A 54,485-nucleotide genomic window follows, 5' to 3' on the forward strand; every position below is an offset into this window, starting at 1 on the left:
CTGTTGGTAAAGCCACCCATAGTCCGAAAGCTGGTCCGTTGCTGTTTAGAGAAGGATCTAAAAATCCACTAGCTAGAACCATTAAGGCAGCACCATCTAAACCTAATGTTGCTAAAGGAGCTTGATAAGAAGCTACTGTTACCGTTCCTGAAGCATCCCGAATGTCTAAAATGTAATCTGCCGTTGGTAACTCTAAATATCCTCTGAATTCTGGAAAGGAAATATCATCAACCACAGTTCCCGCTGGTACCGAAGTTTCTATCACATCTACAGTTGGTGCATCAGGCGAACCATGATTCACTAAAACATCGGTATTGGTTTCATTCAAAGCAGCTTCACGACCCATCGCAAACACATTTAAAGCAAAGTTTGGAGCTACAGAGTAACCTGTTGACGATACAATTCCGTTGGCTACAATAATATACGTTTCTCCATTGGCTAAGGTGGCCGTTAGGTTGTAAATGCTTTCGGCAGCAGAAGTTGAAGAAGCAGGAGCAATATCTATGCTTAAAGCAACTCCAGCAGGCACATCAATAAATGGTGTGGCAGTTCTAAAAGCAAAGTCGTTTAATAAAAGTTCGTCATTAACATACACATCTACTGTTGCTGCTGCTAAATCGGGTGAATTATGCACTACTTGTAAACGAGCCATTGGCATTTCTGCCGCAGGTAATGGAATTAATTCACCGCCTGTTGGTAAAGCCACCCATAGTCCGAAAGCTGGTCCGTTGCTGTTTAGAGAAGGATCTAAAAATCCACTAGCTAGAACCATTAAGGCAGCACCATCTAAACCTAATGTTGCTAAAGGAGCTTGATACGAAGCTACTGTTACCGTTCCTGAAGCATCCCGAATGTCTAAAATGTAATCTGCGGTTGGTAACTCTAAATATCCTCTGAATTCTGGAAAAGAAATATCATCAACCACAGTTCCCGCTGGTACCGAAGTTTCAACCACATCAACGGTTGGTGCATCTGGCGAACCATGATTCACTAAAACATCAGTATTAGTTTCATTCAAGGCAGCTTCACGACCCATTGCATATACATTCAAAGCAAAGTTTGGAGCTACAGAGTAACCTGTTGACGATACAATTCCGTTTGCTACAATAATATACGTTTCTCCATCGGCTAAATTAGCCGTTAGGTTGTAAATGCTTTCGGCAGCAGAAGTTGAAGAAGCAGGAGCAATGTCTATGCTTAAAGCAACTCCAGCAGGCACATCAATAAATGGTGTGGCAGTTCTAAAAGCAAAGTCGTTTAATAACAAACCGTTGTTTACATAAACATCAACGGTAGCCGCAGCTAAATCTGGCGAGTTGTGAATAACTTGTAATCTCGCAGTTTGGGCAAAACTGATGCTGCTTATTAGCAACATTCCAAGCCAAAAAAGTTTTGTAATTTCTTTCATAATTATAATGCTTTTTGTTTAACGATATAAAGATAAAGATAAACAAAATATTATTTTAACATTTTAACGTAAAATTAATAGTTTTTAACATATATTTTAGAATTGTAATATGTTGTAATTCAGCATCATAGATAGTTTAGTGTCAATTTTAATTGAGATTGGAGTTAGTTTAGCGTTAAACGAATGTCTAATTATTTGAATAAAAAGTTAAACAAAATTTAATTAATACATTTGATTTTCATCGCTAGCCCCTATTATATCTACTTTTAAATTATAATCTATATTGAATTCATTTATACATTTTAACGATTATTTTTAGCATTTTATAGTTTATACTAGGAAAATTACGAGAGAAAGTCATAACTTTCAACACTTTTTATAAAGTACTTGCATGTAGCCCCAAATTCTACATCCAATTTTTTAATGAAAATATTAAGGTTGTATCATGACGCCTGAAGAAAAATTGAATATTATTAACCGTTTAAATGCTCTAGAATTTCAACAGAAAAAAAATCTAGATGAATTAGGAGCTTTAAAAAAATACCTCGAAGAAAATCCTAAACTTCTTAAGTCTTGGGATGATTTAGGCGAGGTAAGTGGCTTTTATGTGGATAGCTTTTCAAAAGTTGAATCCTATGAAAATCGTCCTGTAAATGAAGAAAACCGAAATGTTTTTGCGACAGAAAACCAAGCCAAAGCCAGTTTAGCCAAAGCTCAATTGAGTCAGTTATTAAAATCGTTTTTTGGAGGTTGGAATCCTCACTTAGATAATTATGCTATTTTTCCACAAATTAATGACAATGTTATTACTCCTTATATTGGGATTTCAATTTTGCCACAATTTTTAGCTTTTCGTTCTCGAGAAAAAGCAATGCTCTTTTATCAACAACATGAAGCATTAATTCAAGACTATTGGTCTGAGTTTTTAATCTAATTTTTTATTATATTTATAGGATAAAACTAGGTTTCATGCGTTTTTTCATTCTCTTATTTATTTTTTTCTTTCATTTTGGCTTTGCTCAAGAAGTTTCAATTCAGTCGAAAGAAGTTTTAACTGTTCACGATACTACTTTTGTTAATCTAAAAGACTATTCTTCTGATTTTGTCTTGGATATGCGATACGCAACCGAAAATAATTTTTTAAATGCTAAAGTTTATGAGTGTGCCGAATGTTATTTGCGTTTTAAAACAGTAAAAAAACTGATTGAAGCTAACGAAAAGTTCATGAAATTAGGTTACCGAATCAAACTTTTTGATTGTTATCGTCCATTGGATATTCAAAAGAAAATGTGGGCAATCGTTTCCAATCCAATTTATGTCGCCGATCCTAAAAAAGGTTCGATTCACAACCGTGGGTGTGCAGTTGATATTACATTGGTTGATGAAAAAGGAGTTGAATTAGATATGGGAACTGGTTTTGATCATTTTGGAATTGAAGCGGCACATCCATACCAAGATTTATCCGAACGCGTATTAGCCAATAGAAAACTATTAAAATCTGTGATGGAAAGTAGTTCTTTTAAAACCTTTGCTTCCGAATGGTGGCATTATGATTTAATCACCAAAGAGAAAGACGCTGTTTCTAATTTTAGATGGAATTGCAACTAATTAATTAACGCAATGCAAATAGTCTACAAAATAATTTGCAGGTTTGATGGTTTCATTTAAAAGTTCAGATTGAAATTCTTCTCGGATAAGATAATCAACAGTTTCTGTACTGTATTTTACTCGCATTAAGGCAATTGGGCTTGCTTTTAATTCTTCGATAGTATTGATTAAGAAGAGAAAATTTGCAGATAAAACCCGTACATTTTTATCTTCATTTCTAAAGAAAGTACCACAATTTTCAACATTATTATGCACTAACGTGATGATTTTTCCATTTTCTAATTGAAAATAAAGTTTAGCAGAAGGATCGACACAATAGGCTCTACTAAAATCGCTATTTTTTTGTAATAATTGATAGTTTAAAACAGGCGTTCCGTTATCGACTGATAACGAAAAAAAGATATAATTTTCATTGTTTCCAAATCGTTTTTCAAACATTAAAAATTCTTTCGTAGTTTTTAAAGTTCCTAAGCTATCCGTCACTTCAACTGTATATTCACAGTTTTTTTGAGCATTAAATGAGATTGAAAACAATAAAAGAAAAGTAAAAACAATAAATTTCATGGGGCTTATTTTATTTTTTTGCAAAGTAAAACAATTTTTTGATTATTTAAATCGGTTGCGAAGAAACAATATAAATCGCCACCATCTTTAATTTTCCATTTTTTTCGAATATGCTCTACCGTTTCCGGAAAATTTCGGGTAGTAATATTCGCTTTTTGATTTTCTAAAAGACGTTTCATATTCGTTTTTGAATAGTCTATTTTCTGTTGAATTTCAAAAATCCTACCACAAAAATCCATAATTTTATCAGAAGTATATAAATGGGTTTGGGAATGCAATTTCAAAACCGGATAATGTTTTGCAATTTCACTAAAACCACCTGATTTCATAACTGCCGCATTGGGTTCAAATAAATAGGTAAGCGGTTCACTAAAAGTAACTTCGAATTTGTTTTTGGTCATTTCAAAGTCAAAATGTTCCTTTCCTTTTTTAGAAATGTTGACTGTTTTAATCATCGGATTACCACTAAAATCGTGATGGATTTCCCAAAGTAATTCTTTCACTTCGTTTTCAACGGCCACAATGTGAATAGCTGCTACGTTTTTTAATTCTTGTAAACCAACAGTTAAATCTAATAAAGGAGCCGTTTTGATAAGTATTCTTAAACTAAATTGGAAATAAAAATTCAGTAATTCGGGTACATTGGGCTCGCAATCACGCAATAGAAAAACTTTTCCTTTCGATTCATTTCTTCGTGAAGGATCAATATAAATCCAATCAAATGTAGTTTGTAAATTTTCTAAAATACGTTCACTTTCTCCCGAAAGACAAGTGATATTGGTTACTTGTAGTTGGTTATAATTATGCAAAACACGTTTTGAAAGGCTTGCTTCGTGCTCGCAATGAACTACTTTTTCAAAATGCTTTGCAAAATAAAACGCATCGACACCATAACCGCCAGTTAAATCAATTAGCGTTTTACCAAAAATTAAACTGGCTTTATAATCGGCTGTAATTTCTGAAGAAGTTTGTTCTACCGAAACTTTACTTGGGTAAATTATTTTTGGTGTTTTAAACCACGTGGGCAACTTTTCTTTCGCTTTGGTTTTGGCTTCTATCTGTTGTAAAATTTGTCTCCAATCAAACGTTGGAAAAGGATTTTTTTGTAACGCTAAAGTTGAAATCGATTGACCAACCTGCTGTGAAATAAATGTTTGAATGTCATCATTTAGTAGGCGTTTCCAATCTTCCAAAGCCATATGCTATAAGTTTTTTGTGATCAATTGAACAACTTTATTGTTCGGAAAAAACTCTTTACCTATTACTTTAATAATGGTATATAAAGGTACCGCGATAATCATTCCCACTATTCCAGAGATAAAACCAGCAGTTAAAATCACTAAAAAAATTTCTAACGGATGCGATTTGGTACTGTTCGAAAAAATTAAGGGTTGGTTCACATTATTATCAATAAGTTGGACCACAAAAAAAGCGATCAGTAAATAGATTGTAGATGGTAACATGGTCGTTTGAAAATCATCGCCAATATGTCCAATCATCGAAAGTAAAGCAGCTAAAAAAGAAGCTATTAACGGGCCGATGTACGGAATAATATTTAGAATGGCACATAAAAAAGCAATAATCAAAGCATTATTGATACCAAAAATTAACAGGACGATAAAATACAACACAAAAACTATGAAAAGTTGGAGTAATAATCCGATGAAATAACGAGAAAGCAAAACATTGATTTTATGGATAGAATTCAAGGTTTCTTCTTCGTGACTATCTGGAATGATGGTTTTTGCACCAGCAATAAAAATAATTTTATCTTTTAAGAAGAAAAAAGTAATGAATAAAATTGAAGCAACAGCCATTCCGAAGGAACTTAACGTACCCAATAAACCATTAAAAAAAGCAGGAACTAAATTAATATTTAAAATAGATTTAGTTTTAAACTCTTTTAATAATTCTTCTGTTTTAAAACCTCTTTCACTTAAGAATAAGTTGATATCGGTATATATAAAAGTAATTTTTTCCTGAATAGCGTCGGTATTCAACAAGGATAAACTTGCTGCCTGTGACGAAATTAGCGGGATGAACATGAGCACAAATAAGCCCATGACCAAAATTAAAATTATAAAGGTAGTAATCACAGCCCAAACAGTATTAAACTTACATTTATTTCGCAAAAATTCTACTAATGGATTTAAAATAAGTGCGAGAATGAGAGATAGTACTAAGTATAATAGAACGGTTTGAATTGAAAAGATAAAAAGCAATACCAGAGCAATCAAGACTAATTTTCCAATTGCTTTTAAAATACCAACACTTATTATTTTTGAAGTCATACAAAATTATTTAGATAAAAAACTAATTTGAAAAAACGTAGTTAATCATATTTGCACCCATTTTTAGTGCCTTTTCACGAACTTCTTTCGGGTCATGATGAACTTCTTCATCTTCCCAACCATCACCTAAATCCGATTCAAAAGTGTAGAATAAAGCTAAGCGTCCCTCAATAAAAATCCCGAAAGCTTGCGGACGATTATTTTCATGTTCATGGATTTTAGGCAAACCACTTGGAAAATTAAAAGGTTTTTGAAAAATGACATTATTGGAGGGTATCTCGACCAAATCATTGTTTGGGAAAAGTTTTTTTATTTCTTTTCGAATGTATTTATCCATTCCAAAATTATCATCAATATGTAAAAAACCACCAGCAGAAAGATAATTTCGTAAATTAATTAATTCAGTAGCAGAAAAAGTAACATTTCCATGTCCCGTCATGTGCACAAAAGGATAAGAAAACAAATCAGGGCTTCCGGGTTCTACAGTGACTGGCTTAAGTGTTAATTTGGTTTGAATTGTTTGGTTGCAAAATTTAATTAAATTAGGCAAGGAAGTAGGATTGGCATACCAATCGCCACCACCGCTGTATTTTAATAGAGCAATTTCTTGTGCTTGGAGTAAAAAACCCAAAAAAAGCAATGTAGTTATAAACACTTTTTTCATAAAATACGGTTATTCGTTTTCGTATACTACTGAATGACAAGCGACTAATGCTGCCGTTTCTGTTCGTAAGCGAGTTGCTCCCAAAGATAAAGGAATATATTGATTTTCAAGAGCCATTTTGATTTCTGAAGAAGAAAAATCACCTTCAGGACCAATTAAAATTGTTACATTTTCAGCTTTCTTTAAGCTTTCTTTCAATGTTTTTTTATGTTCTTCTTCACAATGAGCTATAAACTTTTGTCCACTTATTTCTTTTTGGATAAATGATTTAAAAGCAATCGGTTCGTTCAAAATAGGTAAAAAGTACTGATTGGACTGCTTCATCGCTGAAAGTATGATTTTATCAAACCGTTCCGTTTTAATCACTTTTCGTTCTGAATTTTCACAAATAATAGGCGTGATTTCATGAATTCCAATTTCTGTAGCTTTTTCTAAAAACCACTCAAATCGCTCATTCATTTTGGTAGGAGCAACTACTAAATGTAAGTGATAGGCGGGTTTTATTTGAGCTTCAAAAGACAAAATTTTGACCGTACATTTTGTATCAGAAGCCAAGATCATTTCTGTTTTAAAACATAAACCTAATCCGTTGGTAACAAATAGTATATCGCCTTCTTTCTTACGTAAAACTTTATGAATATGTTTGCTTTCTTCTTTATCAAAAGAAAACGACTGACTATCCTGGTCAATGGCTTGAAAATAAAATAACTGCATTAAAATTCAATTCTAGCTTTTGAAACAACCGTAGCCGATTCAAAAAGTTGGTGTTTATATTTTTGATAACCCACTATACCAATCATCGCCGCATTGTCGGTTGTATATTCAAATTTAGGAATAAATGTTTTCCAATTGTATTTTTGTTCAGCATCTTTTAAGGTAGCTCGAATTCCAGAATTTGCCGAGACACCTCCACCAATTGCAATTTGTGTGATACCCGTTTCCGCAACGGCCATTTTGAGTTTGTCCATTAAGATTTTAATAATGGTATGTTGCACGGAAGCACAAATGTCCGCTTTGTTTTCTTCAATAAAATTAGGGTTTTGAGCTACATTTTTTTGAATAAAATATAAAATTTGGGTTTTTAACCCCGAAAAACTAAAATTCAAACCAGGCACTTTTGGACTCGTAAAGGCAAATGCTTTTGGGTTGCCTTGTTTTGATAATTGGTCTATTAAAGGACCGCCAGGATAGGGAAGGCCTAGAATTTTAGCAGTTTTGTCAAAAGCTTCACCTACCGCATCATCGGTTGTTTCACCAATGATTTCCATGTCGAAAAAATCACTCACTTTCACAATTTGTGTGTGTCCACCCGAAATCGTTAACGCTAAAAAAGGAAAAGTGGGTTTGTCAAAACCTTCCTCGTCAATAAAATGAGCTAAAATGTGCGCATGCATGTGATTCACCGCCAATAAAGGAATTCCTAAAGCCATTGAAAAAGATTTGGCGAATGAACTTCCCACCAATAAAGAACCCATTAAGCCTGGACCTTGCGTAAAGGCAACGCCATGCAATTGGTCTTTTGTAATTCCCGCTTTTTTTAATGCTAATTCTACCACCGGAATAATATTTTGTTGGTGTGCACGTGAAGCTAATTCGGGCACAACACCACCATATTCCTCGTGAATTCGCTGGTTGGCCACCACATTAGATAATACGACATCGTTTTTTAGTACAGCTGCTGCGGTATCATCGCACGAACTTTCAATCGATAAAATAAAAATAGGATTTTTAGTCATAGAAAGGCATGAATTTTGAAGTATATTTGTTTCCAATAATTTAGCGACTTAGAAAGTATTTTTCTTTGTTAAAATTAATTATTTTTGTTTTCCGTAAAAGTACACTTTTACAAATAATGCTACAAATTTATAATAGTTAGGATATCAGAAAATTTAAAAAAATAGTACTACGAATTTTAGTGGTTTTTCTACTATTGGTACTTGTTTTTGGTATTCTACTCACTATTCCTGCGGTTCAAACAAGAATCGGACAATATGCCACCAACGAAATTAATATTGCCTACGGCACTGATATTACGATAGAACAAGCTTCAGTTACTGTTTTTGGTGGTGTAAAACTTAAAAAAGTACTTGTGCGTGATCACCATCAAGACACCTTGTTTTTTATTAATCGATTAAAAACAAACATCTTAGATTTTAATCGGTTAACGAATGGCGATTTGCTTTTTGGAAATATCAAAGCAGATGATTTACTTTTTAAATTAAAACAATACAAAGGCGAAAAGGATAATAATCTCGATCGATTTGTAGCCGCTTTTGATGATGGATCAACTTCCTCAGGCAAATTTTTAATGACTGCACAAACGATTGAATTGGCAAACAGCCGGTTTATAATGATTGATGAAAATATAGAAAGTAAGAAAATTTTAGATTTTTTAAATATTAATGCCCAAGTAAACAACTTTAAAATACTTGGTACTTCAGTGACAACTGCCATTAGCAACATGAATTTTAAAGATTTTCGTGGATTACAAGTCACAAAATTGAAAACTAATTTTACGTATACCAAAGATAATATTTTACTTCAAAAATTAGACTTAGCAACCAAAGCTTCTACGCTTAAAGCGGACGTGGCAATGCGGTATAATCGTGAAGATTTTTCGAATTTTCTAAATAAAGTAATTTTTGATGTTAATGTAACTTCTGCAACCATTACTTCCAACGACATTCGCTATTTTTATGAAGAATTAGGTGAAAATCACACCTTTCAATTAAAAACAAATCTTCTGGGAACACTCAATGATTTTCGTACTAAAAACTTAAATCTTGTTGACAATCACGATACTAAAATTATTGGAGATTTACATTTTAAAAATATTTTTGGAAATGAAAAACAATTATTTTCCTTAGACGGAAATTTTGAGAATCTGACTTCAAATTATGAAGATTTAGCTGCTTTATTGCCGAATTTATTAGGAAAAACATTACCAACTTCTTTAAAAAAACTAGGTCAATTTTCGGTTATTGGATCTACAACTGTCACGACTACTACTATAGATACAGATTTGTTTATGTCTTCATCTTTAGGGAATTTACAAGCAGATTTGGTTATGTCTAATATCCAAAATATTGATAATGCAACCTACAAAGGAAAAATTATTTTGGATAATTTCAATGTTGGCTCAATGCTCAATCAAAAAGAAGTGGGTTATGTTTCGATGAATGCTGATGTGGACGGAAAAGGATTTACGTTAAAGTTAATCGACACAAAATTTAAAGGGAGTGTGACCAAATTACAGTTTATGAACTATAATTATACGGGAATACTTGTAGATGGAAATTTTAAAAAACCTATTTTTAAAGGAAAAGTTAATATTAATGACCCAAATTTATTCATGGAATTTGACGGTTTGGTTGACATTTCAAAAAAAGAAAATGTATATAAATTTGACACCAAAATTGATTATGCAAATTTAACTGCCCTGCAGCTGGTTAAAATGGATAGTGTTTCGATTTTTAAAGGAAAGATATATACCAATTTGGTTGGAAATTCACTTAACAATTTATATGGTGATGTATTGATTGAAGAAACGTCCTATCAAAATCCACGCGATATTTATTATTTTGATAATTTTAAATTGAATTCGTCTTTTGACCAAATAAAGAACGAACCATAACAATCAATTCACCCGATATTATTGAAGGAAAGTTAGTTGGAAAATTTGATTTTGAAGAAATTCCCGCTATTGTTGAAAATGCTTTCGGAAGTATTTATACCAATTATCAACCTAATAAAGTTAAAAAAGAACAGTATTTAAAATTTAATTTTTCACTCTACAACAAAATTATCGAGATATTCTTTCCAGACATTTCCATCAGTGCCAATTCCAATATTAAAGGAAGTATGAATGCGAATACCAACGATTTTAAAATTGATTTTAATTCGCCAGAAATCAAAGCATACGGTAATGTAATTAGCAACTTGAATTTGGAAATTGACAATAAAAACCCGCTTTTCAACACCTATGTTTCTATTGACAGCGTGCAAACCAAAGTATATAAAATATCAGATTTTAATTTGATTAACATCACCAAAAAAGACACGCTTTATTTTCGCTCAGAGTTTAAAGGAGGTAAAACGGGGGGCGATTATTATAATATTGATGCCTATCATACAATTGATGCACAGAAGAATAACGTTGTTGGCTTACTGAAGTCGGAGTTGAAATTTAAAGATGATTTGTGGTTTTTAAATGAGGAAAATAGTAAATCGAATCGAATTGTTTTTAATAACAACTTATCCGATTTTAAGTTTGATGACTTTTTGTTGACCAATCAGGAACAAAAAATAAGTTTTTTTGGAGCAATTAATAGTAAAGCCGACAAGAATTTAGAATTGCTTTTTGAGCATGTAGATATTGGAAAAATTATTCCTGAAATAGATAATTTTGTCATGGAAGGAAATCTCAATGGTAAAGCAAGTTTTAAAGAACGCAATAAAATCATTGAACCACTGGCTTCTATTGATGTAGATGATTTAAAGGTAAATAATATTCTACTTGGAAATTTAGCCTTGGATGTTACTGGGAATAATGAATTAAATTCGTTTGCAGTTCTCTCCACGATAGATAATAAAAATTTGGAAAGTTTTAAGTTAGAAGGAAATTTATCAAGTCAGAGTGGTAAAAATATGATTGACATGGCCGTTCGGCTAGACAAATTCAATATCGGTGCGTTCAGTAACATTGGCGGAGAAGTCATTTCAAATATTCGAGGCTTAATTAGTGGAAATGCAAATTTTAGTGGCGATTTGATGAATCCAGAAATGAATGGCCGTTTATTTTTAAATAAAGCGGGATTAGCCGTCCCTTATTTAAATGTAGATTATCAAATTCAAGATGAAGCGGTGGTCGATTTAACAGAACGGCAATTTCTTTTACGAAATATCAACTTAAGCGATACAAAATACAATACAAAAGGTATTTTATCTGGAAATATTAGACATACACGATTGTCCGATTGGAAACTCGACCTAAATGTAAATACAGATTATATGGTCGTTTTAGACACCGAAGATTCCGAAGATGCCTATTATTACGGAAAAGCTTTTATCTCTGGCCGAGCAAGTATTACCGGATTAACTTCTGCACTTTTAATTGATGTGAATGCTAAATCGGAAAAAGGTACTGCTATAAAATTACCAATTTCAGATGAAGTAGGAGTGGGCGAAAAGAATTTTATCCATTTTATGACCAAAGAAGAAAAGTTCAATTTAAATGCCAATTTAGTTCGACCTGAACGTAATTATTCTGGTCTCGAATTACAGTTTGATTTAGATATCAATGAAAATGCAGAAATAGAAGTGATTTTAGATAAAGAAACGGGCCATAATATGAAAGGGCGAGGAGTAGGTAATTTATTATTACAAATTAACACCTTAGGAAAATTCAATATGTATGGCGATTTTATGGTGTATCAAGGCGAATATAATTTTAAATACCGCTCTTTAATTAATAAAAAATTCAAAGTACGCAAAAACGGAAATATTGTTTGGGAAGGCGATCCATTAAAAGCCCGATTAAACCTAGAAGCAGTTTATGAAACGAGGGCTAATCCTGCCGTTTTATTGAATAATTCTTCAGTTAATCAAAAAGTGCCAGTAGAAGTCGCTATTTTAATTAATGGAACAATTAGTAATCCAGAACCCGATTTTAATATTTATTTGCCAACCGTTTCTTCTACCTTAAAATCAGAAGTACAAACGGTTTTAGATGATAAAGATGTACGACAAACCCAAGCACTTTATTTGCTTGCGAGCGATAGTTTTTTAAGTCCAGAAGGTGGTAATGTAGGACAAAGTGCATTATACAACAACCTTTTTCAAACCATGAGTGGTGTTTTTGATGATTTGTTTTTTGATTCGGATAGTAAAATTTCAGTCGAAGTCGGTTATGTTGCTGCCGAACGAACCCCAAATGGAGAAACAAATGGCAACGTGAGTGTGTCCACCTCTTTCAATATCAACGAAAGAATTTCTGTTAATGGTGTTTTGGGTGTGCCAATTGGCGATGTAAATCAGGCTGCCGTTATAGGTGATTTAGAAGTTTTATATCGGGTAAATGATGACGGTTCGTTGAATTTTAAAGTATTTAACCGTGAAAATGATATTAATTATATTGGAGAAGGGGTTGGCTATACGCAAGGAATAGGTATCACGTATCAAGTTGATTTTGATACCTTTGATGAATTATACAACAAAGTTTTTCGCAATGCAAAATATAAAGTTGAACAAGAACAAAAATCACATGAAGAAATTCCAGATTCTAACATTGCTCCTGAATTTATAAACTTTTCAACCCGGAAAAAAAGTAAAATTGTGAAACCAAAATCGGAAACAGAACAGCCAAAAACACCACCTGAAATTGTTCCAGAAGAATAAATAAAAAAGTCCAAAGTCTAGTCCTTATGGAGAATTAAAAACTTATTAACGAAAACGTTTGATTTTCAGAGCAATTGTCAATATCATTAAAACAATAGGACTAAAGTCGTATTTCTTTGCTAATTTTACAATATAAACTTCAAGTTATGATTAAAACGATAAAAAAGATTGGGGTATTAACTTCTGGAGGCGATGCCCCAGGAATGAATGCAGCCATTCGATCTGTGGTACGAACGTGTGCCTATTATAAAGTAGACTGTGTCGGTATTTATCGCGGATACCAAGGAATGATCGAAGGCGATTTTAAAGATATGGGGCCAAGATCTGTTCATAATATTGTGAATAAAGGTGGAACTATTTTAAAATCAGCACGTTCAAACGATTTTAAAACGGAAGAAGGTCGAAGGCTAGCTTATGAAAACTTGCAAAATGAAAATATTGATGCCTTAGTTGTCATCGGTGGAGATGGTAGTTTTAATGGGGCTTTGGCTTTTAATAAAGAATTTAAAATTCCTGTAATCGGAATTCCAGGAACGATTGATAATGATATTTTTGGAACCAGTCATACATTGGGTTTTGATACGGCTTTAAATACCGTTGTAGAAGCCATCGATAAAATTAGAGATACTGCCAGTTCTCATAATCGTTTATTTTTAGTAGAAGTAATGGGAAGAGATGCTGGTCATATTGCCTTAAATGCGGGAATTGGAGCTGGAGCAGAAGAAATCTTAATTCCAGAAGAAGATATGGGATTAGAACGCTTGTTAGAATCACTTCGCAGAAGCAAATTATCCGGAAAATCCTCTAGTATCGTAGTCATTGCAGAAGGTGATAAAATCGGAAAAAGTGTTTTTGAATTAAAAGATTATATCGACTTAAATATGCAAGAATATGATGTTCGTGTTTCTGTATTAGGCCACATGCAACGAGGCGGTGCTCCTTCTTGTTTTGACCGTGTGCTCGCTTCACGTTTAGGCGTAAAAGCGGTAGAATCTTTATTAGAAGGAAAAAGCTGTTTTATGGTCGGATTACACAATGATAAAATAGAATTAACCCCTTTAGAAAATGCGATAAAAGGACATTCTCGGATAGACAGAGAACTTTTGCGAGTGTCTGAAATCATGTCAATATAAAAAAAAATACTAACTAACTAAATAAGAATAAAATGTCAAAAGTAAAAATTGGAATTAATGGATTTGGTCGAATTGGAAGAATCGTTTTTAGAGAATCTTTCAATAGAGATAATGTAGAAGTTGTAGCAATTAATGATTTATTAGAAGTAGACCATTTGGCCTACTTGCTAAAATATGATTCTGTTCATGGTCGTTTCAACGGAAAAGTGGAAGTAAAAGACGGACAATTGTATGTAAACGATAAATTTATTCGGGTTACCGCAGAAAGAGATCCAAAATTAATCAAATGGGATGATAAAAATGTAGATGTAGATATCGTGGCAGAATGTACTGGTATTTTTACAACCTTGGCAACAGCTCAGGCTCATATTGATGGTGGTGCCAAAAAAGTAGTTATCTCAGCTCCTTCAGCAGATGCTCCTATGTTTGTGATGGGCGTTAACCATTCCACTGCAAAAGCCAGTGATACCATTGTGTCGAATGCTTCTTGTACCACAAATTGTTTAGCTCCGTTAGCGAAAGTTATTCATGATAATTTTACAATTGTAGAAGGTTTAATGACCACAATTCACGCTACAACTGCAACACAGTTAACGGTAGACGGTCCTTCTAAAAAAGATTTCCGTGGCGGACGTTCTGCTTTATTAAATATGATTCCTTCTTCAACAGGAGCTGCAAAAGCAGTTGGAAAAGTAATTCCCGATTTAAACGGAAAATTAACAGGAATGTCAATGCGTGTTCCAACTGCCGATGTTTCTGCTGTTGATTTAACCGTGAAGCTTGCCAAAGAAACTTCGTATGATGAAATTATGAAAGTACTTAAAAATGCTTCGGAAACGTCAATGAAAGGAATTTTAGGATTTACGGAAGACGATGTGGTTTCTCAAGATTTTATATCAGACCCTAGAACTTCTATTATCGATGCTAAAGCTGGTATTGGTTTAAATAGTACCTTCTTTAAAATAATTTCTTGGTATGATAACGAATATGGTTATTCTAGTAAATTAATAGATTTGGCAGTTCATATTTCAAAATTATAACATTAACTAAAAATCCTATTTTGTATAATGCAAAATAGGATTTTTTATTCCATAAAAAACTCCTACTCATGAAATTATTAGTAGACGGTGGCTCAACCAAAGCAGATTGGATTGCCATTGATGATAACGGAAAAGTACTATTTACAACGCAAACACTCGGATTAAATCCAGAAGTGCTAGATAAAGAAGATGTAATTGCTCGATTAGAGGATAAATTTGATATTTCGCATAATCGAGACAAAGTCAAAAATCTCTTCTTTTATGGAGCTGGTTGTGGTACGGATCGAATGAAAGACTATTTAGCAGAAATTTTTCAAAATTATTTTCCAAATGCAATTGTGGCGGTGTATGAAGATACGTATGCAGCCGTGTATGCAACCACTCCAAAAGACGAACAAGCAATTGTATGTATTTTAGGAACGGGTTCTAATTGTAGTTTTTTTGACGGACAGGTTTTACATCAAAAAGTGCAATCGCTTGGTTATATTGTGATGGATGATGGCTCTGGAAATCACTTTGGACGCTTATTAATACGAGGTTATTTTTTTAATAAAATGCCTAAAGAATTAGCTGCTGAATTGCAAGAAGAATATAATTTGGATGCCGATTATGTCAAAGCAAATTTATATAAAGAAGCTAATCCTAATGCCTATTTGGCCACTTTTGCAAAATTCATTATCAAACACAAAGAGCATCCGTATTGCAAGAAAATCATTTACAAAGAACTCAAGAAATTTGTAAAAAATTACATCATGCAATATGAAAATTACCAAAGTGTTCCGGTTCATTTTGTAGGATCGATTGCTTTTTATTTAAAAGAGGAATTGGAAGAAATTTTAAGCAAATATGATATCAAAATAGGTAATGTTTTACGAAGACCAATTGATGGGTTAATTGCCTATCATATTTTAAACAAATAAAAATTTAAACCACGTTTTACGTGGTTTTTTTATCAACGTATATGGAAATAGCAATTATTGCCCACGACGGAAAGAAAGCAGACATGGTTCAGTTTTTAAACAAAAATAGGGCCATTTTGTTACATGAAAAAATTAAACTCATTGCTACCGGAACCACGGGAAGTAAAGTTGAAAACGCCGGATTTAAAGTCAAAAAAATGCTTTCTGGACCACTTGGCGGCGATGCTCAAATTGCGGGTCGCGTAGCAGAAGGCAAAACCAAAATGGTTATTTTTTTTAAAGACCCGTTGTCAAGTCATCCGCATGAGCCCGATGTCAATATGCTCATCCGCGTATGCGATGTTCACAATATTCCACTGGCAACCAATGAAGCTACCGCTCAGTTGTTAATGATTGCATTAACGATAACGTAGAAATTTAGTTTATTTAATGGCTAATACAGAAATTTCTATATTGACATTTTTGGGTAAACAAGTAACTTGAACCGTTTCACGAGCTGGAGCGGTTTTTTCGTTGAAGTAGTTTCCGTATACCGTATTGATTTTTGCAAAATCACCCATATTCATAATAAAAATAGTTGCTTTTACAACATTTTCAAAAGTCATATCTGCGGCGGTTAATACAGCTTTTAAATTTTCCATAACTTGTTTAGTTTCTGTTTCAATATCCGTTAGAACCAATTCACCTGTTTTCGGATTTATTGCAATTTGTCCAGAAGTATATAAGGTGTTGCCTACTAAAATAGCTTGGTTATACGGACCAATAGGAGCAGGAGCATTTTCGGTAAAGATTATTTTTTTCATACAAGTTGAATTATAAGTATTCGGATTAACGTAATTTTCGGTCTGGAAGTGAACGCTTATCATATTTAAGATCGCTTAATACAGAAGATTTTATTCCAATAAAAAAGCCCCATTGAGCAGTATCACCATAGGGAGACCAATTAAAATCCATTCGCCAGCTTAATAAATCTCTTTCAAATCGAAATTGGGTAAACGTAACTCCTTTTTGTACAAAATCATAACCAGAAGAAATGCCCACTTTCCATCGTGGAGTAACATCAATATTTCCAGAAAACATAATTGAGTTTCCTGTAATAGTACTTTCACGAGTTGAATTGCTGTAGGTTAAAGAATAAGCCAAGGTAAAATCCCAAGGTGTTTTACTATTATAGAATGTGGTTATTTCTTCTTCTTCCTCCTCATCGTCATCAAATTGACTGGCTCTTCGATCACTCAGGTCGGTATTCGTTCCAAATAAATCATCCTCACGACCGCCGTTTAAAGCTCCTTGCACATTTTTCTTTTTGCTCTCTTTTTTACCAGCACTTGAAAAGGAATAATTAGCGGTCATATTGGCACTAGTCATTCTAAACAGACTTCCGCCATTATCAATATTAAACCGGTCTATTCTTCTTCCGGCAGCATTAATCGCATAGGGGTCTAAAGTGGCTGCAAAATTGACATTCATTTTATCCTTAAATAATAAAGTTCCTCCGCTTAAGCGAACGGGTGCCCACTGCAAAGAATCAACCGCCATATTGTAACTCGTAGAAAAGTTTAATTGATTTAGTAACATTACTTTTCTTGGTTCCAGTTTTGTACTGTCTTTTTCGGTAACTTTCGCCTCAAACGTATTGCTTAATGAAAAGCCTAACGAATTGGCATAAGAACTAGAAGGCTGACCAAAAATACCGCCATCAAAACGTGTATATTGAGCCATATCGCCCGACGCATCAATGGCATAGGTATCATAATATTGTTCAAAGCTTGGAGCATAATTATGTGAAACCGATGGTCTCATTACATGTCGAATAGCTTGGATTTTCTTAGTGTCGCCAAAATTAAATGTTCCATAAATAGTTGTTCCAATATTAGAACCAAAATTGTAGGTTCGATAAGAATCAAAACCGCTTACTTCTGTAGTTACGACTTTATTGATTTCTGAATCAAATTCTTTGTCTATCGTTTTTAAAGACCAAACTTCATTGTAATTTGCATTGGCAGTCACACTGAAATGCTTAAAAACCTTAAAATTAGTACTTAACGGAATCGTATGTTGCATTCCTGCTTTTGCTGTATCGAACATTTCAGGTTTAAAAAATAGCGAATCGGTCGTGTTAATTCGATATTCTCCTCTTAAATTATATTGAAAATTGATATTTTTAATAATACCTTTTTTAGGTCCATCTTTAGAAGCGAAAGGAAATATTCGGTCAACACTAGCTTGTAAAGTAGGTAAAGTCATGTTGATTTCTTCAGTTCCGGTATTTTGATTATGTGTAGCCGACAATGACATATTAACTTGCGGAACCGTATTAAATGTTTTAGAATAAGAAACAGAAGAGCTTAAGTTGTTAATTAAATTAGAACCTATATTGTTCTGATTTAATGATTGTTGGAAAAACGTACTGCTTCCTAAATTGACGGAAGCAGAAAATCGAGAAGTTGGATTTGACTTTGCATCTTGGGTGTGCATCCATTGAATATTATAGTTTTTTGCCCGAGAATAATCTGGAAAACCGCGTTCACTTTGAATGATATTTTCAAAACGAAGGTTAAAACCACCACTAAATCGGTATTTTAACGCATAACTACTTTGAAAACGCAAACCATAACTTCCATTCGTATAATAATCACCTAAAATGGCCAAATCATAATAATCACTCAAAGCTAAATAATAACCTCCATTTTGCAAGGAATATCCTTGTTTTCGTGTATCTTGAAAAGTTGGAATAATGATACCAGAACTACTCTCTTCAGTCATAGGAAAAAAAGCAAACGGAATGGCAATAGGAGTAGGCACATTGGCAATTACCATATTTGTAAAACCCGTGATGACTTTCTTTTGCGGAACTAATTTAATCTTATCGGTATAAAAATAATATTCTGGATTATCAACATCTTTGGAGGTCGTAAATCGGGCTCCTTTTAAAAAGTAAACGGAATCATTTTCTTTTTTTGTTATCTCTGCCTTCACACGAAATTCGCCTTGCTCAGTTCGTGTATTCCAAATTAAAGCTTTTTTAGTTTTAAAATTAAACCGAATAGAATCGGGTTCAATGAGGTTAGTTCCTTGCTTAAAAACAGGTATTTGAGTGTAAACACCACTTGAATCTTTAATTCTACCCGCATAAACTTCACTTTTTTCATAGTCCATGATGATGATGCCCGCTTTCAATTCAATGTCCTGATAATATAATTCTGCTTGGTCGTAAAGCGTAATTAATTTCTTTTTTTGGTCAATTTTAGTATATTTTTCCGCTTTGTACTTAATTTTGTCTTCTAATAGAGTGGGTTTCTTGGCGGTTTTAAGCGTGTCTTGAACAAGCGTGTCCTGTAGAGTAAAAAAAGATTCTTTGTTGATAATCAGACTATCAGCTGGTTTTTCTGGAGAAACTTGCAGTGTTTTATTTTGCAATTCTTGGGCCTGAACTTTTGGTAAACCAATTGTTAGGAAAAATGCTGATAAAACGATATGAAATAACTTTGTCCGCAAATGTTTTAATGCTATTTTTGTAAAATTATGGCTTGGTTTTTGGTACGCCAAACTTACTGAATAATTTTGGTCAAAAATAAGTAAATAATCAATTTTAAAACCTAGCGTTTAAAATTAAATTAACTTTTAACAATGATAAACTTTTTAAATAAATACAAAATTGGCTATTTTGCTTTCGTCTTGCTCATGACTTTTAATGTATTTGCACAAACAAATACTAAATTTAAAGTAGTGCTTGACCCTGGTCATGGTGGAAAAGATTTCGGTGCAAATTATCATGGGTATATTGAAAAAAACATTGCACTAAAGGTTGCTTTGAAAGTAGGTAAAAACCTCGAAAAGTATGATGATATTGAAGTGATATATACTCGAACAACCGATGTTTTTATTGAATTAATGGAGCGAGCTCGAATTGCTAATCGAGCCAATGCCAATTTGTTTTTATCCATTCACTGTAATGCTTCTGCGAGTGGCGAAGCTTATGGTACAGAGACCTTTGTAATGGGTTTAACTAAAAATGCGTCCAACCTAGAAGTAGCCAAAAAAGAGAATGCCGTAATTACCTTAGAAAGTGATTATAAGATTAAGTATGCAGGCTATAATCCAAATTCGCCTGAAAGTGTGATTGGGATAACGCTACTTCAAGAAGAGTATTTAGATCAAAGTATCACGATTTCCACTAAAATTCAAAATGAGTTTACCAATAATTTAGAAAGAAAGAACCGCGGCGTTAAACAAGGTCCTTTTTTGGTTTTGAATCAAACGTCAATGCCTAGTGTTTTAACTGAGTTAGGCTTTATTTCGAATAGAAACGAAGGACTTTACTTAAATTCTGATAAAGGCCAAGAGGAGATTGCTAAAGCGATTTCGGTAGCGATTTTAAATTATAAAAAGGAGTATTTTGGTGAAAGCATGAATGTTAAAACTGAAAAACCTTCAAAAAATATTACAGAAACTCAAGTAAAAGATACACCAGTTGTAGCTAAAACAAATTCAAATCCTAAAGAGGAAGTTCAAAAACCAGCTGTGGTAACAGATAAAGGAGTTGTTTTTAAAATTCAAATTTCAGCTAGCGGAAAAAGTCTAGAGCTTGTTCCTCAGAATTTTAAAGGATTAAATCCGACTTCGGTTATAGTAGAAAATAATTTATATAAATATTATTTTGAACAAACCTCTAGTTATGAGGAAGCTAAAGAATTCTTGCAAGAAGCGAAAAACAAAGGATATGAATCTTCCTTTATAGTTGCTTTTAAAAACGGAATTAAAATCAGTATACAAGAAGCTTTAAAATTGAATTAATACTTTTTTACCTAAATTTGCTTTAAAAAATTACGACATTGAAATTAACGAAAGAAATTAAAACAGCCATCTTGGTGATTACTTCCATTTTACTATTTATTTGGGGGTATAGTTTTTTAAAAGGAACTGATATTTTAACAGATTATTCAACCTTTTACGTAGAATATGATGACGTAGAAGGATTGGTCAATTCTGCACCCGTAACCATTAACGGACACGTGATTGGTCAAGTAAAAAGTATCACTTTTAAAGACAAAGTTACTTGGAAACCCATTGTAGAAATTCAAATTCATGGAAAATATACTATTCCTAAATCCAGTACGGCTCTTATTTATGAGCCAGGATTAATTGGAGGAAAGATGATTCAAATTGTTCCAGGTACAGAAAATTCATCTATTGCAGCCGTATCAGGTGATTATCTTAAAGGTGATATTAAAAGTGGTTTAACTGCTTTGGTTTCTGAAAAATTAGAACCCTTAAAAGAGAAAATTGAAAAAGTAATGCTTTCTACCGATGTTTTATTAAACAATTTAAATGAAACGTTAGATGATAAAACCAAACAGAATATAAAAAGTAGTATTGCTAAATTAAATGAAACCTTAACAGAATTTAGTCAAGCTTCAAAATCGGTGAACGGAATGTTAGCCGAAAATAGAACCAAAATAAATTCGTCTTTGACCAATTTTGAAAAAACTTCGGAGAATTTAGCTAAAATGTCCGATTCTTTAGCAGCTGTTAACATCAAACAAACCGCTCAAAAGTTAGAACATACTCTAGCGAATGTAGATAAAATTATAACCGATTTAGAAAACGGAAATGGTTCAATGGGTAAATTGTTAAAAGATGATAAGCTGTATACTAATTTTACAGAAGCTTCTAAAGAGCTCGAACTATTGTTAGAAGATTTGCGTCTTAACCCCACTCGTTACATTAACGTTTCTTTGTTTGGCAAGAAAAACAAAGCTTACGTAGCTCCAGAAACAGAAGTAACACCAACTAAAAACGAATAAGCAATGAGTTATTTAGACAACCTTTTATTTTTAATCATTTTGTGTTTAGGTTTTGGCTATTTTGCTTTAAACGTAAAGAAAATAATTCGAAATATTAAACTCGGTCAGCATGTTAATCGCTCTGATAAATCCTCAGAACGTTGGAAAAACATGGCTATGATTGCAATGGGACAATCAAAAATGGTCAAACGACCAATTGCTGGAGTTTTACATATTGTTGTCTATGTTGGTTTTATCATTATCAATTTAGAATTACTTGAAATTATTATCGATGGTATTTTCGGTACGCACCGTGTTTTCTCTTTTATGGGAAGTTTTTATAATGTCTTAATTGCTTCCTTTGAAATTCTGGCGGTTCTAGTTTTGGTAGCAGTAGCAATTTTTTGGATTCGAAGAAATGTCATTAAAATTAATCGGTTTGTTAATTCAGACATGAAAAGTTGGCCAAAAAATGACGCCAATTATATTTTATACTTTGAGGTTGTTTTGATGTCGTTGTTTTTAATTATGAATGCTTCCGATTTTTGGTTGCAACAAATGAACGTTGCTCACTATAATCAGGCAGGAAGTTTCCCTATAAGTCAATTTATTGCTCCTTTATTTGATGGATTATCTAGTGGAGTTGTCGTGGTTATTGAACGAACAGCATGGTGGATGCATATCACAGGAATTTTAATCTTTTTAAATTACCTTTATTTTTCTAAGCACTTGCATATTCTATTGGCTTTTCCAAACACTTATTTTGCAGATTTAAACCCAAAAGGACAATTTGATAATTTAGAAAGTGTTACCAACGAAGTAAAGTTAATGCTTGATCCAACTGCTGATCCATTTGCTGCTCCAGCAAATCCAGAGGCTGTACCTGCTAAATTTGGAGCGAGCGATGTGCAAGATTTAAATTGGGTGCAATTATTGAATGCTTATACGTGTACGGAATGTGGACGTTGTACTTCTGTTTGTCCAGCGAATCTAACAGGAAAAAAATTATCACCACGCAAAATCATGATGGATACCAGAGATCGTCTGGAAGAAGTCGGAAAAAATATCGATGCCAATAAAGGGGTTTTTATACCCGATAATAAAACTTTATTAACCGATTATATTACTGCAGAAGAACTTTGGGCTTGTACAACATGTAATGCTTGTGTAGAAGAATGCCCCGTTAATATTAGCCCGCTTTCTATTATTATGGATATGCGACGTTATTTAGTAATGGAACAAAGTGCGGCTCCTATGCCGTTAAATGCAATGATGACAAATATTGAAAACAATGGTGCTCCATGGCAATATAACCAAATGGATCGCCTGAATTGGAAGGATGAGAACTAACAACTATTAAAAACAAATTCCCATAATTGTGAGGCTTGGGAAAATGTTGATGCAGGTGAAAATTTTAATAATATAGAAAAATGAAAATGGAAGACATTGATAAGAAATTACAAGCAGTTTCTGAAAACGGACAGCAATTGAGTCCAATTTTACCAGCGGGAATTAAGAATTATTTAATTGATATAGATGGCACAATTTGTGATGATATTCCAAATGAAGAACCAGAACGAATGCTTACTGCCGAAGTATATCCAGATGCTTTAGTGACGTTAAACAAATGGTATGATGAAGGACATATTATCTTCTTTTTTACCTCCAGAACAGAAGCTCATCGGGAATATACAGAAATGTGGTTAAAAAGACACGGTTTTAAATACCATGGCATGCTGATGGGAAAACCACGAGGAGGAAATTATCATTGGATTGATAATCATTTGGTTAAAGCAACTCGCTATCGTGGAAAATTTACCGATTTAGTCGATAAAGAAGTAACCATTCAAGTTTTTGACGACGAACACCACGAATAAAAATAAATGATTTTGAGCAAGTTAGTTTTAAGTAAATTTGATGATTCAAAGATTTGAAAAACCAAATAATCCATTAATCCAGCAGTCTAAAAGTCTAAAAAAAAATAAGAAATGGCGGAAAATATAGTAGTGCCTACAATGGCAGAAATGTTAGCTCAAGGCAAACAACCCGAGGTTTTATTTTGGGTAGGTTGTGCAGGGAGTTTTGATGACCGAGCAAAAAAAATCACGAAAGCGTTTGTGCGTATTCTCAATCGAGCAAATGTATCTTTCGCCGTATTAGGAACAGAAGAAAGCTGCACGGGCGATCCTGCAAAAAGAGCTGGAAATGAGTTTTTGTTTCAGATGCAAGCCATGATGAATATCGAAGTCATGAATGCTTATGAAGTAAAGAAAATTGTAACAGCTTGTCCACATTGTTTCAATACAATCAAAAACGAATATCCAGAATTAGGTGGTCAATATGAAGTTTTACATCACACCCAATTTTTAAAATCATTATTAGATGACGGACGTTTAACTATTGAAGGTGGTCAATTTAAAGGGAAACGAATTACTTTTCATGACCCCTGTTATTTAGGAAGAGCCAATACTATTTATGAAGCTCCTCGTGAATTAATTCAGAAACTAGAAGTAGAATTAATAGAAATGAAACGCTCACGTGCCAACGGATTATGCTGTGGAGCAGGAGGAGCACAAATGTTTAAAGATGCAGAACCTGGAACTAAAGAAATTAGTGTGGAAAGAACAGAAGATGCTTTAGAAATAAATTCAGAAATCATTGCTACTGGTTGTCCATTTTGTAATACGATGATGACAGACGGTGTCAAAAACAAAGAAAAAGAGGCTAGTGTAAAAGTGATGGATATAGCCGAATTAATTGCAAATGCTCAGGATTTATAAATAGGTAGTAGGTTGTTGGGATGAAGTTTAATTGTTATTCATAACTACAAAAAACAATTCAACTTCCAATACTAAATAGCCATCATACCATCCATCGCCCTAAAAACAAACATAATGTATACTCCATTTGAAACCATGCCTGATGAATCTAAAATTTGGATTTATCAATCGAATAGAAAGTTATCCGATACTGAAATTGTCGAAATTGAAGAAGATTTAAAAGTCTTTATAGAAGATTGGTCGGCTCATGGAACTTCGTTAGAAGCTTCATTTTTAACTAAATACAATCGTTTTATTATCTTGGCTGTTAATCAAGAAGTTCAACAGCCCACTGGTTGCTCTATAGATTCTTCCGTTGTTTTTATTCAACAATTAGAAAGTAAATACGGTATTGATTTATTAGACAAAATGAATGTTACCTATAAACAAGGAGAATTTTTGACACATAAATCGCTTCTCGATTTTAAACGCATGGCCAAGGAAAAAGCAGTTTCAGAAAACACCATCGTTTTTAATAATTTAGTGAATACCATCGAAGAATGGAAAGAAAATTGGGAAGTTCCCGCTTCTGAAAGCTGGCACAGTCGCTTTTTTTAAAAATAAATTTCAGAATGTATAAAATCTCTCGCTTTTTTTTTATTTTTTTATTACTGATTTCAGTGATACATTGTGCGGTCAATAAAGCGAATACGAATAAAATTGTTCCAAAAGCAAGTTCAAAAACAAGTTCGGATTCGATTACCCAAATAAAAAAAGCAGAAACCATTTCCTTCAATTATACTACACCAACCGTAATTGAGAAAATTTGGGTAGACAGTGTTTTTAATTCACTTACCGTAGAAGAGAAAATAGGACAGTTGTTTATGGTTGCGGCTTATTCTAATAAAGATTCGGCTCATATTAAATCGGTAGAAAAATTAATAATAGATCAAAAAGTCGGTGGTTTAATTTTTTTCCAAGGCGGACCTGGACGACAAGCCGCTTTAACCAATCGCTATCAAAAATTATCAAAAACACCTTTATTTATAGGGATTGATGCCGAGTGGGGTTTAAGTATGCGATTAGATTCTGTCAATCGTTTCCCATGGAATATGACGCTTGGAGCCATTCAAGATCTTAATTTAATTGAAAAAACAGGAGAATTAATGGCCTTGCAATCTAAGCAATTAGGAATTCATTTTAATTTTGGACCTGTTTTAGACATCAATACCAATCCGAAAAATCCAATAATTGGGAATCGTTCGTTTGGAGAAAACAAAGTCAACGTAGCCGATAAAGCCCTAGCATTAATGACTGGTTTGCAATCAAATGGTGTTTATGCAACGGGTAAACATTTTCCAGGACATGGAGCAACTGAATCAGACTCACATCATACCTTACCCGTTATAAATTTTACACAAGAACAAATTCGTGATGTCGAATTATATCCCTATAAAAAACTAATTAACAAAGGATTAGCGAGTGTAATGGTGGCTCATTTAGATGTTCCAAGTTTTGAAAATCGACCAGGATATCCGTCTTCCATTTCAGTAATAATTGTAACCGATTTATTAAAAAACGAATTGAATTTTAAGGGTTTAATTTTTACGGATGCTTTAAATATGAAAGGAGCAAGTAATTTTAAAAAACCAGGAGATATTGATTTAGCCGCATTTAAAGCTGGGAATGATATTTTATTATTTCCAGAAGATGTTCCTGCAGCAATTTTAAAAATAAAAGAAGCATTAAATACAGGTGAACTTACCACCGAAAGACTGGATTATTCTGTAAAAAAAATACTGCTTTTTAAATACAAAGCAGGTCTAGCTAATTGGAAGCCCATCCAACTTGAAAAACTTTCATCGGTAATCAATACACCACAAGAGGAAGCATTACAATACAAATTATATGAAAATGCACTAACGGTAATTCGAAATAAAGGAGCAATTATTCCCATTAAAGAATTAGACAAACAGAAAATTGCCTATATCAAAATGGGCGACGATAATAACACGGTTTTTTTGGAAACCCTTCAAAAATATGCCGAAATTACAGAAGTTTCTCACACCCAATTAGATTCGATGCATAGTCAATTACGTGATTTTACACATGTTATTATTGGATATCATAAAACAGATGGAGCATGGAAAAAACACGATTTTTCTACGAAAGAATTACTGTGGATTTCTGAAATTGCTAAACGAAAAAAGGTAATTTTAGATTGTTTTGTAAAACCGTATGCACTAACTGCCATTCCGAGTTTTGAAAATATCGACGGCGTTATTGTTTCTTATCAAAATAGCGAGGTTTCTCAAAATGTATCCGCTCAATTAATTTTTGGAGCAATCGCATCGAAAGGGAAATTACCGGTTTCTATTAATGAAGAATTTAAAGTTAATTTTGGCTTAATCACTGAAAAATTAAACCGATTGGGTTTTACTGCTCCTGAAAATGTCAAAATGAATTCGATTACTTTAGCAAAGATTGATGGAATCATGCAAAAAGCCATTGCACAAAAAATGACACCTGGAGGCCAAATTCTAATTGCTCGAAAAGGAAAAGTTATTTATCAAAAGGCTTTTGGTTTTCATACATATAAAGAACAAACGCCTGTTAAAAATACTGATATTTATGATGTAGCTTCCTTGACTAAAATTGTTTCTACGCTACCCAATGTGATGCAATTGTATGATAAAAACCAAGTGAATATGGATACTAAACTTGGCGAAATGATTCCGACATTTAAAGGAACAGATAAAGAAAACATTAATTTTAAAGATTTATTATCGCATTATGCTCGTTTGCAAGCTTGGATTCCGTTTTATAAGCAAACCTTAGATAATAATAAAAAGCCAGACGAGAAGTATTATAAGAAGTTTTACAGCAAGGAATTCCCACATCAAGTGGCTGAAAACTTGTATATGCGAAGGGATTATCCAGATACGATTATGAAATTAATTGGTGACAGTAAATTATTGCCAAAAAAAGAATATAAATATAGCGATTTCACCTTTATTATTTTAAAGCATTATTTAGAAATTGCCACGGGAAAAAAATTAGAAGATTTGAGCAACAAGAATTTTTATGCCAAACTTGGGATGAATAATACTGTTTATAATCCGTTGCAAAAATTTGATATGAATAGTATTCCGCCCACAGAGGAAGATACATATTTTCGTTACCAAACTATCCAAGGATACGTACACGATATGGAAGCAGCAATGGAAGGCGGGGTAGGCGGTCATGCGGGCATTTTTTCTAATACGATGGATTTAGCCAAAATCATGCAGCTTTTTTTACAAAAAGGTAATTATGCGAATGAAAATTTCTTTTCTAGTTCCACTTTTGATGTATTTAATACCTGTTATTATTGCCCTGACGGAAACCGTCGTGGAATAGGATTTGATAAGCCTCAATTAGGAACTTCTGGCCCAACTTGTGGTTGTGCTTCTATGACTAGTTTTGGCCATACCGGATTTACGGGAACAATGGCTTGGGCCGATCCAGAAGAAGAAATAATCTATATTTTTCTGTCAAATAGAACCTATCCAACGGCAGAAAAGAATGTTTTATCTCAACAAAATATTCGTGAAAATATCCAACAAGTTATCTATGATGCAATAGTACGATAAACACTAAAGTTTATTCATATTTGCAGCTAAGGTTTCAATAAATTTAGAAATAGGGCCTTTAATCATCATCGCCATCATCGGGTTAAAATCACCTTCAAAAGTTAATTGTACTTCTGAAGTTGTTTCAGAAAGAGCATTAATATTTCCTGTTAAAGTAAAGGGCAATTTTTCTGAAGCTGCTCCTAAAACCACTTGACTTGACGGATTTTTTTCTTTCATCCGTAATTTGATTTCAGGCATTCCTTTTAAGCCAAAAATAAAAGAATCCTCACCCGTTACTTCAAATTTAGCAATGTTTTCAGGCATTAATTTTTCAAAATTTCGAACATCACTCAACGATTCAAATAAATAGTCAGCTGATTTTTCTACGGTAACTTTTGGACTTTCTATATTCATGTTTATTATTTTATAGTATTTTTTTAGTTTAAACTTCTACACCCCATTTTGACGGATTTACTCGCCACTCTTGTAAAGTGTGTTGTTCTTCTTCTGTAATATATTTTTTAGCAACTGCTAATTCCAACAAATTATCATAATTGGAAAGCGTATATAAGTCGACGTTATCCTTTTTGAAATTTTCAACCGCTACATCAAATCCATAAGTAAAAATGGCAACCATGCCTTTCACGTTTGCACCTGCTTCTTTTAAGGCTTCCACGGCTAACAAGCTACTTTTTCCGGTACTGATTAAATCTTCAACCACCACCACACTTTGTCCTTTTTGCAAAAAACCTTCCACTTGATTTAAACGACCATGTTTTTTAGCTTCTGGTCGAACATATACAAAAGGTATTCCCATATATTCAGCTACTAACACTCCAATTCCAATTGCTCCAGTGGCTACACCAGCAATGACATCTGGTTTTCCAAATTGTTTTTCAATTGTTTTAGAAAATTCTTCCCGAATATAATTTCTAATTGGTGGAAATGAGAGGGTTATGCGGTTATCACAATATATTGGCGATTTCCATCCTGAAGCCCATGTAAAAGGATTTTTAGGATTTAATTTAATTGCGTTTATTTGTAAAAGCAATTCGGCCGTTTTTTTAGCGGTATCTTTATTTAAAATCATATTACAAATGTATAAAGTTTTTGTGAACGACAAACCACTTTTTTTGACAAATGAAATTCAGAAGGAAACCGACTTTCAACTGTTTTTGCTTGAAAGTGTTGATATTAAGCAGCTTATAGTCAATATTTTTAAAAATAAAGTTGAAAAAGCTTTTTTATATCATCCAGATGAAAAAGAAATGATGAAAAAATTAAAAGCAAAAATTCCAGTTGAAAAAGCAGGCGGAGGATTAGTATACAATGAAAACAAGGAAGTTTTATTTATTTTTAGAAATAATAAGTGGGATTTGCCAAAAGGTGGAACTGAAAAAGGAGAGGATATTGAAGAAACGGCTATTCGTGAAGTTGAAGAAGAAACCGGTGTAAGCGGATTAAAAATTACTAATAAATTAGGTAAAACCTATCATGTTTTTAAACGTAATGGCCGGTATAAACTGAAAATCACGCATTGGTTTGAAATGCATACTCAATACAACGATAAATTGGTTGCTCAAGCCAATGAAGGAATTGAAAAAGCAGAATGGAAATCGCCAAAAGAAATTGAAAAATGTCTCTTAAATTCGTATGAAAATATTAAGTTGCTATTTGAAAAGTGATTCTTTTTTTTTATAATTTTGGAAAAAATAAAATTACTTTCATGAGAAAAACTTTACCTTTTTTGTTACTGTTGTTTTGCGGTTTTTTACAAGCTCAAAATTATACATTTCTTAAATTAAATCAACCTTATGTTGAGTTAGTTAATCCTGTTTCAATTAATCAAGGAGAAATTTGGGACGACTTTGAATTTCCTATCGCCATCCCATTTACGTTTAGTGTGAATGGTCAGAATTTTCAAGAATTAATTATGAATGATAGTTTTATCACTTTTGAAGGAACTTTATCAGAAATTATAAGTCCGATGGGCAATGACTTAGTCGACAGAGGCTTTTACGGCGATAATTCTTTGTCTCCCCTAAGCTATAAAATAGAAGGTACAACGGGAAATCGCATTTTAAAAATGCAATGGAAAAATTCCGGCAGTTTTGATGATACACCCTTAGCCATGTTTGTAAACTTTCAGATTTGGCTTTATGAAACGAGTAGTATTTTTGAATTGCGTTATGGACAAAATAGTGTAACTAATTCGGAGACTTTTTATTCAGGTGAAGTAGGTGGAGCAATTGGTGTAACTTCACTTGATTTTGATACAGAAGAATTTAGTAATTCCTTATTTTTAATTGGCAGTCCGGCGAGTCCTACTATAACCAACCAATTAGATTTTATTACCGGAACACCAACAGATACAACAGTTTATAGGTTTACTCCATCTGCTTTATCAATTGGTGCTAATCAAAGAAATATCGCATTATTTGTTTATCCAAATCCGAGTCAGGATGTGTTTTTTATTAAAGGCTTAACTGATAATCAAACCTACACAATTTCGGATAGTTTTGGAAAAGTAATTCAAAAAGACTTAATTTTAATTGATAATGCCGCAATAAATTTATCAAATTTTGAAACGGGTTTATATTTTTTGAATTTTGAATCTGGAAATTCTATTAAATTGCTAAAGAACTAATTTGAAAAAAAAAAAAAAGGAACGTCAAGACATTATCTTGACGTTTTTTTTATAAATTATAGTTAATACTACTTAACTAGTCGATAAACCGGATATTCTAAATGTCCTTTTTCATAATAGGTAGAATGTAAGTAAATCCATTGTAGTTGAGCCGCACCATCATTAGAAAAAACGACATCAGTTGCTTTCTTTTTTTCAAATTCGTTCTTTAAGTTTGGATTTTGGTTCAATACTTCCACGGCCAAATCTTCAAAAACATAAGCGGAATACCATTCTTTCTGCTGTAAAATCCCATCGAAGAAATTCCAATTGAAATAAGAATCAACAGCTTCAGGTTCTAACGTTTCTAATAAAAACTTGACACCCGCTTGTTCTGTCGGAATAATCCAATCGCCTTTTTGAAATAAAATAGATTCCATCTTTCTTGAAACAATCGTTTGATAATGATTATAATGACCTTCATACGCTTCTTTGGCTGTTTTAAAACCTTCAATCCTGTATTTTTCAACTCTAATCAATGAATCTTTTTCTAAACGATGCATCGAAATGTTATTTAATTTTAATAATTCGACGACATTCCACCAAGTTTTCGGAATTATATACGCCGTTGGAATCGTAATTTCCTTAACCGATTTGTAGTCAGGATAAAAAGAGATTTGTTTATTGAAGGGTTTGTTTTGATCATAAAACAACCTGTCTTTACCAGAAATTAAACTTTTTTTATAGCCGGCTTCAAAGCCTAAAAATGACATTTGTTCTCTTTTTGTACTATCAATTTGCCATTGAATGGTATAGTTTGCTTTTGGTTTGAAATTAGTAAAGTTTTCTTTTCGTAATTTTTTTATTCTTAAATAGTTTGCGTCTGTGTAGTTTAGAGTGGTTTTCATAAACGCGTACGTTGCATTTACCCGATCTTCAAAGTTTTTGAGCATGTGCAATTCGGGCATATAACCAATTGTATTAAACAAGGAGGCATAACCAGTGGAATAGCGAGGTAAATCCATGAATTGCGAATAACCACTTTCTGGGGTCGTTCCATAAACATTAACATAAGGAATGCTTTCCAGTTTATTGACTTTTAATTGTTTTCTAATTTCTGGCGTCATTTGTTCTTTTATGAAATCGCCCAAATTTTTTCCTATTTTTTGATGTTGAGTTTGAATATAAGTCAACGTATATTGATAATCTGCTCCATTACTTACATGATTATCAATAAACACATCCGGATTAACTTCATGAAATAAAGCCGCAAAACTTCGAGCATTTTTTGTGTCAGATTTGACAAAATCTCTATTCAAATCAAAATAACGACCGTTTGCTCTAAAACCATAACTTTCAGGACCATTTTGGTTTACGCGTGAAGTTGAATTTCTATTTAAGGTTCCGCTAATATTATAGAAAGGAATAACAGCAACGATAGTATTTTTTGGGAGATTTATTTTTCCAAAAGCCAAATCACGTAAAAGTAGGGTAGAAGCGTCAACTCCATCTGGTTCACCAGGATGAATATTGTTATTAATAAGTAAAATTGCTTTTGTTTTAGCCGCTTTTTGCAAATCAAATACCGCTTCTGGATTAAATAAAATTAAATGTAAGGGTAACCCACTATCTGTTAACCCCATTTCTTTTATTTTAATAGTAGGAAAGTTTCTTTCTAAATCTAAAAAAAAATCAATGGTTTCTTGATACGTCGCAGTTAGATTTTTATTCCCTTTTTCATAGGGAGTCAAGGTATTCTGCGAGGTTTGTGCCACTGAATAAACCGAAAAAAACAGTAACAAAAATTGGAATAAATAGTTCATTTGTTAAATTTTATTTTTTTTACTAAAATAAGTGTTTGTTTCGGAAAATAATGTAGCTTTGTTAAAACATTTAAACTTTTTATTTATGAAAAAAATTACTTTATTATTTTTATTATTGGTTGCATTTGTAGGAAATAGCCAGACTATCTCTCACAGCACCTCAATGGAATTAGGAGACACTAACGTGGCTTGCAATGGAGGAACTCCATCAACATCAAGTGACAATCGTTATTTTAGATTCTTTAAATTAAGCGATTTTGGAATTGCAGGACCTTGGACGGTTGAAAATGTTAAATTTGGTATTCAGTCTTTGACTATTCCATCTTTACCTGGTGGTTTTCCTATCACTGTTGTACTTTATTCTACTCCAGCGAGTAATTTTCCAGTAGTTTTCCCAACAGGTTACACTGAAATTACACAAATCACTACTAACTTTATGGCAGATGCTGCAGAAACGTTAGTAACCGTTGAATTAGAGGCTACAGTTCCTGCTGGTCATAATTTATTAGTACAAGTTGGTTATAATGCTCAAGAAGCAAGTAGTGGAAATAGAGTTTTCTTATCTGCTAACAGTTTAGGACAATCTGCTCCAACCTATATCCAATCAACAGCTTGTGGTATTGCAAATCCATCTACTATGGCATCAATTAATTTTCCTGATGCTCATTTAGTATTATCAGTAACTGGTGGTACAATGAGTGTAGGAGATAATGCTTTAGATAAAGTTTCGGTTTATCCAAATCCATCTAAAGGAAAATTCAACATTGAATTACCTTCAACAGTTTCTATTGAATCAGCTTCTATTACTGATATTGCAGGAAAACAAATGGAAGTTAAATTAGATGCTGCAAATTCTTTTTCTATTTCTGAATTTAAAACAGGCGTTTATATTTTAAACATCCAAACTTCAGAAGGAGTAATCAACAAAAGAATTATCAAAGAATAATTTAAAGGTTATTATACTTTATAAAAACCGATTCGAAAGAATCGGTTTTTTTTATTTTAAATTGACAGAAGCCGGAACTAAAATAGAATAATCGCCACCGTTTCTAATCACATCACGTACAATACTAGAACTAATAAAAGAAGTGTTAGATGCCGTTAATAAAAAGACTGTTTCAATTTTAGAGAGTTTACGGTTGGTATGAGCAATTGCTTTTTCAAACTCAAAATCAGCAGGATTCCGCAGTCCACGTAAAATAAATTCAGCATTTTCCTTTTTACATAGATCGATAGTCAATCCTTCATATGAAATTACCCTTACTTTAGGTTCGTTTTTAAAGGCTTCCTTAATAAAATGCATCCGTTCGTCTAAAGAAAACATATATTTTTTCTCGGCATTAATACCGATAGCTATAATCACTTCATCAAAAAGTGATATTCCGCGTTTGATGATATCAAAATGGCCTAACGTTATGGGGTCAAACGAACCTGGAAAAATGGCTTTTTTCATAAAATAGTTATTTAGCAAGTGCTAATTCAATTGCATTTTCAAATAATTCGGGTAAACTAATTCCAGCCGCATTGGCTTGTTGTGGTAAAATACTCTCCATGGTCAAACCCGGAATCGTATTCATTTCTAACATAAAAGGTTCGTTATCCATAATGATAAATTCGCTTCTAGAAAAACCTTGCATTTTTAAAATTTGATAGGCTCTTTTGGCAATATTTTCTATTTTTTCTTTTAATTCTATTGAAATCCGAGCAGGCGTTATTTCTTTCGACTTACCTAAATACTTTGCTTCATAATCAAAAAAATCATTTTCAGAAACAATTTCCGTAATCGGTAAAACGGTAATTTCACCTTTATAATTGATGACGCCAACGGAAACTTCAATTCCGTCTAAAAAACTTTCAATAAGTATTTCATCATCCTCTAGGTAGGCTTTTTCAATCGCAGCCATCATTTCTTCGGATGTTTTAACTTTAGAAATTCCAAAACTTGAACCTGATTTATTAGGTTTTACAAAACAAGGGAGTCCAACTTTTTTAATAATATTTTCTACTTCAATAACATCGCCAAAATTTAAATAATACGAAATGGCTGATTTTATCCCGTAAGGTTTTAAGACAGAAAGCAAATCTCTTTTATTAAAGGTTAGGGCTGCTTGATAATAAGAACAACTGGTTTGTGGAATATTTAATAATTCAAGGTAAGCTTGCATCAAACCGTCTTCGCCGGGAGTTCCGTGAATAGCATTAAAAACCACATCAAAATGAAGTATTTCACCATTTCGATTGACAGAAAAATCATTTTTATTGATATGAAATTCGCTTTTATCTTCTTCTACTAAAACCCATTTATCTTTAAATATATGGATGCAATAGCAATTATATTTAGTTTTGTCTATTGAATTGTAAACAACAGATCCACTTGTTAACGAAATTTGAAATTCACTCGAATATCCGCCCATGATGATGGCAACATTTTTCATTGTTTTGCGTTTGTTTAATTAGGTTTTACCATAACAAATTTACATTTATTTATGGAAACAAAAAACGGTTTATAATTTTATATCTTTGTGCGAAATAAATAAAAATGAGTTTAAGAAATTATCTAACCAGTAAAGTGTTTTTTCGTCAAATTATTTTGGCAACTTGTATTGTGTTTGCTTTAGCTTTTGTGTTTTTCAATATGCTTTCGTATTTTACAAAACACGGACAGGAAATTACGGTCCCAGATTTAAGTAAAATGAGTGTTGAAAAAGCAGAGCAAACCTTAACTCAATTAAATTTAGATTATGTTTTATTAGATACCTTAGACTATTCTAAAGAATATTCGGCTTTTTCAATAGTAGAACAAGAACCAAAAAAAGGAGCGAAGGTTAAAGCCAATCGAAAAATTTATTTAAAATTAAATGCTGCCGGTTATACCTTCGTTGCATTGCCAAATTTAATTGAAAAAACATTTCGTCAAGCGGAGCCAACCTTAAAATCAATTGGTTTAGAAGTGGGTAAAGTTACCTATAAACCCTATTTGGGAAAAGATATGGTTTTAGAAATGATTTATAAAGGAGCTCCTGTAAAACCTGGGACAAAGATTATGAAAACCTCTAAAATAGATTTGGTATTAGGTGATGGAAAAATTGCATTTGACCAAAATGAACTAGATAGCCTTATCCGCCAACAAGAATTGAAATCAACCCATGAATAATAGTACTACGCACGAGCTCGATACCGACGACGAATTATATGAACACCATCGTTTTGAAGTTCCAAAAGGGCAATCGATGCTGCGAATTGATAAGTATTTAATGCAAGTGGTTGAAAACGCTACACGGAATAAAATTCAACAAGCGGCAGTTGCAGGAAATATTTTGGTTAATGAAGAGGCCGTAAAATCGAATTATAAAGTCAAACCTTTTGATGTTATTCGCGTTTTAATGACTCATCCACCATTTGAATATTTGTTAGAACCTGAAAATATTCCGCTTGACGTGGTTTATGAAGACGACCAATTATTAATCGTCAATAAAGAAGCGGGTATGGTAGTTCATCCCGGACACGGAAATTATAGCGGTACGTTAGTGAATGCATTGGCCTATCACTTTGAGAACTTACCAATGAATAGTTCGGAACGTCCAGGTTTAGTGCACCGAATAGACAAAAATACGACTGGTTTGTTGGTGGTGGCTAAAACCGATTTAGCAATGGCTTATTTAACCAAACAATTTGCAAATAAAACTTCAGAAAGAGAATACATTGCTTTAGTTTGGGGAAATGTAGAAAACGATGAAGGAACTGTTGGAGGTTATATTGGCAGACACGTGAAAGACCGCATGCAAATGGCTGTTTTTGATGATGAAACAAAGGGCAAGCCTGCGGTGACACATTATAAAGTTTTAGAGCGATTGGGCTATGTTACGTTATTAGCTTGTCGATTAGAAACAGGAAGAACGCATCAAATTAGAGCCCACATGAAACATATTGGTCATACGTTATTTAATGACGAACGGTATGGTGGACATCATATTTTAAAAGGAACTACTTTTACAAAATACAAACAATTTGTCGAAAATTGCTTTAAAATACTGCCCAGACAAGCTCTGCATGCAAAAACACTAGGATTTGAACATCCAATTACCAAAGAATTCATTCGATTTGATTCAGAAATTCCGTTGGATATGCAAGAATGTATTGAAAAATGGAGAAACTATTCTAAATCACATGAAATAGAAGAAGAATAAAAAAAGTGACGTTTTAATGAACGTCACTTTTTTGTTTTTAATTTATCCTCTTCGCATTGAATTTCCACCCGTTTGTTGTCTAGAATTAGTTTGGCTTCGACTCGCAGGTTGACTTCTTTCTACTCGTGTTGAATTGGAACTATTTACTCGAGGCTGTGAAGGAACAGATTGGTTGCTTTCTAACTGACTTTGTGAGCTTCGCGGATTACTTCGTGGCGACGAATAAGAAGAGCCACCATCACTTTTTACTGAATTTATTCGCGGTTTCGGACTGTTAGTCGACAATTGACTAGAACTTGTTTCTCGCGGATAATTAGTTGCGAGAAATTCATTTTTTGGAGCTTGTTGTCTTGGTTTAGGTGCATTGTACACTGTTTCTAAATTAGTTGTATTACCTCTAGGGCTTTGAGCTCTAGGTTGTGGCGATTCATCAACAATTGCTGAATTTCTAGGGTTTTCAGTTCTAGGTCTAGGCGAATTGTTTGTTGTAGTTACAATAGGATTTCTTGTTCCTGAAGTAGTAGAGCTACTGTAGGCATTTGCTCGCGTTGGTCTTGGAGTAGTCGAAGCTACTTGTGCTCTTGTTGAATTATCAGTTCTAGCTAAATCATGACGGTTTTGATATCCATTGTTTCTATTTTGGAAAGAACGATTTGGATGCATTCTCTCATAACCATTTGCCCGATAAGTTTGATGCATGGCGATTGCATAAGTATTTCTTCGGTGATTCACATAATGACAAGTATTATTGTAATTTACATAATAATTAATGTGCGAATGGTATCTAAAATAAGGATAAGGATTCCATGCATAATAAAAAGTTGGATAATAATTCCAATACCACGGCGAATAATACGGACGGTAATAATTTACCCAAAAGGTGTTATAAATTACTGGTGTATAATGATAACTTGGCTCATAAATATAGTTTGCACCATACATATATACATCGCCTACAATTTGAACTTGAAGTTTGTTGTTTTGTCCTCGTTCTACTTCTATAGTAGCCACATCTTGAAATAAATCTCTGCCTAAAACAGCTTGGATTATAATTAAATGTGATCTATTTTCAACTGATTCGATAACGCGTAAATAATCTACTTGATTATCATTATTCAAATCTAAATTAGAGAGCTGGATTTCTGGATCATTTAATCTTCTTTCAAAATCTTCTAAAGTTGACGATTCTCCAAAAATAGTAGCCATGGCTCGTAAATCCAAGTTATCGCTAATATCAACCGAATTAGCAATCACAGTAGTTTTAGTTTGAGCTTGCATCATCATCATTCCGAAAAACAGAATAAAGAATAGGTTTAATTTCGTTTTCATAATGTTTTGATTTAAATAGATTAATCACTTTATAATACTTCAAACAATAGTTGTGCCACTTTTTTGGTTTTCTAAAATTGTGATTTATTTATCAACTAAATTCTTGTTAAAATAAATAATTATTTATATTTGTCGAAATTTTATAACAAAATGCGAAGAATTTGTGAAATCTTATTACTTGTTCTTTTAATCTCTTGTAAGCAAGAAGAAAAAAAGATTAATACCAATAAGCGACTTCCATTTACGGGTGTTGTTTCAGAGACATTGTTTGTAGATAGCATGAGTGTTAGAGCCATTAGTTTAGATAATAATAAAGTTTGGTTTGCAACAGATAAGGGAAAATATGGTTTCTGTCGATTTGATAAATCTAAAAATTATACCAATCAAATTTTATTTGATAGTATTAAACCTCACTTCAGAGGAATAGCTCAAAATAAAGCCTCATTATTTTTAGTAAGTACAGAAAAACCAGCGGTAATTTATAAGGTAGATAAAAATAATCATTCGGTTACCAAAATTTTTGAAGATAAAAATCCAAATGCTTTTTATAACGGTATTCAATTTTGGAATGAATTTGAAGGAATAGCCATGGGCGACCCACAAAATGGCTGTTTAACCGTTGTTATTACTCGAGATAAAGGACAAACATGGGAAAAAGTAGATTGCTCTAACCTACCAAAAATGGAAACTGGTGAGGCAAGTTTTGCTGCTAGTAATAGTTCACTCATCGTAAAAGGTAATTTGACATGGATTTTAACTGGTGGAACAAAAGCGAGGGTATTTTATTCGGCTGATAAAGGAAGAAATTGGTCAGCTTATGATACGCCTATAACGCAAGGTAAACCAATGGCGGGTATATTTTCGGCAGACTTTTATAATGATTCGATAGGGATTATTGCGGGTGGTGATTATGAAAATCAACACGATAACTCTAAGAATAAAGCACTAACCATTAATAGTGGTCAATCGTGGAGTTTATTGGCGGATGGTCAAGGTTTTGGATATAGTTCATGTATCCAATTTGTGCCTGAATGTGGCGGAATTTTAATTGTAAGTGTTGGTCCGCAAGGCATCTATTTTTCAGATGATATTGGTAGTTTTTGGAAAAAAATCAGCAATGATACCGATTTACACACACTTCGATTCATCGATAAAAAAACAGCGATTGCGGCAGGAAAAAATAAAATTGTAAAGTTGAAATTTACAACGGATTAATTTTTTGGCCCTGGTCGTGAACTTCTAAATTGTTTCAATAAATCTTTTCTAAATTGTTCTTCTGCTTTATGCAGTTTCACAATTTTTTGAGCACTTAAAACTAACTTTAAGTTTTGATTGAACTTTTTTCTTAATTGGTATAATTCATCTTCCGTTTTTTCCATTTGTGCCAATAATTGATTGGCTTCATTCTCTGATAGTTTTCCCATATCGGTTTCAATACGATTCATATAGGATTTCATTTTTTCATGCTGCAATTCAAATTGTTTGTCTTCAAAAGCATTATAAATAGGCCAGAATTTCTCTGCTTCATCTGGAGTTAACGCCAATTCATCAGAGATAAAAGCAATTTTTAGTGCTTTAATTCGGTCACGTTTTCCTTGTTTAGGTTGAGCAAAACTAACCGATGAACATAGAAATAGGAGTAAGGTAAAATTTAAAATATGTTTCATGTTTTTTAATCTATAAGATAATATTCAATGGATTCTGTTTGTATTAAATAATTCTCAATATTTTCCGATTTTAAATCGGTTTGCACTTGCATGGCTTGAATGTCGTCAAAACTTAATTCAGAAATAATTGCCTCTGAAGTAATGGATGGATGAGCGTTTACATAATATTCTATTTCATCTGAAGTTGGCAATGCCAAAGTTGAATCAATGAAATGATTGTAAATTGGTAAACTTATACTAAAAATTAGAACTGCTGCAGCTATCCAATACCATTTTGTTTTTGAAGAATAGATGGAAATTACCTTTGGCTCTATATCTTTTTCAAGTTTTTCAAAAAGTTTGCTTTCAAACGATTCAAAATAACCATCGGGTTCTTTAAAACCTGGTTTTATTTTTGGATTTGTATCTAGTTGAAATGGTTTCATATTATTTAGACTACTATTTGTAAGTTTAGTTTAATCTTCTTTTAAATATTCCTCAATTTTTTTTGTGGCTATATGATAAGAGGCTTTTAAAGCACCAACAGAAGTTGCCAACAAAACAGCCAATTCTTCATATTTTATTTCTTCAAAATACCGCATTTTAAACACCAATTGTTGCTTTTCTGGTAGTTTTGCAATGGCTTTTTGTAATTTGTATTGAATTTCGTCCCCTTCAAAATAAACATCGGCATGTAATTTTTCTACTTTTTGTTGTAAATATGCTTCTGACGAAACATGATTTGTTTTGGCTCTTTGCTGAATAAATGTTATCGCTTCATTCGTTGCAATTCGATAAATCCACGAAAATAATTTGCTATCTCCTTTAAAACCATTCAAATTACGAAAAACTTTAATAAAAGTATTTTGCAAAACATCATCCGCATCATCATGATTTAATACAATTGTTCGGATATGATAGTATAATGGCTTTTGATAATCTTGCACTAATTTTTTAAACGCAGTTTGTTGCGTTGAGGGATTTAATAAGGAATCAATAAAAACTTTTTCGTTTTCCAAAACAATGTTTTGTAGTTAGACTATTAAATTGAAAATAGGTTTAATTACGATACCTATAAATTTAAAGAATACGAAAACATTCTATTATTCTACCAATTCCTCCGTAGGAAGAGGTATGGTTTGAGGAATGTTTTTAGGTTTTTCAATGGCTTTTCCCACTGGAATATAAACTTCTGTAACCCATTGCGAAGGGTTTTTAACTGAAGTTCTACTTTTTGTATATACTTCACGATAATTTCCAGCAGGATTTATCTCTAAGTTATTTTTCTTTAAAAAAGCTAATCCTTTTTCCCATGCCTCGTTGGAATGTGAATAATCACCGTTTAAAATTATTTTTAAGGCTTGATGAGGCATAATACTATCAACCGTAATTTCGCTTTCAGGAGTTGTAAATATTTTATCCTTTAAAGGTAAACCTAATGCATATTTCAAAATCGGATTTGATTGTTTATAGCCTTCAAAAATTGCAAATGGATTTCCGAATGTAGTTAGGTCATTCTCTTTAACAAATTGTAAAATAAGTGGCATCTCTTTTTGAAGTTTTAAATTAAAATCTTCTAATTTAGAATGAGATTTTCTTTTGATATAGTAGGTTTTATTGACAGACACAACTTGTTCTATCGAAATGGCGTACGTGTTGATTTCTTTGGTTAAAACCACCTCTAATTTGGCTAAACTTTTCTGAAAATTAGTTTTTAATTGGTTTTCAATTCCACCATTAAAAAAAGAAAATAATTTACCCGAAAAATCCTGTTTGCCGTTACAGTTCCAACGTACTTTAGTCCCGCCAGCAGTATCTTTAAAGGTAATATTGGAGTCAGAAAGATTTCCGTTCCAATTTATTTTTAAAGCAATACTGTCATTTTCTTTTAAATATATCGTTTTAATTTCTCCTTCGTTTAAACCATTTTCCCAACTAAAAAAACTACCCATTCCAGTAGTTTTAGAAGGGTAAGAGTACTTTATAGCACTAGAATCACTTTTGAACCGACAAAAATCTTCCCAGTTTTTATAATCGTTTACATATTCAAAAAGAGTGGCTTTGTTTAATGCAATAACTTTGCTTTCGCTAATGTTGTATTTTCCATCTTTGGTTGCAATAAATACAAACAAGGCTAGTGAACCTAAGATGATTAATAAGAATATATATTTTAAAATTCTCATAGTATAATTAGAAATGTCTAGGGTAAAGGTATAAAATAAATTGAAATTTTTTCAAATTGCAAAATATTAAATTGTACTCCAAATAAAATAGCGTAACAATTTGTTTTTCAATTATTTAATTTTTTTAAAATGTGTGATTAGGATTGCTGTAAAATGGTCTTGAAATGTGTTTTTTATTTATCAAAAAATAATGAGAATGGGATAATAGCCACTTTATTTTTTTAAATAAATTTTAATTACAAAAAGCATTATAATAAAAATAATAAATCCAATTAATACTTTAAAACTTCCTTGATAATGAAGGCGATGCAGAGCAAGGTCTTTTCGATATACATAAATCATAATTAAAATGAAAATAATTACAAAAATAGCAGCAAAAAGCATTTGACCTGAAGTAAACATAATAGAAATAATTTTCAACAAAAATAGTTAATTGTTTTTGAATAGTGGTTGGTAAACTTGAATAACAATAGGCTATTTTTACTTTTTTAAAATTTGTAAAAATGCAAAATCAACTTAATGCTGTTAAAGAATTTCATACTGCTTTTAAAATTGGTTACCAAACTGAGCCCGCAGTTCAATTAGGTGAAAACAAAATCCAGTTGCGATTTAATTTGATGAAAGAAGAAAACGAAGAATATCTTGAAGCTGCGATGAATAATGATTTAGTAGAAGTAGCCGATGCTTTAGGCGACATGCTTTATATTTTATGCGGAACCATTATTGAACATGGATTACAACATAAAATTGAAGCAGTTTTTGAAGAAATTCAACGGAGTAACATGAGTAAACTTGGTGTGGATGGTAAACCAATTTATCGTGAAGACGGAAAAGTAATGAAAGGACCAAACTATTTTAAACCTGATTTTGAAAAAATATTAAAATAAGGTTTGGTATTGCTTTTATAACTATTATAACATCAAAAAATGTAATAAAGAAATAGTTCTAGTGAAAGTGTTCGCTTATTTTCATTCAATTTATTTTATATCAAATAAGCGTTTAACCCTTTCTATATCAATTGAGTCAGTGATTGGGAAAAAGTAGGCTTGTTGCCATATTTGAGTTCGTATTGCTTGTGCATTATTTGCCTCAGTCCAAGGCGGATAAACTCGAAAGGCTCTTTTTCCTTCTTTATTCTTTGTTGAGATAATTCCTTTTTTAATCAGTAAGGATTTTGGAAAAACAAAAAAGCCTAAATCTGTTTCTGTACGAATAGTGACAAGATAAAAATCAATTGGGTCTGTTTCTTCAAATGGCTCAATTGGATTATTTTCGCTTCTTTTCCAAAAAGTCACAAATTGTCCACTTTTTTTAGGTGTAATTTTAGCATTTCGGCTAATAATTTTCAGTCCGTTCAGTTCAAACCGACAAGCATCATAAACGGTGCTTTCGGATTCAAATTCAAAATTAGAAATGGAAAGAAAGCATTTATCTAGAACAGCTGTTTTGATTTGTTTTAGATTATTATTCAATTTAATGAGCTATTTTGATTTTTGAATTCCAGATTTTTCGATTTATTAAACTTTTACAGTCCAACCAAATGTGTCTTCTGCCAATTTATGTTGAATAGCAGTGAGTGTTGATTTTAATTGTAAAGCAATGGAGTTCTCAATTTTTGGAAGCTCATAATAGATTTCTTGGTATGAAAACCCAACAATTGGATTGACAACTGCGGCAGTTCCTGCCCCAAAAATTTCCTTAAGGGTTCCGTCTTTGGCTGCATCAATTAATTCTTGCACCGTTATCGGTCTTATTTCTACGTTTATTCCATCGCGTTTTGCAATATCAATTAAACTTTTGCGAGTAATTCCGTCTAAAATACGCTCACTGACTGGTGCAGTATATAAAGTGTCATTTATTCTAAAAAACACATTCATGGTTCCTGCTTCTTCTAGTTTGGTATGCGTAGCATCATCGGTCCATATAATTTGTTGAAAACCTTTTTCATTAGCTAATTTTGTGGGGTAAAATTGGGCAGAATAATTTCCAGCCGCTTTAGCAGCACCAATTCCGCCATTCGCAGCTCGACTATAATGTTCAGCAATAATTACTTTTACTTCGCCAGAATAATAAGCACTAGCAGGTGACAAAATGATCATAAAGCGATATTGAGAAGAAGGTTGTGCAATTACTCCCGTTCCAATCGCAATCATAAAAGGTCTGATATATAAGGAATTACCAACTCCTTTTTTTACCCATTCTCTTTCTATATTTAATAAAGCTTTGAGTCCGTCAATAAACACTTCTTCGGTCACTTCTGGCATTGCTAATCGAGAAGCAGAATGATTAAAACGGTGAAAGTTTTCATCAGGACGAAATAACCAAACCGATTCTAGCTCATCTTTATAAGCTTTCATCCCTTCAAAAATAGCTTGACCATAATGAAATACTTTGGCAGATGGATCTATCAAAAAAGGTTCATACGGTTTTATAACCGGCTTTTGCCATTGGCCATCTTTAAAATCACAGACAAACATGTGGTCGGTAAAAACAGTTCCAAAAGTTAGATTTTCAAAGTCAATTGTTTCAATTTTGGAAGTAGGAGCGTGGACTATATCGATTTCGTTTGTGAATTTTGTACTCATGTAATTTGATTTTAAAAAGGCAATTTTTATCGTAAATAATTGATAATAAGTGTTTTAAAGTGCTTTGTTGCAATTATATAAACACCGTCTTGATTATTTTGCTAAAATATAAAAAATAGTGGAGCTTTTTAAGCCTTTCTCAAATTAAGATAAAATGTTTTTTGTCAGTATATAAATCAAAAAGGAGAAGAATATTTATTTTTTTTGATTAATTCGCATATTTTTCATAATTAATCTTCAAATACCAATTAATCTATTATTTTTGTAAGCACATATTTAAAATTAATAAAATTATGAATAAAATAGTAATTGCTTCTTTTGTTGTTTTTTCAATTTTTGCTTGTAAAAAGGTAGAAGTTGAGCCTGTTGTAGAAGTTATTCCAGAGAATTTTCAATCTTTTGGTGATTCTATTACTGCTGAGGGTGTGATTTCAAAAGAAGAGTTATTGGCTAAATTTGAAACCATGAAAGCAGGCGATACCATTGAGGTAAAATTTCGTTCAGAAATTAAAGATGTTTGTCAGAAAAAAGGCTGTTGGATGAATTTAGCTTTGAACGAAGATAAAAATACGTTTGTTCGTTTTAAAGATTATGGTTTTTTTATGCCCATGAATGCAGCTGGAAGCGATGCAATTGTTGGAGGTAAAGCTTATATTTCGGTAGAATCTGTCGACGAATTAAAACATTATGCTAAAGATGCGGGTAAATCGCAAGTGGCAATTGATTCTATCACAGAACCAAAAATATCGTATTCCTTTTTATCGAACGGTGTTTTAATTAAGCAATAATGAGAAAAATAAGTCTACTAATTGGTTGTTTATTTCTTCTGCTAAGTTGTCAAAATAAGGAAGATAAAGCAACTTGCGATAAGCCAGAGACAGTGGAGACATCCGATAAAAAAACATTTGAGATGTATGAAATGTCAGACATGGCCTTATTGATGGAGCAGATGTATGTGGATAATCAACGCTTAAAAGAACGTATTTTGAAAGGTGAATCAGTGGGTGAATTTCCATCGCATTTTGCTAAAATTCATAATTCAATGATGACTGACCCGTCAGAAAATGATGAATTTTTTAAGAAACAAGCGAAGATTTTTTTAGAAGCTCAAAAATTAATTTATAATGATCCTGCCAATGCAAAAGAACATTATAATAAAGCGGTACAAGCTTGTATTAGTTGTCATGAAGTGAAATGCAGCGGTCCGATTGTTCGAATAAAAAAATTGACGATTCAATAATATAATTTACATTGAAAAGAGAAGTAATTCTGACTTCAGATGGTTCTACTTCTATTCATTTGCCTGAATGGGGTGAAAGTTATCATTCTAAACACGGAGCAATTCAAGAAGCCTATCACGTATTTATAAAAAATGGTTTGTTTCAACAAACACTACCAGCAGTTTCTATTTTAGAAATTGGTTTCGGTACCGGGCTGAATGCTTTTATCACCTTGATTGAAAGTAAAAAAACAGCACAAACTATTACCTATGTTGGTGTTGAAGGATTTCCAATATCAGTGGAAGAAATCAGCCAAATGAATTATGCTTCACAGTTAAATGCCACTGAATATCAAGCTTTTTTTAAAAAAATACACGATTCTCCTTGGGAAGAAAATCAGTTAATTGAGGCTCACTTCCAATTAACTAAACGCAATCAGTTGTTTGCAGATATAACGGATGAAAATCAATTTGATTTAATTTATTTCGATGCTTTTGGTTATCATGTTCAACCTGAATTATGGTCGGTAGAAATTTTTCATAAAATGTATAAAGCCCTGAAAAAGAACGGAATATTAGTTACCTATGCTTGTCGTGGTTCCATAAAAAGAGCTATGTTAGAAGCTGGATTTCAAATAGAAAAACTTCAAGGACCACCTGGAAAAAGAGAAATGTTAAGAGGTTTTAAAATCTAAGGTAAAACCTTACTAATCAGGTTGATTTTAATCGAATCGTTAATCTTTACCTAATAATAATGTTAAATTAAACAGTTGTTAATGTTTTTTGTATAAATTTACATTAGTTCTTTATTACCCTTATCCTACTAATAAATAAAAAACAAACCGTATGACAAGACCAATGTTTGCTTATACTAAGAAAATCTTAGAAAGCGTTAGTTTTGATCCAAAACTTTTTTGTAAAGAGCTTGAAAAAGCGTTAAAACAATTGTTGCCTTATGAAGTTGAACAACTAAGAGATTGGTTGCTACGCTTTACAGAAGAGAAGCCCGAATTAAAAAGTTGTTTAATTTATGTGAATCAATAAAACTAAAAGGAGCTTAAACGGCTCCTTTTTTTATTTTTTTGCAATCGGACTAATAATTTGAACGTCCTGAAAAGCAATTGCTCCTCGCACTACACCCGAAATTACACTTTGTAAAGCTTCTATTATATGAATTTTTAATTCGTTTTTAGGATAAATTAATCCAACTGCTCGTGCGGGTTTTGGGTCTTTAAAATGGCGTAATTTTATTTTATCTTTTTCTTTCAAATCTAATGTATGCAAATATGGAAGCAAGGTTGTTCCTAATCCTTCATCTGCCAATTTGATGAGCGTTTCAAAACTTCCACTCTCGATATGAAAATTAAATTTATCGGCAATTATTTTTTTGTTTTTACATAAATTTACAATTCCATCTCGAAAACAATGGCCATCTTGCAATAATAGAATTTCATCCATATTTAAATCGGAAATTTCAATTTCTTTTTTGTCAAAATTTTCGTGATTTTCTGGAATATAAGCTACAAATGGCTCATAATATAATACGACTTCTTTAATTTTTTCATCCTCTAGAGGAGTTGCGGCAATAGCTGCATCAAGATGACCGTTTTTTAATTTAAAAATTAGTTCAGTTGTAGTCAACTCTTCGATAATTAAATCAACTTTTGGGTATTTATTAATAAAATTCTTTAAGAACATGGGTAATAATGTCGGCATCACCGTTGGAATAATTCCTAATCTAAACTCACCACCAATAAATCCACGTTGTTGATCTACAATATCTTGAATACGACCAGCTTCATTGACAACACTCTTAGATTGAGTTACAATCTTCTGGCCAATTTCAGTCAATTCAATTGGTTTTTTTGACCGATCAAAAATTAAAATGCCAAGTTCTTCTTCTATTTTTTGAATTTGCATACTCAATGTTGGTTGTGTAACAAAGCATTTTTCTGCCGCTAAGGTGAAGTTTTTATGTTCTGCTACGGCCAAAACATATTTTAATTGTGTAATTGTCATCTGATAGTATTTTGCAATGCAAATATAAATACTATCAATTTTAATTATGCTATTTTGCTTTTATTTTTTCGTAAATTTATACTTTAATTAATTAAACAATCAAAACATGAAAACAAACAGCATTGGATTAGACTTAAAAAAAGCGGCAATTATATCGGCTGAATTAAATATTTTACTCGCTAATTTTCAAGTGTATTATCAAAATTTACGTGGCTTGCACTGGAATATTAAAGGAAAAAGTTTTTTTGATTTACATTTAAAATTTGAAGAACTATATAATGACAGCCAGCTTAAGATTGATTTAATAGCCGAACGAGTTCTAACTTTAGGCGATACACCATTGCATACTTTTGACGATTATATTAAAAATAACAGGTTGTTTGTGGGACGTGATATTTCTAAAGATGAAGAAGCAATTAACTTGATTACTAATTCATTAACGCAACTATTAAAAATTGAACGCGTGATTTTAAAACAAGCAGATGAAGCTCACGATGAAGGAACCAATTCTATGATGAGTGATTTTATCAAAGAACAAGAAAAAACAATGTGGATGTTGAAAGCATGGTTAGATGAAGGTATTTAATATTTTTAAATGATTTTTTTTAAAGACATTTTTTAAGCTTTTTAAAAGTTGAAAAGTGTCTTTTTACTTTCTGTTTTTTACAGTTTAACAACCTTTTTACTAGTGATTTTAGATTAATTGTGTTCCATTTATAAAAATAATGTTCCAAAACAGATATCTTTACAAGGGTTTAAAAAACATAAATACTAGAATGAAAAATATATTTTTAGCACTAAGTGCACTCTTTTTAATTAGTTGTAATTCTGAAAAATCCAAAGAAAATAGCCTTTCCGTTTCTGAAAATGAAACCGAAATCAATTCAGATTCCATCGCAAGTTGTAGTCCAAGAATTACAGAACGAAATTCGGAGAATGGATTGATTCTTTTAACTGAAAATCAACAAAAAGAATTGTCTAAAAAATTAAAAAAACTAACTCCTGGTTTACCGATAATTGGTGTTTTGATGTACGATAATGTTTTAACAACCGAACTAACTGCTCCCATTGATGTATTTACTAAATTAACCGAAGATGGAAAACAACTTTTTAATGTAATTACCATTGCAGAAAGTTACGACTTTATCGTAAGTGAAGAAGGACTGAAGATGTTTCCTGATTATACGTTAGCTAATTCTCCAAAACTAGATGTATTAATTGTGCCAAGTGCTTATGATATGTCATTACAAGTAAAAAACAAAAACTTAGTTGATTTTATAAAAAGTCAAAATACAAATACAGAATATACGGTAAGTAACTGTGCGGGTGCCACTTTAATTGGAGAATCAGGTATTGCAAATGGTAAGAAAATCGTAACTTGGATTGGAGGCGGAGTAGCGTTAAAAAAGAAGTATCCAAACCTTCTTGTTCAAGATGACGGAAAAGTAAGTTATATGGAAGACGGAAAATTTCTATCCTCCAACGGAAACTTAGCTTCCTATATTTCTTCTTTAGAATTAGTTGAAAAATTATCAACTAAAAAACACAGAAAATTTGTTGAATCCTATTTATATCTTGACCGACTTCAAGAATGGAAATAATAAATAGCTAGAACAACCCTAGTAGTTCAACTGTTTTAAGTTTTTACCTTTTAAAAAACCTAAAGAATTATCCGCTTTTTGTTTTATATTTGTTCATGCTATTTGAAAACTAAAAAATATACATGGACGATTTTTATCTGAAGATTCTAGAGAACAATAAACGTTGGGTGGAGTCAAAATTGGAGTTAGATCCAAATTTTTTTGAAGGACTATCAAAAGGGCAATCCCCACCTTTATTATGGATTGGTTGTTCCGACAGTAGAGTACCAGCCAACGAAATTATTGGTGCGGCACCAGGTGAAGTTTTTGTTCATCGAAACATTGCTAATATGGTTATTCATTCCGATATGAATATGTTAAGTGTTTTGGATTATGCCGTAAATGCATTAAAAATTAAACATATCATTGTGTGTGGTCATTATGGTTGCGGTGGAATTAAAGCGGCAATGGGAAATGAATCGATTGGAATTATTGATAATTGGATTAGACATATCAAAGATATCTATCGGTTTAACCAAAAAGAATTGGATGATATTGTAGATGTTGAAGAACGTTTTAATCGCTTTGTTGAAGTGAATGTTAAAGAACAAGTTTATGATTTAGCCAAGACTTCAATCGTTCAATCAGCTTGGAAAACCGGACAAGACTTAACTCTTCATGGATGGGTTTATGGATTAAATTCAGGTTATGTTACTGATTTAGACGTGAATGTTACCAATAACGATGACTTAGGAAAGATTTATAAAATAGATTTTTGATAGAAAAATCAAAAGAATGCTTTTTTTTGTAAAAAAGTTTAAAAGTTATGAGGTCATTTTAATCCGACTTTTATACTTTTGCAAAATTATGCCGAGAATTAACATTTTTTTAAAAGTAGTTGTTTTAAGCCTGTTTTGTTTTAAGTCTTTTGCACAAAATGATTCTATTGCAAGAATCAGTGATACAATTCAATCAGATTCTTTAACGTCGACTCTTATACTTTCTAATTTTGAAAACACAAATGACACCATTTCAAGTGTCATAATAACCAATATCTATAATCCACAACGTGATCCAAAACGCCTTTTATACAATACAGGAATGTATGCCGGTGTTGCTGTGGCTTCGTTTGGTTTGTTATGGATTGCTCCCGTAAGTATTTCTAAATGGGATAAGCAAGAGATTCAAGAAGAAGGATTATTAAAAAAATGGAAAGAAAACGTAAAAGAAGGACCTGTTTTTGATGAAGATGAATTTTTCATGAATTATGTTGTGCATCCTTGGGCTGGTGGTGTTTATTATATGTCTGCTCGAGGTTCTGGTTACAAAAGATGGGAATCGTTTACGTATTCGTTTTTGATGTCAACATTTTTTTGGGAATACGGTGTCGAAGCATTTGCAGAAGTTCCTTCTATCCAAGATTTAGTTATCACTCCTATAGTTGGCTCTATTATTGGTGAAGGTTTCTTTATTGCCAAAGGAAAAATTATCCAAAATGAAAGAAGGGTTTTAAAATCAAAGTTTTTAGGAAACACATTTCTTTTCGTGATGGATCCATTCAATGAAGTTTTAGATATATTTGGATATAAAACAACTAATAAAGTGGTTACTTATTCTAGCTTTGTTCCGATGGAGCGAAATGTTTTTAGCGGTAAACAAACTTGGGGATTACAAGTAGTAGTCAAGTTTTAATCAAATTATTAATTGTCTAAATTCTCATTAAAAGAAGAAGGCAAAATTTGAGGAATAAACTTAATTAAAATTGGGAGCAATATACTTCCGCCAGGAAGCAAAAAAATCGTAAGCGAAGGAATTGTTTTACAGATATCCAATAATTGCTTTTTCATTTTCTTCTTTTCCTCTGCTTCTAATTCTCTTTGAGTTGAATAAGCCAACAATACAACCAACTCTTTACTTTCTGATAGTTCTTTTTGAAGTCTTTTTTTATTTCTCTTAATTAAATTTATGACAGCTTGAGTCGATTGGTCATAAAAATGTTTTATCGGGTTGGAATAATTAAAATAAGGAATTTCAGATTTATGAATGGTGATAAAATTATCAATTGCAGTCAGACTTTCTAAAATATATGACTTTTCAAGTGAGAGTGTTCTGCCTAGTTCATACAAAAATGCAGTTTCTTCTTTCTCTAACTGTTTATCGCTCCATAGAGCCATACCAGCTAAATCCATGATGTAGTATTTCTCCAAATTAGTTTGAAGAAACTCCAGCGGTATCTTGTCCAAGCTATCAATTCGAATGCCAGAAAATTTAGTATAACGAACAGAAGATTCAAATAATTTAATCAACAAATCATCATAATGTGTTTTGTGTAATTTGCTCATTAAAGCCAAAGAAACCAAACTGAGAATTATTTCTTCAATTTTTTGAATATAATTTTTAGACAATTCACCTTTTCTTAAAAAGTGTTGAAAAGCCAAAACATCCACAAATAATAACGCATTAGTGACAATATGTGAAAAGTTTTTACTCACCATATTATCATTAGTCTGAACGCGTTCATTGATGATTTTTTCGAGCTTTTGTGAATCGGATTCGCTAGGTAATAATTTCTTAAAAATAGAAAAACCTTGCGGACTCAATAGATTATAAAAGGCTAATGTTTTCTCGATAAAAGCAGTAGAATCATAGTTTTTGGTTTCTAATTGAAAAATGCTGTTCAAACTATTTAAAAGGGCAACTTTTGAAATTTCTTCAGAAGTCCACCCTTTTATCATTAAATCCTCATGCGAATCAATTCGAATAACATGACCATAAATAAAACCCGTCAGTCGAGTGCGACAATAAAAATCCTTACTCGTATTCAAAGAAGGTATTGGCAAAGAATACTTACTAAAAAACTTGTCTATCCATCCAATGGCTGAAGGATTTATCATATTTTTTTTGACAAATTTAGACTATTAATACTAAAATTAAAGCAATATATACAACGAACATTTGATTACGCTTATTTAAAATATGAAAAATTAGCGTTGTTTTCTATTTTCAATAAGGTTTGATAAATTAACTGAATCACATGTTCTACGTCTTCTTGATGAACCATTTCTACTGTAGTATGCATATATCGTAACGGCAATGAAATTAAGGCAGATGGTACTCCGCCATTGCTATACGCAAAGGCATCCGTATCGGTTCCAGTAACTCTTGATGACGCATTTCGCTGAAACGGAATTTTATTTTCTTCCGCTGTGGCTATAATTAATTCTCTTAAATTATTTTGAACAGCAGGAGCATAAGTAATCACCGGACCTTTTCCTATTTGTGTTTCTCCTTCAATTTTTTTATCAATCATAGGGGTAGTGGTGTCATGACAAACATCCGTCACTATGGCAACATTGGGTTTAATGGTTTTGGTAATCATTTCTGCACCTCTTAAGCCTACTTCTTCTTGAACAGAATTGGTAATGTATAATCCAAAAGGCAATTTCTTCTTATTTTCATGTAATAATCGTGCTACTTCGGCAATCATAAATCCGCCCATACGGTTGTCAATGGCTCGACACACAAATTTATTTTCATTTAAAATCATAAATTCATCCGGATAGGTAATCACACATCCTACATGAACACCAAGTTTTTCCACTTCTTCTTTGGTAGAACATCCAATATCTATAAATAGATTGTCTATTCGAGCGGTTTCTTCCTTGCTTCTGTTTCTAGTATGAATTGCAGGCCAACCAAAAACGCCTTTTATAATCCCTTTTTTAGTATGGATATTAACGCGTTTAGAAGGAGCAATTTGATGGTCTGAACCACCATTTCGTATAACATATAGCAATCCATTATCCGTAATGTAGTTTACATACCATGATATTTCGTCAGAATGACCTTCAATAACAACCTTATAAGGCGCCTCTGGATTTATAATTCCAACTGCAGTTCCATAATTGTCCGTAATAAAGGTGTCAACATACGGTTTTAGATAATCCATCCATATTTTCTGACCTTCAGATTCATAGCCGGTAGGAGAGGCGTTGTTTAAATATTTTTCTAAAAAAGTAATAGATGATTTTTTTAGTATGGTTTTTGTAGACATAGTTAATTGAATTTTTTTGCTAATTTAAAAATAAGATTATATACCTTAACTATAAATAGCTATTTTTGATTTTTATTTATGAAATACATGAAATACTCTTTGTCCATTTTATTGTTTTTTTTGATATTAAATTCCTTGCAAGCTCAGGAAACTAAAAAAGATTCCACGGTTATATATTATTTAATTGGGAATGATTCCATCCTTCGAACCTCTATGGATTTAGAAGAAGTTGTTGTTACGGGTGTCAAGTCTACCAAAGATGAGGAAGATCGTAAACGATTTTTATTACTTCAACAACGCGTCATAAAAGTCTATCCCTATGCAAAAACGGCTGCTGATAATTTAACCCAGCTCAATTTAAATATGGATAAATTTAAAACAGAACGAGAAAAAAAGAAATATTTTAAAATCGTTGAAAGTTATCTTGAAAATGAATTTGAAGGGCAGCTTAAAAAATTATCAAGAAAACAAGGACAAATTTTAGTGAAGTTAATTTATAGACAAACAGGACAATCAACTTTCGCCTTAGTGAAAGACCTAAAAAATGGGTGGAAAGCTTTTTGGGCAAGTAATACCGCAAAAGTTTTCGATATTGATTTGAAAACAGAATATGACCCTTTTTCGGTAACAGAAGATTTTTTAATTGAAAGTATACTTTTAAAAGCATTCAATGAAGGTCGCCTTCAACGCCAAATGTCTGCTATACCAATCGATTATGTTGAACTTTCTAGAATTTGGAAAGAAAAGGTTGAAAAAGCAAAAGCAAAAAAAACTTCAGAGTAATTTTTTAATTTACTTTTTATAACTTTTCCCCCCACACTCTCGTTCTAGAATTCATCTCTGTTTACCTACATAAACAGAGTGTATTTATATGTCTCCGTTTTAGGGACATTGTTTTTTTTACTAAATTCTGATGTTTTGTATTTTTATTTTCGATGAATTGATAGAAGGATGAAGTTTAAATAAAAAAACTTTCATATATAACCTTCGATATATCAGAGCATTGAAAAATACTTTAAAAAAGAGTTTAAAAAAGATTTGGAAAGCGATA

General features: G+C 32.3%; 56 protein-coding genes. 31 read left to right on the forward strand and 25 right to left on the reverse strand.

Going from position 1 to position 54,485, the window contains the following annotated elements; all coding sequences use genetic code 11:
* The coding region (locus PHR76_RS07350) for a DUF4397 domain-containing protein (RefSeq protein WP_300060333.1) at positions 1-1,408 on the reverse strand (1,408 nt) is incomplete at its 3' end.
* A gap of 445 nt (positions 1,409-1,853) precedes the next feature.
* On the opposite strand from PHR76_RS07350, the gene PHR76_RS07355 reads away from it, so the two are divergent.
* On the forward strand, positions 1,854-2,342 hold the full coding sequence (locus tag PHR76_RS07355) for a hypothetical protein (protein WP_300060336.1): 489 nt from the start codon (positions 1,854-1,856) through the stop codon (positions 2,340-2,342).
* A 35-nt stretch (positions 2,343-2,377) separates the two neighbouring features.
* Positions 2,378-3,016, forward strand: a complete 639-nt coding sequence (locus PHR76_RS07360; RefSeq protein ID WP_300060339.1) for a M15 family metallopeptidase — start codon at positions 2,378-2,380, stop codon at positions 3,014-3,016.
* Here PHR76_RS07360 and PHR76_RS07365 read toward each other — a convergent pair whose 3' ends face one another.
* The 6 genes from PHR76_RS07365 to tsaD are packed head-to-tail and all read right to left on the reverse strand — an operon-like array spanning position 3,017 to position 8,271.
* The gene (locus tag PHR76_RS07365; RefSeq protein ID WP_300060342.1) at positions 3,017-3,580 is read right to left on the reverse strand and encodes a hypothetical protein; all 564 of its coding nucleotides are present in this window, start codon (positions 3,578-3,580) and stop codon (positions 3,017-3,019) included. It abuts the gene before it with no gap.
* A gap of 5 nt (positions 3,581-3,585) precedes the next feature.
* Positions 3,586-4,779, reverse strand: a complete 1,194-nt coding sequence (locus tag PHR76_RS07370) for a class I SAM-dependent methyltransferase (RefSeq protein ID WP_300060345.1) — start codon at positions 4,777-4,779, stop codon at positions 3,586-3,588.
* A gap of 3 nt (positions 4,780-4,782) precedes the next feature.
* On the reverse strand, positions 4,783-5,871 hold the full coding sequence (locus PHR76_RS07375) for an AI-2E family transporter (protein ID WP_300060348.1): 1,089 nt from the start codon (positions 5,869-5,871) through the stop codon (positions 4,783-4,785).
* A 22-nt stretch (positions 5,872-5,893) separates the two neighbouring features.
* Positions 5,894-6,535, reverse strand: coding sequence for a DUF4159 domain-containing protein (locus tag PHR76_RS07380; protein WP_300060350.1), 642 nt, complete (start codon positions 6,533-6,535; stop codon positions 5,894-5,896).
* Between the two features lie 9 nt (positions 6,536-6,544).
* On the reverse strand, positions 6,545-7,249 hold the full coding sequence (locus PHR76_RS07385) for a 16S rRNA (uracil(1498)-N(3))-methyltransferase (RefSeq protein ID WP_300060353.1): 705 nt from the start codon (positions 7,247-7,249) through the stop codon (positions 6,545-6,547).
* The gene (gene tsaD, locus PHR76_RS07390) at positions 7,249-8,271 is read right to left on the reverse strand and encodes a tRNA (adenosine(37)-N6)-threonylcarbamoyltransferase complex transferase subunit TsaD (RefSeq protein ID WP_300060356.1); all 1,023 of its coding nucleotides are present in this window, start codon (positions 8,269-8,271) and stop codon (positions 7,249-7,251) included. The genes PHR76_RS07385 and tsaD overlap by 1 nt, the downstream gene beginning before the upstream one ends.
* Positions 8,272-8,450: 179 nt before the next feature.
* Here tsaD and PHR76_RS07395 point away from each other — a divergent pair, with 179 nt between their 5' ends.
* From PHR76_RS07395 to PHR76_RS07420, 6 genes are all read left to right on the forward strand, one after another.
* Entirely contained in the window at positions 8,451-10,169 is a 1,719-nt protein-coding gene (locus PHR76_RS07395) for a hypothetical protein (protein ID WP_300060359.1), read from the forward strand.
* A 227-nt stretch (positions 10,170-10,396) separates the two neighbouring features.
* Positions 10,397-12,931, forward strand: a complete 2,535-nt coding sequence (locus tag PHR76_RS07400) for a translocation/assembly module TamB domain-containing protein (protein WP_300060362.1) — start codon at positions 10,397-10,399, stop codon at positions 12,929-12,931.
* Between the two features lie 146 nt (positions 12,932-13,077).
* Complete coding sequence (gene pfkA, locus PHR76_RS07405) at positions 13,078-14,064, forward strand: 6-phosphofructokinase (protein ID WP_300060365.1); 987 nt, start codon at positions 13,078-13,080, stop codon at positions 14,062-14,064.
* 32 nt (positions 14,065-14,096) lie between these two features.
* Positions 14,097-15,104, forward strand: a complete 1,008-nt coding sequence (gene gap, locus PHR76_RS07410) for a type I glyceraldehyde-3-phosphate dehydrogenase (protein ID WP_300060368.1) — start codon at positions 14,097-14,099, stop codon at positions 15,102-15,104.
* Positions 15,105-15,172: 68 nt separating this feature from the next.
* The gene (locus tag PHR76_RS07415) at positions 15,173-16,024 is read left to right on the forward strand and encodes a BadF/BadG/BcrA/BcrD ATPase family protein (RefSeq protein WP_300060371.1); all 852 of its coding nucleotides are present in this window, start codon (positions 15,173-15,175) and stop codon (positions 16,022-16,024) included.
* Between the two features lie 41 nt (positions 16,025-16,065).
* On the forward strand, positions 16,066-16,437 hold the full coding sequence (locus PHR76_RS07420) for a methylglyoxal synthase (RefSeq protein WP_300060374.1): 372 nt from the start codon (positions 16,066-16,068) through the stop codon (positions 16,435-16,437).
* A 9-nt stretch (positions 16,438-16,446) separates the two neighbouring features.
* Here the strand turns inward: PHR76_RS07420 and PHR76_RS07425 are convergent, their stop codons facing one another.
* Positions 16,447-16,827, reverse strand: a complete 381-nt coding sequence (locus PHR76_RS07425) for a RidA family protein (protein WP_300060376.1) — start codon at positions 16,825-16,827, stop codon at positions 16,447-16,449.
* A 25-nt stretch (positions 16,828-16,852) separates the two neighbouring features.
* On the reverse strand, positions 16,853-19,573 hold the full coding sequence (locus PHR76_RS07430) for a putative LPS assembly protein LptD (protein WP_300060378.1): 2,721 nt from the start codon (positions 19,571-19,573) through the stop codon (positions 16,853-16,855).
* 81 nt (positions 19,574-19,654) lie between these two features.
* On the opposite strand from PHR76_RS07430, the gene PHR76_RS07435 reads away from it, so the two are divergent.
* The 7 genes from PHR76_RS07435 (at position 19,655) to PHR76_RS07465 (ending at position 28,201) form a co-directional block, all read left to right on the forward strand.
* Positions 19,655-20,821: an N-acetylmuramoyl-L-alanine amidase gene (locus PHR76_RS07435; protein WP_366143585.1), complete on the forward strand. Its 1,167-nt coding sequence runs from the start codon at positions 19,655-19,657 to the stop codon at positions 20,819-20,821.
* Positions 20,822-20,859: 38 nt separating this feature from the next.
* On the forward strand, positions 20,860-21,831 hold the full coding sequence (locus PHR76_RS07440) for an MlaD family protein (protein WP_300060381.1): 972 nt from the start codon (positions 20,860-20,862) through the stop codon (positions 21,829-21,831).
* Between the two features lie 3 nt (positions 21,832-21,834).
* Positions 21,835-23,160 (forward strand): (Fe-S)-binding protein, encoded by a 1,326-nt coding sequence (locus PHR76_RS07445; protein WP_300060384.1) that lies wholly within the window; start codon positions 21,835-21,837, stop codon positions 23,158-23,160.
* 80 nt (positions 23,161-23,240) lie between these two features.
* Positions 23,241-23,687, forward strand: a complete 447-nt coding sequence (locus tag PHR76_RS07450) for a phosphoheptose isomerase (RefSeq protein WP_300060387.1) — start codon at positions 23,241-23,243, stop codon at positions 23,685-23,687.
* Between the two features lie 111 nt (positions 23,688-23,798).
* Complete coding sequence (locus tag PHR76_RS07455; RefSeq protein ID WP_300060390.1) at positions 23,799-24,590, forward strand: (Fe-S)-binding protein; 792 nt, start codon at positions 23,799-23,801, stop codon at positions 24,588-24,590.
* A gap of 114 nt (positions 24,591-24,704) precedes the next feature.
* Positions 24,705-25,187 (forward strand): ABC transporter ATPase, encoded by a 483-nt coding sequence (locus PHR76_RS07460; RefSeq protein ID WP_300060393.1) that lies wholly within the window; start codon positions 24,705-24,707, stop codon positions 25,185-25,187.
* Between the two features lie 14 nt (positions 25,188-25,201).
* Positions 25,202-28,201 (forward strand): glycoside hydrolase family 3 N-terminal domain-containing protein, encoded by a 3,000-nt coding sequence (locus PHR76_RS07465; RefSeq protein WP_300060396.1) that lies wholly within the window; start codon positions 25,202-25,204, stop codon positions 28,199-28,201.
* 3 nt (positions 28,202-28,204) lie between these two features.
* Here the strand turns inward: PHR76_RS07465 and PHR76_RS07470 are convergent, their stop codons facing one another.
* Positions 28,205-28,597 (reverse strand): SRPBCC family protein, encoded by a 393-nt coding sequence (locus tag PHR76_RS07470; protein ID WP_300060399.1) that lies wholly within the window; start codon positions 28,595-28,597, stop codon positions 28,205-28,207.
* A gap of 28 nt (positions 28,598-28,625) precedes the next feature.
* Positions 28,626-29,273, reverse strand: a complete 648-nt coding sequence (pyrE, locus tag PHR76_RS07475) for an orotate phosphoribosyltransferase (protein WP_300060402.1) — start codon at positions 29,271-29,273, stop codon at positions 28,626-28,628.
* A gap of 7 nt (positions 29,274-29,280) precedes the next feature.
* Between pyrE and PHR76_RS07480 the strand changes: the two genes are divergently transcribed.
* A complete protein-coding gene (locus tag PHR76_RS07480; protein ID WP_300060405.1) occupies positions 29,281-29,868 on the forward strand; it encodes an NUDIX domain-containing protein in 588 nt (195 codons plus the stop codon).
* Between the two features lie 41 nt (positions 29,869-29,909).
* Positions 29,910-30,830 (forward strand): T9SS type A sorting domain-containing protein, encoded by a 921-nt coding sequence (locus PHR76_RS07485; RefSeq protein ID WP_300060408.1) that lies wholly within the window; start codon positions 29,910-29,912, stop codon positions 30,828-30,830.
* Between the two features lie 68 nt (positions 30,831-30,898).
* On the opposite strand, the gene PHR76_RS07490 is transcribed toward PHR76_RS07485, so the two are convergent.
* A complete protein-coding gene (locus PHR76_RS07490) occupies positions 30,899-32,632 on the reverse strand; it encodes a M14 family metallopeptidase (RefSeq protein ID WP_300060411.1) in 1,734 nt (577 codons plus the stop codon).
* Positions 32,633-32,717: 85 nt separating this feature from the next.
* Between PHR76_RS07490 and PHR76_RS07495 the strand changes: the two genes are divergently transcribed.
* Entirely contained in the window at positions 32,718-33,578 is an 861-nt protein-coding gene (locus tag PHR76_RS07495; protein ID WP_300060414.1) for a T9SS type A sorting domain-containing protein, read from the forward strand.
* Positions 33,579-33,629: 51 nt separating this feature from the next.
* Here the strand turns inward: PHR76_RS07495 and coaD are convergent, their stop codons facing one another.
* Complete coding sequence (gene coaD, locus PHR76_RS07500; protein ID WP_300060417.1) at positions 33,630-34,085, reverse strand: pantetheine-phosphate adenylyltransferase; 456 nt, start codon at positions 34,083-34,085, stop codon at positions 33,630-33,632.
* Between the two features lie 7 nt (positions 34,086-34,092).
* Positions 34,093-35,067 carry a D-alanine--D-alanine ligase gene (locus PHR76_RS07505; RefSeq protein ID WP_300060420.1) on the reverse strand — a complete coding sequence of 325 codons (975 nt, stop codon included), beginning with the start codon at positions 35,065-35,067 and terminating at the stop codon, positions 34,093-34,095.
* A gap of 104 nt (positions 35,068-35,171) precedes the next feature.
* Between PHR76_RS07505 and PHR76_RS07510 the strand changes: the two genes are divergently transcribed.
* Positions 35,172-35,786, forward strand: coding sequence for a PASTA domain-containing protein (locus PHR76_RS07510; protein ID WP_300060423.1), 615 nt, complete (start codon positions 35,172-35,174; stop codon positions 35,784-35,786).
* On the forward strand, positions 35,779-36,819 hold the full coding sequence (locus PHR76_RS07515) for an RluA family pseudouridine synthase (protein ID WP_300060426.1): 1,041 nt from the start codon (positions 35,779-35,781) through the stop codon (positions 36,817-36,819). The genes PHR76_RS07510 and PHR76_RS07515 overlap by 8 nt, the downstream gene beginning before the upstream one ends.
* A gap of 42 nt (positions 36,820-36,861) precedes the next feature.
* On the opposite strand, the gene PHR76_RS07520 is transcribed toward PHR76_RS07515, so the two are convergent.
* Positions 36,862-38,148 (reverse strand): hypothetical protein, encoded by a 1,287-nt coding sequence (locus tag PHR76_RS07520; RefSeq protein WP_300060429.1) that lies wholly within the window; start codon positions 38,146-38,148, stop codon positions 36,862-36,864.
* 150 nt (positions 38,149-38,298) lie between these two features.
* Between PHR76_RS07520 and PHR76_RS07525 the strand changes: the two genes are divergently transcribed.
* Entirely contained in the window at positions 38,299-39,363 is a 1,065-nt protein-coding gene (locus tag PHR76_RS07525) for an oxidoreductase (protein ID WP_300060434.1), read from the forward strand.
* On the opposite strand, the gene PHR76_RS07530 is transcribed toward PHR76_RS07525, so the two are convergent.
* From PHR76_RS07530 to PHR76_RS07550, 5 genes are all read right to left on the reverse strand, one after another.
* Positions 39,360-39,815, reverse strand: a complete 456-nt coding sequence (locus tag PHR76_RS07530; protein WP_300060437.1) for a sensor of ECF-type sigma factor — start codon at positions 39,813-39,815, stop codon at positions 39,360-39,362. The two genes, PHR76_RS07525 and PHR76_RS07530, sit on opposite strands and share 4 nt — an antisense overlap.
* Positions 39,816-39,820: 5 nt before the next feature.
* Positions 39,821-40,240 (reverse strand): hypothetical protein, encoded by a 420-nt coding sequence (locus PHR76_RS07535; protein ID WP_300060440.1) that lies wholly within the window; start codon positions 40,238-40,240, stop codon positions 39,821-39,823.
* Between the two features lie 30 nt (positions 40,241-40,270).
* Entirely contained in the window at positions 40,271-40,813 is a 543-nt protein-coding gene (locus PHR76_RS07540; protein ID WP_300060443.1) for an RNA polymerase sigma factor, read from the reverse strand.
* An 84-nt stretch (positions 40,814-40,897) separates the two neighbouring features.
* Entirely contained in the window at positions 40,898-41,977 is a 1,080-nt protein-coding gene (locus PHR76_RS07545) for an SRPBCC family protein (protein ID WP_300060446.1), read from the reverse strand.
* Between the two features lie 213 nt (positions 41,978-42,190).
* Positions 42,191-42,379 carry a hypothetical protein gene (locus tag PHR76_RS07550; protein WP_300060449.1) on the reverse strand — a complete coding sequence of 63 codons (189 nt, stop codon included), beginning with the start codon at positions 42,377-42,379 and terminating at the stop codon, positions 42,191-42,193.
* Between the two features lie 101 nt (positions 42,380-42,480).
* On the opposite strand from PHR76_RS07550, the gene PHR76_RS07555 reads away from it, so the two are divergent.
* The gene (locus tag PHR76_RS07555) at positions 42,481-42,864 is read left to right on the forward strand and encodes a nucleoside triphosphate pyrophosphohydrolase family protein (RefSeq protein WP_300060452.1); all 384 of its coding nucleotides are present in this window, start codon (positions 42,481-42,483) and stop codon (positions 42,862-42,864) included.
* A gap of 90 nt (positions 42,865-42,954) precedes the next feature.
* On the opposite strand, the gene PHR76_RS07560 is transcribed toward PHR76_RS07555, so the two are convergent.
* Positions 42,955-43,449, reverse strand: coding sequence for a MepB family protein (locus tag PHR76_RS07560; protein ID WP_300060454.1), 495 nt, complete (start codon positions 43,447-43,449; stop codon positions 42,955-42,957).
* A gap of 45 nt (positions 43,450-43,494) precedes the next feature.
* Positions 43,495-44,562: a branched-chain amino acid aminotransferase gene (locus PHR76_RS07565; protein WP_300060457.1), complete on the reverse strand. Its 1,068-nt coding sequence runs from the start codon at positions 44,560-44,562 to the stop codon at positions 43,495-43,497.
* Between the two features lie 293 nt (positions 44,563-44,855).
* Here PHR76_RS07565 and PHR76_RS07570 point away from each other — a divergent pair, with 293 nt between their 5' ends.
* From PHR76_RS07570 to PHR76_RS07585, 4 genes are all read left to right on the forward strand, one after another.
* Complete coding sequence (locus PHR76_RS07570; protein WP_300060460.1) at positions 44,856-45,350, forward strand: DUF4920 domain-containing protein; 495 nt, start codon at positions 44,856-44,858, stop codon at positions 45,348-45,350.
* Positions 45,350-45,802 (forward strand): hypothetical protein, encoded by a 453-nt coding sequence (locus PHR76_RS07575; protein WP_300060463.1) that lies wholly within the window; start codon positions 45,350-45,352, stop codon positions 45,800-45,802. The genes PHR76_RS07570 and PHR76_RS07575 overlap by 1 nt, the downstream gene beginning before the upstream one ends.
* Before the next feature lie 11 nt (positions 45,803-45,813).
* Entirely contained in the window at positions 45,814-46,476 is a 663-nt protein-coding gene (gene mnmD, locus PHR76_RS07580; RefSeq protein ID WP_300060466.1) for a tRNA (5-methylaminomethyl-2-thiouridine)(34)-methyltransferase MnmD, read from the forward strand.
* A gap of 151 nt (positions 46,477-46,627) precedes the next feature.
* Entirely contained in the window at positions 46,628-46,825 is a 198-nt protein-coding gene (locus PHR76_RS07585) for a hypothetical protein (RefSeq protein WP_300060469.1), read from the forward strand.
* A 30-nt stretch (positions 46,826-46,855) separates the two neighbouring features.
* Here PHR76_RS07585 and PHR76_RS07590 read toward each other — a convergent pair whose 3' ends face one another.
* Positions 46,856-47,800, reverse strand: coding sequence for a LysR substrate-binding domain-containing protein (locus tag PHR76_RS07590; RefSeq protein WP_300060472.1), 945 nt, complete (start codon positions 47,798-47,800; stop codon positions 46,856-46,858).
* A gap of 106 nt (positions 47,801-47,906) precedes the next feature.
* Here PHR76_RS07590 and PHR76_RS07595 point away from each other — a divergent pair, with 106 nt between their 5' ends.
* The 4 genes from PHR76_RS07595 (at position 47,907) to PHR76_RS07610 (ending at position 51,072) form a co-directional block, all read left to right on the forward strand.
* A complete protein-coding gene (locus PHR76_RS07595; RefSeq protein WP_300060475.1) occupies positions 47,907-48,386 on the forward strand; it encodes a DNA starvation/stationary phase protection protein in 480 nt (159 codons plus the stop codon).
* A gap of 190 nt (positions 48,387-48,576) precedes the next feature.
* Positions 48,577-49,401: a DJ-1/PfpI family protein gene (locus PHR76_RS07600; RefSeq protein ID WP_300060478.1), complete on the forward strand. Its 825-nt coding sequence runs from the start codon at positions 48,577-48,579 to the stop codon at positions 49,399-49,401.
* A gap of 122 nt (positions 49,402-49,523) precedes the next feature.
* Positions 49,524-50,159, forward strand: a complete 636-nt coding sequence (gene can, locus PHR76_RS07605; RefSeq protein WP_300060481.1) for a carbonate dehydratase — start codon at positions 49,524-49,526, stop codon at positions 50,157-50,159.
* Between the two features lie 88 nt (positions 50,160-50,247).
* The gene (locus PHR76_RS07610; RefSeq protein ID WP_300060483.1) at positions 50,248-51,072 is read left to right on the forward strand and encodes a DUF3943 domain-containing protein; all 825 of its coding nucleotides are present in this window, start codon (positions 50,248-50,250) and stop codon (positions 51,070-51,072) included.
* An 8-nt stretch (positions 51,073-51,080) separates the two neighbouring features.
* On the opposite strand, the gene PHR76_RS07615 is transcribed toward PHR76_RS07610, so the two are convergent.
* Both PHR76_RS07615 and PHR76_RS07620 read right to left on the reverse strand, forming a co-directional pair.
* Positions 51,081-52,274, reverse strand: a complete 1,194-nt coding sequence (locus tag PHR76_RS07615; protein ID WP_300060486.1) for an LETM1-related biofilm-associated protein — start codon at positions 52,272-52,274, stop codon at positions 51,081-51,083.
* A gap of 71 nt (positions 52,275-52,345) precedes the next feature.
* Entirely contained in the window at positions 52,346-53,434 is a 1,089-nt protein-coding gene (locus tag PHR76_RS07620; RefSeq protein WP_300060489.1) for a M42 family metallopeptidase, read from the reverse strand.
* Between the two features lie 87 nt (positions 53,435-53,521).
* Between PHR76_RS07620 and PHR76_RS07625 the strand changes: the two genes are divergently transcribed.
* Complete coding sequence (locus tag PHR76_RS07625; protein ID WP_300060491.1) at positions 53,522-54,217, forward strand: DUF4294 domain-containing protein; 696 nt, start codon at positions 53,522-53,524, stop codon at positions 54,215-54,217.
* Positions 54,218-54,485 lie beyond the last annotated feature (268 nt).

Origin of the sequence: Flavobacterium sp., from assembly GCF_028689845.1 — a bacterium.
In the GTDB taxonomy this organism is placed as follows: domain Bacteria; phylum Bacteroidota; class Bacteroidia; order Flavobacteriales; family Flavobacteriaceae; genus Flavobacterium.

Bases quoted from the DNA above. Each gene is read 5' to 3' on its own strand.
- PHR76_RS07355 (WP_300060336.1), top strand. From the start codon at position 1,854: ATGACGCCTGAAGAAAAATTGAATATTATTAACCGTTTAAATGCTCTA.
- PHR76_RS07620 (WP_300060489.1), bottom strand. From the start codon at position 53,434: ATGTCTACAAAAACCATACTAAAAAAATCATCTATTACTTTTTTAGAA.
- PHR76_RS07520 (WP_300060429.1), bottom strand. From the start codon at position 38,148: ATGAAAACGAAATTAAACCTATTCTTTATTCTGTTTTTCGGAATGATG.
- can (WP_300060481.1), top strand. From the start codon at position 49,524: ATGGACGATTTTTATCTGAAGATTCTAGAGAACAATAAACGTTGGGTG.
- PHR76_RS07445 (WP_300060384.1), top strand. From the start codon at position 21,835: ATGAGTTATTTAGACAACCTTTTATTTTTAATCATTTTGTGTTTAGGT.
- PHR76_RS07600 (WP_300060478.1), top strand. From the start codon at position 48,577: ATGAAAAATATATTTTTAGCACTAAGTGCACTCTTTTTAATTAGTTGT.
- tsaD (WP_300060356.1), bottom strand. From the start codon at position 8,271: ATGACTAAAAATCCTATTTTTATTTTATCGATTGAAAGTTCGTGCGAT.
- PHR76_RS07480 (WP_300060405.1), top strand. From the start codon at position 29,281: ATGTATAAAGTTTTTGTGAACGACAAACCACTTTTTTTGACAAATGAA.
- PHR76_RS07365 (WP_300060342.1), bottom strand. From the start codon at position 3,580: ATGAAATTTATTGTTTTTACTTTTCTTTTATTGTTTTCAATCTCATTT.
- PHR76_RS07595 (WP_300060475.1), top strand. From the start codon at position 47,907: ATGAAAACAAACAGCATTGGATTAGACTTAAAAAAAGCGGCAATTATA.
- PHR76_RS07525 (WP_300060434.1), top strand. From the start codon at position 38,299: ATGCGAAGAATTTGTGAAATCTTATTACTTGTTCTTTTAATCTCTTGT.
- PHR76_RS07530 (WP_300060437.1), bottom strand. From the start codon at position 39,815: ATGAAACATATTTTAAATTTTACCTTACTCCTATTTCTATGTTCATCG.
- PHR76_RS07545 (WP_300060446.1), bottom strand. From the start codon at position 41,977: ATGAGAATTTTAAAATATATATTCTTATTAATCATCTTAGGTTCACTA.
- PHR76_RS07360 (WP_300060339.1), top strand. From the start codon at position 2,378: ATGCGTTTTTTCATTCTCTTATTTATTTTTTTCTTTCATTTTGGCTTT.
- PHR76_RS07550 (WP_300060449.1), bottom strand. From the start codon at position 42,379: ATGTTTACTTCAGGTCAAATGCTTTTTGCTGCTATTTTTGTAATTATT.
- PHR76_RS07515 (WP_300060426.1), top strand. From the start codon at position 35,779: ATGAATAATAGTACTACGCACGAGCTCGATACCGACGACGAATTATAT.
- PHR76_RS07535 (WP_300060440.1), bottom strand. From the start codon at position 40,240: ATGAAACCATTTCAACTAGATACAAATCCAAAAATAAAACCAGGTTTT.
- PHR76_RS07450 (WP_300060387.1), top strand. From the start codon at position 23,241: ATGAAAATGGAAGACATTGATAAGAAATTACAAGCAGTTTCTGAAAAC.
- PHR76_RS07460 (WP_300060393.1), top strand. From the start codon at position 24,705: ATGTATACTCCATTTGAAACCATGCCTGATGAATCTAAAATTTGGATT.
- PHR76_RS07420 (WP_300060374.1), top strand. From the start codon at position 16,066: ATGGAAATAGCAATTATTGCCCACGACGGAAAGAAAGCAGACATGGTT.
- PHR76_RS07425 (WP_300060376.1), bottom strand. From the start codon at position 16,827: ATGAAAAAAATAATCTTTACCGAAAATGCTCCTGCTCCTATTGGTCCG.
- gap (WP_300060368.1), top strand. From the start codon at position 14,097: ATGTCAAAAGTAAAAATTGGAATTAATGGATTTGGTCGAATTGGAAGA.
- PHR76_RS07455 (WP_300060390.1), top strand. From the start codon at position 23,799: ATGGCGGAAAATATAGTAGTGCCTACAATGGCAGAAATGTTAGCTCAA.
- PHR76_RS07610 (WP_300060483.1), top strand. From the start codon at position 50,248: ATGCCGAGAATTAACATTTTTTTAAAAGTAGTTGTTTTAAGCCTGTTT.
- PHR76_RS07590 (WP_300060472.1), bottom strand. From the start codon at position 47,800: ATGACAATTACACAATTAAAATATGTTTTGGCCGTAGCAGAACATAAA.
- PHR76_RS07495 (WP_300060414.1), top strand. From the start codon at position 32,718: ATGAAAAAAATTACTTTATTATTTTTATTATTGGTTGCATTTGTAGGA.
- PHR76_RS07375 (WP_300060348.1), bottom strand. From the start codon at position 5,871: ATGACTTCAAAAATAATAAGTGTTGGTATTTTAAAAGCAATTGGAAAA.
- PHR76_RS07385 (WP_300060353.1), bottom strand. From the start codon at position 7,249: ATGCAGTTATTTTATTTTCAAGCCATTGACCAGGATAGTCAGTCGTTT.
- PHR76_RS07415 (WP_300060371.1), top strand. From the start codon at position 15,173: ATGAAATTATTAGTAGACGGTGGCTCAACCAAAGCAGATTGGATTGCC.
- PHR76_RS07485 (WP_300060408.1), top strand. From the start codon at position 29,910: ATGAGAAAAACTTTACCTTTTTTGTTACTGTTGTTTTGCGGTTTTTTA.
- PHR76_RS07505 (WP_300060420.1), bottom strand. From the start codon at position 35,067: ATGAAAAATGTTGCCATCATCATGGGCGGATATTCGAGTGAATTTCAA.
- PHR76_RS07380 (WP_300060350.1), bottom strand. From the start codon at position 6,535: ATGAAAAAAGTGTTTATAACTACATTGCTTTTTTTGGGTTTTTTACTC.
- PHR76_RS07570 (WP_300060460.1), top strand. From the start codon at position 44,856: ATGAATAAAATAGTAATTGCTTCTTTTGTTGTTTTTTCAATTTTTGCT.
- PHR76_RS07625 (WP_300060491.1), top strand. From the start codon at position 53,522: ATGAAATACTCTTTGTCCATTTTATTGTTTTTTTTGATATTAAATTCC.
- PHR76_RS07400 (WP_300060362.1), top strand. From the start codon at position 10,397: ATGAATGCGAATACCAACGATTTTAAAATTGATTTTAATTCGCCAGAA.
- PHR76_RS07565 (WP_300060457.1), bottom strand. From the start codon at position 44,562: ATGAGTACAAAATTCACAAACGAAATCGATATAGTCCACGCTCCTACT.
- PHR76_RS07615 (WP_300060486.1), bottom strand. From the start codon at position 52,274: ATGATAAATCCTTCAGCCATTGGATGGATAGACAAGTTTTTTAGTAAG.
- PHR76_RS07510 (WP_300060423.1), top strand. From the start codon at position 35,172: ATGAGTTTAAGAAATTATCTAACCAGTAAAGTGTTTTTTCGTCAAATT.
- PHR76_RS07490 (WP_300060411.1), bottom strand. From the start codon at position 32,632: ATGAACTATTTATTCCAATTTTTGTTACTGTTTTTTTCGGTTTATTCA.
- pfkA (WP_300060365.1), top strand. From the start codon at position 13,078: ATGATTAAAACGATAAAAAAGATTGGGGTATTAACTTCTGGAGGCGAT.
- PHR76_RS07370 (WP_300060345.1), bottom strand. From the start codon at position 4,779: ATGGCTTTGGAAGATTGGAAACGCCTACTAAATGATGACATTCAAACA.
- PHR76_RS07470 (WP_300060399.1), bottom strand. From the start codon at position 28,597: ATGAATATAGAAAGTCCAAAAGTTACCGTAGAAAAATCAGCTGACTAT.
- PHR76_RS07575 (WP_300060463.1), top strand. From the start codon at position 45,350: ATGAGAAAAATAAGTCTACTAATTGGTTGTTTATTTCTTCTGCTAAGT.
- PHR76_RS07585 (WP_300060469.1), top strand. From the start codon at position 46,628: ATGACAAGACCAATGTTTGCTTATACTAAGAAAATCTTAGAAAGCGTT.
- coaD (WP_300060417.1), bottom strand. From the start codon at position 34,085: ATGAAAAAAGCCATTTTTCCAGGTTCGTTTGACCCCATAACGTTAGGC.
- PHR76_RS07435 (WP_366143585.1), top strand. From the start codon at position 19,655: ATGATAAACTTTTTAAATAAATACAAAATTGGCTATTTTGCTTTCGTC.
- PHR76_RS07555 (WP_300060452.1), top strand. From the start codon at position 42,481: ATGCAAAATCAACTTAATGCTGTTAAAGAATTTCATACTGCTTTTAAA.
- pyrE (WP_300060402.1), bottom strand. From the start codon at position 29,273: ATGATTTTAAATAAAGATACCGCTAAAAAAACGGCCGAATTGCTTTTA.
- PHR76_RS07465 (WP_300060396.1), top strand. From the start codon at position 25,202: ATGTATAAAATCTCTCGCTTTTTTTTTATTTTTTTATTACTGATTTCA.